This is a genomic window from Legionella impletisoli, assembly GCF_900639875.1.
Lineage (GTDB): Bacteria > Pseudomonadota > Gammaproteobacteria > Legionellales > Legionellaceae > Legionella_A > Legionella_A impletisoli.
The window spans coordinates 113,163-169,967 of sequence record NZ_CAAAIA010000003.1; the positions used below are offsets into that span (position 1 = coordinate 113,163).

The window sequence follows — 56,805 nt, forward strand, 5'->3', positions numbered from 1 at the left end:
CTTTATTCGTTTATTGCCATCATTATGATGGAGTTAGCCTCTATTCCACTAAAAAACATTTTACAAGTCGCAGCAATTAGCTTTTCGATAAAAGCGATTTATAGTATTGTTTTTGCCGGGCCAGCAAATGTTTTGGTCAATTATCTTAAAAATCTGACGGGTATAGACGTTTATGATTTTCCTGAAAAATTTACTCCTTTTAAATATTTGAATGAAACCTCGGAGCCACTTGCATGATTGAAAAAATTGTTTCTGGCGGTCAGACAGGCGTTGATCAAGCTGCACTTTTAATAGCATCGGAATTAGGTCTTGAAGTAGGCGGTTGGTGTCCAAAAGGAGGATTAGATGAAAATGGCGATTCCATTTTGGAAAAATATGAAAGCATGGAAGAGGCATCTACTTCTGTCCCAGATGAAAGAACAAAACTCAATATCCGAGACTCAGATGGTACTCTAATTATCGTTCCTAAATGGCCTTTGCCTGAACGTATAAAGGATGGAACAATCCTCACTATTGAAGATGCGAAACGACAAGAGAAACCTTATTTTATAGTCGATTTATCATCAAATCCTGACATACATGCAGTACTTGAATGGGCAACTAGCCATGATATTAAAGTATTGAATATAGGCGGTCCAAGAGAATCTAATAGCCCAGGGATTTATGAGGATTCATGTGCCTTATGCAGAGAGCTTTTCGCTGCATTTAAGCCGAGAATTGGGGTTTCTCTTTAATGCTGAATAGTAAAAAACTTATAAAATGATATTGGTATAATTAATTGCCTATAATTTGTTAAGAACTTGTGCCCTCATAGATTACAGTAAACCTTGGATGGAAACATTTGTGTCAAGGAGTTTCATGCTTATAAGTTGAATATTATAAATTTAGTTTAATTGGAGAAGCTCTTTGTATATTGAAGCCGATCAAATCATCTATTCTCCCTCGGATTTAACTTTATACCTGGAAAGCCCATTTGCTTCATGGATGGAGCATGCTGCTTTGCATCGGCCTAAAATGCTCGAACTTGCTAATGAGGCAGATGAATTGCTGTCTGTCCTACAACATAAAGGTATGGAGCTTGAGCATAAGATTTTAAATGATTTTATTGTATACATCCGAAATGCACGGTATTTATTTTGGCTATACTAAAGCAATAAGGCTAAGGAGAGCCACATGTTCAGGTCTACATTGAGAATTATATTTTTTATTTTAATATCACCAACATTAGCTGTAGCTGAGGTGCCTGAACATCAGGAACGGCTCTCAGAATACAAAATTGCCTTCAAAAAACTCATATCTGCAAAAAGTATAGAGTGCTATTTTCCTCAAGGCGTGCTTGCAAATTGGAAAGGAAAAACAATGGTACTAGAAGAAGATCGTTTCTCTAACGCGGTTCATTTTGACAATATTGACATTTCAGGTAAAGGACGGGCTAGACTAATAGGAAATCTGGGGGCTACGGATGTTCTAGCTTTTGCAACACCAACTGGAATTACTTTTATCGAAAAAACAGATATAGGAAATTTTATATATACAACTATTTTCCCATCATATTTAGGAGATAAAAAAATTAATTCTGAACCCCAAAAAAATACATTTCTTTTCCAAGAAGCTTATATTGCTGTTACTTCGCGTCATGGTTATCATCCAATTACTGGAGCAACGCCATCCCAATTCCATGGATATTGTAGGATTTTGGAATAAATTAGCTGAGAGAGAGAAAATACCAGAATTTAAAACTTATTCGAAAGTAAGCGATTAGATGTTTGATGAACTGGTGATACATATGAACCAAGAACAATTTGAAATAGCCAGGATAAATACGCTCCTCCATTCAAGAGCTGTCGAGACAGATTCTTTATTTGCCGAATCGGCGTTTATTGAGATTTTGATTAGATTGAATGACCTTTTAAATTTTCTGAATTCTAATGGGAAAAGAATCAAATTCACTGAAGACGTTGATATTCAAAATGGCGTAAATGATATAACTGCTCTTGTTCGTGAACTACGAAATGCAGCATGCCATGTAAGAAGCGGCAATAGGCGCATAGATACAAATAACTTTGTTTTCAATAGATTCATAGGAGATGTCCCAAACGGCATCAATATGGGAGAAATCGTTATGGGATGTAATTACAAAGACGACATAGCTTTATATTACGGACCATACCGTATTTACTTGAATCGGCATATCCGGAGATTGGTTAATGAGGTGTCTAATTTATTAAAATAGCATGAGGTCAACTCAATGTATAATGTTTATTTCTCTTTGAGTCTAAAAATTTAACTGGAGTATATTCGTTTCCCTGTTTGCGAAAAATAACCCAATAACCAAGGGTTGAAGCTTGATTTATTTTATGCTCTACTGCCTCGATAGTGTCACCTTCGTTTTTCTGACTATACACTTTCAGTCCCACGTCATCTACACTAAGTAAGTGTCCCACAAAATTAGCCATGTTATGCCTCCTGCATTAATGTAGCTGTTCAATTCCAAAATTTTAATACTCCCAGCATATACATCACTATCTTTCCAAAACCATCTATCACGATAATCCCCATTTTAAAGCACTCTTATGATAATCAAAGCAACCCCAATAAGCCTATGCATAAACGATTGGGATATTCTAATATTAGCCCAGTTTTCATTTGTTGAGAGTAATTCATACTCTAGTGTTGGTTTGGCTACCGATAATTGTTTATATCGGCGTACAGTGACCTCGTTACTATCCTGGAGGTGTACAACGATTAACCCGCCTGGCCGAACAGAGTGATCCGGATCAACAATCAAAATATCCCCTACATTAAGCTCTGGCGCCATGCTGTCATCCTGCACGCGCAATGCAAAAGCATTTTCGCCTAATTGCTTTGATAACTCAGGACTAAGTGGAATAAAAGAAACAGAGTCATTCTCAAGGTCATCCTTTATCGCTTGAATATATGTTTTAGGATCACAAGCTTGTTGTGCATTGAGCAAAGGTACTAATGCACCCAACCACGGAAATTCCTTCTTGATTTGTTTATCATCAGTCAAACACATCAAATATCCAGGGGCTATATTTAACGCCTCTGCCAATTGCTTAATTTCGCCAGGCCCAGGTGTTCTTATTCCTCTTTCCCAGTTATTAATACGGGAGGGTTTTAAATCATCAGTAAGCTCAGCAAGTGCTTTTCGTGTCAATCCCTTAGCTTTACGCTCTTCAAAAATACGCTGACCAATCTTTTCTTTGATGTTTATCACTGAAAATACCTTTTCTCAAAATAAAAAATATAAATATTGACATTAAACCCTATGTGCAATATTGTCATATTTAATTGCACGTTAAGTGCAATATTATTGTGATTGTCTACGAATAAAGATAACACACAACAAAAATAATAACGAGATGTATAACCAGGAATTTTATCAATCATGGATTTTATGGTTAACGGTGAGGAGCTTGAGGCACTTTATGGGTTGCCTCACGCACAACAACTTGCCTATTTAAGAGGGATAAGACCGTATATGGATGTTAAAACAGGAATTGTTGGCCTTAAGCGAAGAATAAGCCTGCAATCAATCGCAGAAGAACTGTTCATCCAGCCTCATCAGGGCGTGAAAGGTGAAAAATATTCTCGTGCACAAGCTCGACGAGCTTTGGCTGCTTTGGAACGTGTCGGATTAATTAGCTTGCAATCTGAAGAACTGCAACTGATTTTAAAATGCAATTTAGCAACCTTGGGTTATTTTACCCAAAATAAAGTAGTCACAAACCCGTCACAGAAAGCCGTCACATTTTGTTCGGCGCAATCCATTGAAAATAAAGGGTTTTATAACGATTCATCACAAAATCCCGTCACAACAGATACCCCAAAAGCCGTCACACCTCTTATAAAAGATAATTATTTATATATTTTTTTGCAGCAAAAGTTCGAGCAGTTTTGGGCGCTTTATCCCGAGAAAAAATCCAGGTCACATGCTTGGGACGTATTTCAGCAATTAAATCCCAATGATGCCTTGTTCAGCAAAATCATGAATGCATTGCATAAACAAATTCAACATTACCAACAAAAACAACTTCAAGGAGCCTGGATGCCACCATGGAAATACCCAGCCAATTGGCTTTCCAAGAGGGCTTGGGAGGATGAAGTAACTATGGAGCAGAAACAGGAGATACAACATGCAACAGGTCGCCAAAATACTCGAAATGACTCAGGGCGAGATCCATTCTGGAATCCAGACATCGAGCGTGAAACGCCAAGAACAAACGTCATCGAATTCAAAACAAGGTGAGCAAATTGCACCGCGAATCAACCTTTTGTTTTCCAAGTTCGCGGCATTTTATGGGCATGTCTGGCGAAGTCAATTTAAAAGTGAGGGGTTTATGGAATTTGCAAAAAGGGAATGGCAAGAAGCGTTAAGCCGATTTAGCGATGAGATTTTCAATCAAGCGGTGTTCACCTGCCGCGATTTTTGTGAGATGCCGCCCACACTGCCGCAATTGATGCAGATTTGTCGAGATATTAAAAAGCGAACGTCATTTTGGACGACACAGTCTGATTATACACGGCCTGATTCAGCAATTGTGCAAGCTCAGTTGCAACGATGCAAGGCCATATTAGCCGGTCAACAAAGGGAGAAAAACTGATGCTAATTCTGTATAGAAAAAAAGGCGAGCAAATCATGATTGATAAGGGTTCGATACAACTCAAAGTCATGGATGTGAATGCAGATAACGGGGTGATTGCAATCGGTTTTAAAGCACCAGCTCACGTGGATATCGACAGGGAAGAGATTTTTTGGAAAAAGCTTTTAACGAGTCCAGCAGTAGAGGGAGCAAATCTATGAGTATTCAACCAATCAAGTATCGCGTGATCAAACGCATGAAAAACTTTAAAGCGCGATTACTACTGCTGTTGCTGCTGTCGCCTTCAATTACGCATGCACAAAGCATTGAAAGCATCATCAACCGTACCATCAATTACCTTCAGGGCGGTTTGGCAAGAACCGTGGGGATTTTCTGTATCATCATTTCAGGTTACCTGTGTTTGGTTAGGCAAAAATTTCCAAAAGAATATTTCGTCATGATTCTGGTGGGGTTGGGGATTATTTATGGCGGAGCTTCTCTCTATTCCACGTTAATTGGGTAATTGTGATGAATGATTCAATGCTGGAAGCGCATTTGATATACGGCGCATTAACGAGGCCTGCTACTGTTGGCGGAGTTACGTTTGAATACCACATGTTAAACATGATGGTCTCTATGTGCGCTTTCATTGGATTATCGCCGTTATATGGGCTGATTTTTATCCCGCTACATATCTTTGGCTGGGTTGTTTGTCGTTACGATCAGCACTTTTTTTCGATTTGTGCAAAAAAGGTGATGCATTTGCCACAGATGCCAAACGCACAAGTCTGGGGAGCACGCGCTTATGAGCCTTTCTAAATTGACAAAAATTGCTCGAAGCGAAACAAAAATATCAGCGCTTTTTCCAATAACGCATTTAAATTCGCCGTCTATTTTTGAGTCGCAATCCGGTTTTATGGGATCAGTGATTAAGATTGCTGGCATTGCTTTTGAACTGGAAGACACAGCGAAATTGAATTATCAGCAGTTTTTATTGCATCAAGCATTATTAGGACTAGGTGAGCAATTTATTATTTACGTGACAACTCATCGGAAAAAAAGCCCATGCGTATTAAATGGGAAGTTCAATAGTTTGTTTGCTATGGCCCTCAATGAACATTACCACCAACGTTTTCAAAACCACGATTTATATACAAACGATTTATATATCACAGTTGTACTCAAAGGCGACACTTCAAGCAAAGCTGCGTCCATCCTGACAAAAGTTAAATCGTATTTGAGTCATCAGGTAATGGATATGAGAGAGCAATATCGAGAAAGGGAAATAGCAGCGTTAACCAAAGCAGTTGATCAGTTGTGTTCTAATTTATCTTCATTTGGTGCTCATCTCTTAGGAATAAAAGATGAAGAACTCGGATACAGTGAATTAACGCATTTTTTAAGCTTATGGGTAAATGCTGGCAAGTCATTGCCGTATCAAAAACCGATCTACGGTACACCAATTGCAAACCATTTACCCCAAACATTTAAATCAGAAGCCATCTACCCCAATGGGCATTTAGGACAATATCTTTCTCGATATCAAATTCTTTTTGGGGAGGCGATACAGTTTCAAGGAAATACGGTTGACGATGTGTGCTTTGGTGCCATGCTATCGTTAAAGAAATATCCCACAGCGACTGCATATAGCTTACTCGATCCCTTGTTGTCGTTGGATTGCGAATATATTGCCACGCATACCTTTGCGCCAAGTCCCAAAGATGCTGGGCTCAAAACCATCATGCAAAAACGGTCTAAATTAATTAGTGCTGGGGATAAAGCTTTAAGTCAAATTGAAACGCTCGAAGTATTGGAGGATGAGGTCGCCAGCGAGGACGTATATCTTGGCTTACATCATCATACATTAATGTTGCTCAGTGATTCCCGAGAAAAGCTCAATCACGCCATCTTAGAGATAAGCAAGCAATACGCCACTGTCGGCATTGCGGTAATCAAAGAAGCGCTGGGAATGGAGCCAGCATTTTGGAGTCAAATACCATGCAACCATCATTTAATTACAAGAGCATCTCTCATCACATCATTAAATTTTGTTGATTTTTGTCCACTGCATAATCTGCAAAGTGGCGTTAAAAATGAAAATTTCTTAGGTGAGGCGGTTACATTGTGTGAGACGCCAGCACGTACGCCTGTGTTTTTTAATTATCACAGTAAAGGTTCCAAAACCAATCCATCAAAAGGGCATACGGCCGTTTTTGGTGGCAACAATGCCGGCAAAACAACTCTAGTCAATTTTCTTGATGCCCAGATGGGGCGTTATAACAACCGCAGTTTTTATATTGATCGGGATGAGTCTTCTAAAATCTACATTCTAGCTAGCGGCAACAGTTGCTACATTAAAATTGCACCAGGTGCGAAGATTGCAATGAATCCTTTGATGTTGCAGGACACGCCAGAAAATCGCTCTTTTTTAAAAAGCTGGTTTGGTGCGCTGATTATTGAGCCTTCAGAAATTAGCCTTCCAAGTCAAATTACTGAAATCGTCAATGATTGCATTGATTATGCATTCGACGCTCTTGCCCCCGAGTTTCGTACGCTTAGCAATGTCAGCAAGTTTTTACCGATGAATTTTCCAAGGTGGCCGCATCTTCGCCAATGGTTAAAAAATGACGGCAACAACACCGACGGGGAGTTTCATTGGCTTTTTGATAATGAGGCTGACAGCCTTGATTTTAATTTCGACAAGGTAGGATTTGATGTTACCTATTTAATGGATTGTATTGCTCCGACTATTGCAAGCCCTGTTTATCTTTATTTAGTTCACCGCATGCGCCAATGTCTGGATGGCCGCTTAACCTCTTTTGTTATTGATGAAGCCTGGCAACTTTTTGCATCCCCTTTTTGGGAAAAATGTCTCAAAGAATGGCTGCCGACCATTCGCAAGAAAAATGGTCATTTTATTTTCATGACGCAATCAGCCAAAACGGTGACAAGTTCTGCCATAAATCATGTCGTCTTGGATAACCTTGCCACCATGATTGTTTTTCCAAATCCAATGGCAGAAAGAGAAACATACATTGAACACTTAAAACTTCGTGAGGCGGAATATCAAGCCATTAAAGACAATACACCAGAGTCGCGCATATTTCTTTATAAGCAAGAGCAGAAATCAATGCTTTGTAAGCTTGATTTAAACGGCTTACAAGAGTTTATTCGTGTGCTTTCCGGCAATACTCAATCGGTGAAATTACTAAATGAAATTATGGCGAAAGCGGGCAATGCTCCCGATGTCTGGCTACCTGAGTTTTTTGAAAGGAGTTCCGGATGATTCGACGCACGTGTCTTTTATTGATATTAGGACTCCTGGCATCACCTTCCTATGCTGATCTTCTTGGCGTGGAAGATGCGGCTTTACTTGCAAAAACTATAGAACAATTACAAGTACTAAAAAACCAGTACAACACATTAAAAAGAACCTATGAAAATTCAAGCGCTCAGCTCAATGCCATAAAGGAAATGAAAAAACAAAATAAAGGACATTATGGTTTTGGAGACTTGAACAACGGTTTAGATACCCTACAAAGCTGGCAATCTCCTGCAAGCACCTGGTCTGATGCATTGCGTAATTTATCAGGCGGTAATCCGAGCCGCTATCAAGCTTTGGTTGAAGCTTACGAAAAAAATCATCCAGCATTAGATGAAAATCAGTATGCACAGAACACAACCCCTGCCCAGACTGCCCGTTTCAAGGAAGATAAGGCGGTGAATCGTGCAGTACTGGTACAAACCACAGATAGTTATAACGAAATAAACCGCCGAATGAAGGTTTTACATGATCTATCCAAACAAATTGAAAAAACTGACAACACCAAAGGCGCCATCGATTTGAATTCAAGGCTTATAACGGAACTTGCCTTTATCCAATTAATGAGTCTTCGCTTGCAAACACTGATGAATCAGCAAGTCGCACAAGAGAGTTTAGCCGAACTACAAGACCGAGCTGAAATGGCTAAATTTAACTGTTTAACGTCTAAATGAGGTGCTTGATGAAGTATAAATTAATACTGATTCTCTTATCTTTGCCTGGTCTTATCACAGGATGTAAGCCAGTACCTGAATTATCTTCCCCGTGCAGTGATTTTGGCAGATTTTGTCCGCAGCAACCTATTAATGAACTACCTACAGGAGTAAAACCATGCGTAACAAAATAATAATCGGATTTAGCATCTTATTTTTAACGGCGTGCCACCATGAAAATCCGCTAAAAACTCATTCTAAATCTGAAAGTGCCACCTTTTTAATGAACGCCTCCGCAAATGCAGAAAAGCGGTTGCAGTTTTCAATGAAAACCGATGAACGTGGTTATGGGTACTTGGAGTGCATGGAAGGTAAAAACAATTCTGAAATTGATTGCGCCAAGCTTTTTACCAGCATCGTGCAGTTTGCAAAGGAGGGGCATTATGCGGGTTTTAATTCACTCACACTGGCTGATTTAATCGATAAAAACGTTTTTGACAGATTAGGGGATACTTATGCAGAAGTACTGGTATCCACATGGCCGACTTATTATCCAGAGAGAACATGATGGCATTAGATACCTTTCTCGTGAATCTGGCGAGTGAAATCGATAGGTTGACTAGTCATTTTGTGTTTGATGGATACACAGCCCTAGCTGAGCTATTAAAAGCCCCCCTTGGCGCGATGATTGTTCTTTATATTGTGCTGATGGGCTATGCCACGGCACGTGGTCTCATTAAAACCCCGCAGCAAGAATTGCTTAAATTTGTCTTTAGAGTCGGCTTTATTTACATGGCTGCTATGAACTGGGGTTTTTTTGCGTCCTACATTAAGGATTTATTTGTGGTGAGCAGTGAAGCGATCTCCACCACGTTAATGCAAGCAGTACATTCTGAATTTCGCGTAGGAACGATTAATCAGGGGTTACAAAACGTTTTAAATGACGTGCTTACCTTGGGCGGTTCCCTGTTTGAGGTCGGTTCTTTTAGAAAGTTAACGCCTTATTTTGCTGGGATTATGGTCTTTTTATCAGGCTGTATCACCGTGGGATTAGCCTTTATTGAAATCGTCATTGCAAAACTCATGCTTGCAGTCACCTTATGTACGGCCCCTCTTTTCATTTGTTTCACTGTATTTGATCAAACCAAAAGCTTTTTTGAGCGCTGGCTGGGTGTGTTGGTTGGCTTTTCTTTGGTGTTGGTTTTCGTCTCAAGTGTGATAGGGCTTAGCACCCACCTCTTGCATTGGGTCACCAATAGCATGCTAAACAATCCAGAGCAAATGAAATCAGCAATCTGGGTGCCCATTTTTATTGTCGCAGCACTTTGTGTGATGGGTATTACCCAAGCAGCCAGCATTGGAAAAAGCATAGGTGGCGCATTATGTACTTCGGGCGGTGCGGCCATGATGGGCGGGTTCGTTGGTGCAAGTTTAGGTGCTGTAGCGTTTCCCGCGGGCGCGGTACAAAAATCGCTTCAGGCTGTGCGAAGAGGCACGCAAACCTCGTCTGGCGCGTTGCAAACTGGCAAAGCAGCCTTGGCTGCAAGTCAAACACACGTACGAAATATGCAACAATATTTTAGGAGAAGCAAATCGTGAGTGTAGAAAATTCGCTTAATGCTTATTTCAAGCAAGCAAGGACGTGGGCAGATGATCAGTTTGGGCGTGTGTCGCTTTCACGTAAACGGTATCAGGTAGCTTTTCTTACCGCTATGGGATTGAATATTGCCTCAATGTTTGTGATTGGCGCATTGGCTCATTATCAAACTTTAGTGCCTTTATTGGTTCATCATTATGATAATGGTGTTATCACAATAGAACCTGTATCTCAGAAAAATGCGCCTATTAATCGCGCGCAAATCGAAAGCGACATCGTACGCTATATTCAGCATCGAGAATCTTATGAGGCGTCGAGTTATCGGGCACAATTCAATCTCGTGCATTTGCTTTCTTCTGCTAACGTTGCAAAAGAATATACTGAAGAACAAAGCACATCGAATAAGCTATCGCCGATTAAGCTTTTAGGCAGTATTGGAAAGCGTGAAGTACATATTTACAGCATCAATTTTTTAGATACGGTGCTTGAAAATGAGAGTGATCTTCATCGGGATCATCACAATCTAGCCGAAGTCGTTTTCAGCCTAACCGATACGGATAAAGTAACAGGCAAAACCTCCCAATCTCATTACAGCGCATTAGTTTCCTGGCGTCATAAAAATCCACCTGAATCACCCGAAGATCGCTGGCAAAATTGGGATGGCTTTGAGGTGATCCGTTATTCCAAATCGCCTCGCTCAATGGAGAAAATTCTATGAAAAAGATCGCCACAATACTTGTTTTAAGCTGTATTACAGCAGCATTGCAAGCACAAAATAATCCTTCTAATTTTCCTACAGACAAGCGCATCAAACAGGTTAAATTTGAAGAAAACAATGTGGTGCCAATTCATGGCAAAACGTTTACTACCACTCAAATTGAGTTTGCAAAGAACGAACGCATTTTAGATGTAGAAGGCGGGGACACAACAGCCTGGATGGTCACGGTTCACCCTGAGCTGCCCAATATGCTGTTTGTGAAACCGACCGCACTAAATTCCAATACTAATATGACGGTAATCACCAATCAGCATACGTATTATTTTCAGATGAGCAGCAATAAAAGCTTGGAATTCAATCCCTTACAGCAGACTTATGCACTTAAATTTACTTATCCTGCCCCAAAGGTTAATCAATCAACCGCATCATCACAGAAAAATCGCGTGCCTAAAGAACCAAAAGCAATCAATATTTCTTATCGATTCAGCGGCAGTAGCCAGCTTGTGCCGCTGCATGTATTCGACGATGGGCAATTTACCTATTTTGAATTAAGTCCGAATAGTCCTGTGCCTGCCATTTTCGCAGTCGATGATAAAAGTGGACGTGAGGCAACTGTTAATACTAGAAGGCAAGGCAAATACCTGATAGTCCAACGCATCGCACCGCAATTTACTTTAAGACAAGGTGGTCTTGTGACCTCTGTTTTTAATGGTCGAGAAATCAGCCGCATTCAAGCCAACAGGAGGCCGCAATGAGCGATAAAAATAAATCAAATGCCTTTGATGCAATCAGTAAACTGAATCAAGTGGCAAAGAACCCTAAGCTTGCCCAATTTAAAGATAAATTGATTTGGGTTGGCATGATTGCCGTTTGCCTGTTAGTTGCACTGACTTCTTTTATGCCTAAGCATGCGGCCAAAGCCGAAAATGATATGCAAGAGAAGCAGGATGTCAGCACGCAACTAAAACAGAACATGGCCTATATTGATTCCTTGAAAGAAAATAAAAAGCCAGTGTTGACTCAAGGCTATCGAGGCGGCGACCCGTATCACCCGCCAAAATTGCGAACATCGACACCAAAAGAAGTATTGAGCCAAGAAACGCTAGCCCGTATGAATGCGCCATCTACTTTTTTTAGTACGGCACTCAGCGAGAATCAAACGACTATCGGAAAAGAAAAGAATCCTTCGCATACTCTGACTGGTGATAATCCAAATGCGATATTTTTAAATCAGCAAAGCGATATTACAGCAGTAAATGCCAAACAAATCCCGCACCCAGACTTGACCGTACCCGCAGGTGAGATGATTCCGGCCACGATGGAAACAGCCATCAACTCTGAGTTAGCCGGTATGACCCGCGCCATTACCACACGAGATATTTATGCGCTTGTTGGCAACAAGGTGTTGATTCCGAAAGGCTCTACACTCATTGGTCAGTTTAATTCGGCCGTGACTCAAGGACAAAGCCGGATTTTTGTTGTCTGGAATCGTGTGCAAATGGCAAATGGGGTTATTGTCACCCTACAGAGTCCAAGCACAGATTCGATTGGACGCGCGGGAAGTGGCGCTGATTACATTGATAGGCACTTCTTCGAGCGATTCGGTACAGGCGCTTTACTGTCCGTTTTGGGAGCCTATAGCGCTATTGGTGGGGTGAAATCTCAGGATGAGTACAATTCTGTTGCCCAATATCGCATGAATATTGCTAATAGTTTCCAGCAAGCAGCTAACCAGACGTTCACACAAGATTTGGTGACAAAACCTACGTTGCAAATCAACCAAGGTGCGATGATCAATGTTTTTGTCGCGCATGATCTGGACTTTTACACGGTCGCAAAAAGGATATGATGCTATGACAGCAATGCAAGCTAATGCGGCACCAGGGGCTAATGGGCTGCTCGAGCCGCTTGCCCCTTTTCTCCAGAATGATAATGTTTCTGAAATTCTCATCAACCGTGCCTCCGAAGTATTTGTTGAAGAATGCACAAGCATGAAACGTTATAATTTGCCATTGTTGCGTACTGCGTATTTAAGACAATTATTCACTTTACTCGCCAATGAAAATAAACAAGTGTTAACTGAAGCATCACCCTTGTTATCGGGTAATCTCTCGGATGGTTGTCGAGTGCAATTAGTGATTCCACCAGTAGCCTCTCAATATACTTTGTCCATTCGCAAGTTTACTTTGAAGTCAATGACTATGGATGATTTTGCTGTCACTGGTTTTTTTAATGGTGCGGTAGGTCTAAGTCTTAAAGTTGATGAGCAAATCAAAGATGAACATGAGGTGTTATTGCGCGAGCTTTATCAAACTAAAAATTGGCAGGCTTTTTTGACGGTCGCCATTCATGCAAAGAAAACTATTGTCATTTCTGGGGCTACTTCTTCAGGTAAAACAACGTTTTTAAATGCTTGTCTTCATCAAATTCCATTGGATGAGCGTTTGATAACCCTCGAATATACCTATGAAATAAAAGCTCCGCATCAAAACATCGTACGTCTCAAAGCAGTAAAACAAGTAGGCACGCAGGAAGCAAAACTTACCATGCAGGATTTAGTGCAAGCATCATTACGCTTAAGACCCGATCGCATCATCATGGGGGAAATACGCGGTAAGGAAATATTTGATTTTGTATCTGCATGTTCTACAGGCCATAACGGCTCATTGGCCACGATTCACGCTGATAATCCAAGAATGGCGTTTATGCGCATGGCACAGCTTTATAAATTGAATAACGTGCCTGGCATGAAAGATGAAGACATCCATCAACTTTTGCATGAAGTCATTGATGTTGTCGTGCAATTGAAAAAAACAGCTCATGGCCGTCAAATGACTTCGGTGTATTACAAAGGTATGAATCATGAATAAAGTTAATTTATCCATGCGCATAGCGCATGGTGAAAAGGGAACCTTCTTTAAGGGCTTCGGCGAATATTTTGAGTTAAAGAAAGTTAACAAAAAGTCCTTTGCACTCCTTAAATTTCGCCATACACAATACGCACCGTTTGGTTCAAGCAATTGATTGAATAATAAGGTTTTTTATTAAAGTGGCGAAATTTGGTTGTAGTGCTCAACCACTACAACAGAAACAAGCGGAACTGATAAACACAGGGATTTTAACCCTACAAACGACACTACGGAGGAAATGATGTCATTAGGCAATCCAATCCAATTACGATTAACGCTTGATAAACAGTTTTTGTATCAGGAAGAAGCAGCCAAATTGGGAAAATCGCTTGCCGCTTATTTACGCGATCGATTAGATAAAAGCGATGAAACGATGGAAGCCATTACCAGCCTGCGGCGCGAAATAACCAGTTTGCGTTTAATGGTTGAAGAAACCACCGAAGCAAAATCGAATTTCTCCACCACCCAAGGGAACGTTAACCCAGCTTTATTTGAAATTCTGCTTTTGTTGAGGCAGTTGTGCAGACCTGAGCAGCTCAAAATTGCACAAGGAGAATTAAATCGGTTGGGCTATGAAGTCAAGCGGTGGTAAGTAGATATGCGGACAAAACATCAAATTTATGCGGTTATATTGATTGTATTTCCATTGTGTTCTTGGCTATTTGCAGTGCAGGAAACGGAGCCATTGTACTCGCCACGCTATTTGGCATTTCTTGAGATTATCCAGCAAACACCGTCAAAATCTTTATTAATGGGTGCCTTGCTGGGAGGGCTAGGAATTGCTGTATTGAGCATCATGATGATTGCTCGGGTTTTACATTCTGAATTTCGCGGCGCTCCGTTTCGTACTTTTATTCGCGGCACCAAAATGGTGAGCAGCAGCAAATTGTATCGATTGACCAATACGGGTGACAAACAAATTTCTCTGGCAGGCATTCCTATGCCGAAAAAGATCGAACCATTGCATGTGTTGGTGAATGGTGCAACGGGTACCGGTAAATCCGTATTATTGCGTGAATTGGTTGCAAGCGCTCTTTCGCGCGGCGATCGACTGGTGATTGTTGATCCCAACGGAGATATGTTTTCACGGTTTGGCACGGACAAGGACTTTATCCTAAATCCCTATGATCAACGCACAGAAGGCTGGTCATTTTTTAACGAAATTCAAAATGAATACGATTTTCACCGTTACGCTCTGTCTATTGTTCCCCGTGGACGTACAGAAGAAGCCGAAGAATGGGCAAGTTACGGGCGGCTTCTTTTACGTGAAACAGCAAGGAAATTGGCACTTACCGGTAATCCGTCCGTACATGCCTTATTTCACTGGACAACCATAGAAGAGCCAGAAAGTCTAAGACAGTTTTTACAAGGAACTTTGGCAGAATCATTGTTTACTGGTTCCTCTGAGGCAACGCGCGCTTTATCTTCTGCGCGGTTTGTTCTTTCCGACAAACTCGCTGAGCACTTAAGTATGCCGGCAGGAAGTTTTAGCATCCGCCAATGGTTAGCGCAGGAAGATGCAGGGAATCTCTACATCACATGGCGCGAAGACATGAGTGTTGCATTGAAGCCTTTAATTTCTGCCTGGGTTGATGTGCTATGTACTTCAGTTTTATCTCTGCCAGAAGATGAAAACCGGCGCATCTGGCTTGTTATTGATGAGTTGGCGTCATTAGAAAAATTAGCAAGCCTGGAATCCGCCCTGACCAAAGGACGCAAACATGGATTGCGTGTGGTGGCCGGCCTGCAATCCACCTCGCAGGCCGATGATATTTACGGCCTGAAAGCTGCTCAAACCTTGCGGTCTTGTTTTAGAACATTAGTGGTTTTAGGTGGTTCCAGAACCGATCCCAAAACCAATGAGGACATGAGCCTTTGTTTGGGTGAACATGAAGTGGAGCGGGTACTTTACAGCCAAAATCATGGCGAAAGGATGAGTACTACTCGCGCCATACAAACGATTCGTGAGCGTGTTGTTACCCCTACAGAATTGGCACATCTGCCAGAACTGACAGCTTATGTTGCTCTGGCTGGAAACCTTCCCATTACCCGTGTAGCACTTACAATTCAACAATATCCGCGCATTTTGGCAGCTTTTGAAGGAAAGAATCCATGCTGAGCCATCAATTGTTAACCCGAAAGGATATTGGCAAAACGGCGCGATATTATCAGGATGCAGTTGATGATTATTATGCGGAAAAGATGGATGCAACGGCCTGGCAAGGCCAAGGTGCTGAAGAGTTGGGATTAACCGGTGCGGTGGAGCCCGAACGATTCCGCGAATTATTGGCGGGTAAAATTGATGAGCAAACAGAAATCGGCAGAAATTCTGTTAGATCAGATAACAAAATACGCTTAGGCATTGATTTAACCTTTTCAGCGCCCAAAAGCGTTTCTTTACAAGCTTTGGTTCATGGGGATATTAAAATCATCAAGGCACATGAGCAGGCTGTCGCGCGGGCAATTGAAATGGCTGAAACGCGGGCATGCGCGCGCAAAAAAGTCATGGGCAAATCCATGCTGGAAACCACGGGTAATTTGGTGGTGGCCAAATTTCGCCACGAAACAAGCCGCGCTCAAGACCCACAGTTGCATACGCATGCGATTGTTTTAAATATGACTAAACGCCAGGATGGGGCATGGCGTGCCTTAAAAAACGATGAAATCATCCAATCCACCCGATTTTTAGGGGCAATCTACAACTCAGAATTGGCTGAAGGGCTGCAAAAATCAGGCTACAGCCTCAAATTTGGTCGAGACGGTAATTTTGAACTGGCGCATATCACGCGCGAGCAAATCGAAGCGTTTAGTCAACGCTCACAGGAAGTAGAAGCGCATTTAAAAGCGAAAGGGCTGGATCGTGAAACAGCCACCAGTTTACAAAAGCAGCGGGCAACGTTATTAAGCCGACAGAAAAAAATATCTCTTGATCGAGAAACATTGCACAGCACATGGCAGCAACAAGCAAAAGCGCTGGGTATTTCATTTAAGAAGATACCGTATCAATTTCAACCGACTCAATCGAATGCCCATATTCCAGCAGAGGAGGCAGCAAAACGATCGTTACAATATGCCATTCAGTATTTAACCGAACGTCAATCCATTATTTTTGAACGGGATTTGATTGACTTGTCCTTGCAGCATGCCGTAGGCGGCGCAAAGCTTTCTCATCTTGAAAAAGAAATTGTAATAAAAATTAAAAAAGGTGAATTAATTCAGGAAGCACCTTTATTTTATCCTTCCGAAGAAATGGATGCTCAATCAACCCAGCCGTTGACCCGTGCTCAGTGGATTGAGCATTTAACAAAAACAGGATTATCTCTGCATAAGGCAAAAACGGAAATCCATGATGCCATTTTGCAAAGGAAGCTGGTTCAAAGTGAGATGCGTTATACCACCCCTGACGCTCTGCTGCGCGAAAAAAATATCCTGCAATTGGAACATGAAGGACGTAATCGCCTGCAACCTATTCTAACAAAAGAGCGGGCACACAATTTATTACAAGATTCTGATTTAAATAAAGGCCAACAGGCAGCGGCTAGCCTTATTCTCTCAACAAGCAATCGTATTGTCGGCGTCCAAGGCTATGCGGGTACGGGGAAATCCCACATGCTGGATAAAACCAAACAATTGATTGAAGCGGCAGGGTTTAACGTTCGCGCACTGGCGCCCTATGGCAACCAAGTCAAAGCATTACAAGAACTCAATGTAAAAGCCAATACGCTGGCGTCTTTTATAAGAGGCAAAGAGAAGGATATTAATGAAAAAACTGTCCTCGTCATTGATGAGGCAGGCGTTGTGCCTACCCGATTAATGGAAAAAGTGCTGAGCTTAGCGGAAAAATCAGGAAGCCGCGTTGTATTATTGGGGGATACCGAACAAACCAAAGCAATCGAAGCTGGCAGACCATTCGATCAATTGCAAGCTGCCGGAATGCAAACGGCACTTATGGACACCATTCAACGCCAGAAAAATACAGAGCTAAAAAAGGCGGTTGAACTAGCGGCTATGGGTAAATCCACACACGCCCTAAAACACGTGCACAATGTTGTTGAAATCAAAGATCATCAAACGCGCCAGCATACGATTGCCAAGGAATACGTGCAACTACCTGAAGATAAGCGCACTCGAACGATTATTGTCACCGGAACTAATGAAGCACGGCGAGAAATAAATAAGCAGGTTCGGGTTGGATTAAATCTGCAAGGCACAGGCATTACTTGTGACACGCTAATTCGCAGAGACACAACAAAAGCCGAGCGGATGTATGCCAAACATTACCGTATAGGCGATTTTGTTCAGCCAGAAAAAAATTATCCGCGTTGTGAGCTGAAACGAGGAGAACTTTACCGCGTGGAAGATACAGCAATAGGCAATCGCCTGATTGTCCGCTCAATGGAAAACCAGCAAACCCTTGAATTTAACCCGATGACTTATCGAAAATTATCTGTTTACGAACTTGATCGTAAAGAGTTGTCAGCAGGGGATTTTGTAAGGATTACCCGCAATGATAAAGACTTGGATATTGCTAATGGAGATCGTTTTAAAATCACTTCCGTGTCACCCGATCAGATCACCATTGCGAATGAACACCGTACGGTTTCCATAGATCCACACAAACCTTTGCATCTCGATTATGCATATGCCACAACGGTGCATAGCAGCCAAGGCTTAACCGCCGATCGGGTTTTGATTGATGTACATGCGCAGAGCCGGACAACGGCAAAGGATGTTTTTTATGTCGCCCTTTCTCGTGCCTGCTTCGAGGCTAAAATTTATACGAATGATAGTTATAGTTTACCGACTGCAATTTCAAAAAATAACGGGAAGTTAGCTGCATTAGATATACTAAACCAACAGCACAGGATCAAGATTGAAGGGTTAATAGAAAAAAATGGCATCAGAGCTATAATGTACGGTAGACATTAATTACACAATAAGGACGCTGGTAAAAAATGGACACCCAGGAACAAGAAGAAAGTCTATTGAATAAGATAGCGAAATCAGAAATATTTCAAGATGATTTTTCAAAGGAATTTCTAAGCAAATATTTAGAGTCAGGTTTTGGTAGTTTATCGAAGCATGATATTGATTTGCTCGTATACCATATACTTTCCAAAAAAACCCAACTTCTTAAAAATAAAACAATTTATGAACAATCAAATCTTTTAAAAATTACTGAACGTAAAGTTAAAAATATCCAGCTCGAAGCTTATTTGAAATTTGAACAAAAAAAATCCAAAGAAAATTTAAATACTGTATTAGAAGAAATAAACTCTGGAGGAATTAAGCCAGAAATTGAAAATGGAAGAATTCGATTTTTGCTCGATTCGCCAATTTTAAAAAGAGAAATAGAAAATTCTATTAAATTGCTAGGTCACGTTGTTGATTATTCTTTTAACAAGGACGTTGTAAGTATTAAAATTGTACCATTTATATCAGCTATAAAAAGTATCCAGAAAGAGAAAGGAGACGAGTTAGAGGACGAGATAACAAAAATATTACGTTCACAATTTAAGGATGAAAATAAAAAAGCAAAAGAAATAAAGGCAATGACTATTTCTGAATCGCTTAAAAAAATTGGTAGTAATCTTTCATCCGATGCATTAAAAGCTGTTACTATTTCTATTTTAACTCATCTCTCCCAGGCAGTTTACCAGGTCGCAACCTAAACAAGTTCAATTATTACAAATATTCCCAAATTGGATCTTCCGGCCAATTAGAATTAAACCCCATTTGCCAACTGGGAAATTCCTCATATTTTTCAAACAAACCAAATAGCTGTTTTTTCCAATTATCTTGAATAGATAATTTTTCTAAGAGCCGAATTATAATAAAAGCGATCAGTTGGAAACGAAAATTCCCATCAGGATCTGGTTTTATGTGGTTTTTTAAAGGGTCAAATTTGGGTATTACTGGTGGAATGACAAACCATCTGTTCCATAATCTTGAATGATGGGCACACAGATTTCTGGTATAAGTTAAGGTTCTCATCCACGACTCAATAACTGTTGTATGCTGTCCAAATACAGATGCAATTTCATTGCGTATTTCGATTGATTGAATGTTATCAAACATTTTCGAGACCGCTCCAAAGGATAATGCTTCAATCATCATCCAAATTGGGGGAAATTCTGGTTCGCTATAGTTTTGATAATAGTGCTGAAGGAATACCTCTTGTTTACTTTGACAAATATTTTGCACGGTTTTAAAAAAATCATCAAAAAAGTCTTTTTTTCTGGTCAGACCATGGTGAGTTGTTCGCACTTTATGTTTTTTAAAATGCTCACGCTCGGTATACCAGAATGGATGAAGTCGCACACTGGTAGTATTAGTTATGGCTGCTCGAAAGGCAATCTCAATTCGCTCGATGGCATCTGAGACGAGAAGACGCAACTCTCGGTCAAACTGATATAATTTCCATGCCTGATCAAGTGAAATATTATCTTTGAAGCGACGTGAGTTATTTTCCTGGTGGCGCTGCTTAAAGGGTAGAAGGTAGGATGAAAAACGATAATAGCTAACCGTGCTTAAAATGTTATGGGCAAGTTGCTCATCTAATATTTCTAAACCTTGAGAAGATAAAAATTCAATTTGCTCGGAAATAGTTAAGGCAGGTTTAGCGTATTTTTTAGTAGCCATAAAAAAATAACCCGTCGTGGTGCGCATCGTTGAGAGGCGTGACGGGCTTGGTTAACCATATTATAGATCAACTTCTCTCAAACTAAAATACGCGATTAAAATTATTTTGAATATAGTCGACTATTATAATGATTTAGAAGTAATTTTTCACCGGAAAATAAAGAAAAGTCATGATCAAAACAGATAAATGGGAGAAACTGGCTGAAAAGATGAAAAAATTTCATATCAATGAAGCTGATCTTATCGAAAAATTTATCTTAGGTAGTGGTAAAGGTGGGCAGAAGTTGCATAAGACAGCATCAACTGTCTATTTGAAACATGTGCCCTCTGGTCTAGAGATAAAATGCCAGGAATCAAGAAGCCGTGAAGATAACAGATATTTTGCAAGAGAACGACTTTGTGAAAAAATACAGGCTATATTCAGCGATGAAAAAACAAAAGAACAGCAAAGAATTGAAAAAATAAAACGTCAAAAGAAGCGGCGTTCAAGGCGATCTGCGCAAAAAATGTTGGATGAAAAATCTAGGCAGGGTCAGATTAAGGTATTGAGAAAAAAGCTTTCATCTAGTGATAATTTGTAATCAAGAGTTTGATTGGTGTTGAAATAAGTCAAATTAAATAAAATTTTACTGTGACCAAAACGTGTCTCAACTGTGGCAGTACGCCGCTGTTCTAGGCAGTTTTAGGCAGTTCCTAGTGAATGTGACGCTTCACAAGGCATTGATTTATAACGAATTTAAAACTAGAGCATAAGGCTTCGAACCAAGGTGTCGGGGGTTCGAGTCCCTCCGAGCGCGCCATTTAATTTTTAAAATTCTTTCGGCAGCAAGTTTCAAATGGTCACTTGAAAGGTGCGCATAACGTAACACCATTTCATATTCCGACCATCCCCTCAATTGATCCCATGCAATACTTTCGGACACTCGGTTAAGTTAGTACAATCACTAACCGAGGTAACGTATGACAGCAAAAAGAACACGTAAGATCCACACAGAAGAGTTCAAGCAAGAAGCCGTAAGTTTAGCCGCAAAGGTTGGCGTTGCTACAGCGGCAAAAGAGCTTGGCATTTATGAAACACAAATCTACGATTGGCGTACCAAACTTGCCAAGAAAGCTAGCACCAGCCAGCGTGAAGCAGAGCTTTCAGCAGAAGTGGCAAAGTTTAAACGACAATTGGCCGAACAAGCTGAGGACCTAGCCATTCTAAAAAAGGCGGCTACCAACTTCGCGAAGAACCAAAAATAAAGCGGTTTGAATTTATGCTTGAGCATCAGCACTGCTTCTCTGTGACGCGTATGGCTGCGGTGCTTCGAATATCGCGAAGTGGGTATTATCATTGGCGTAAAAATGGCTCTAAGCTAAGCAATCGCGCCTTGAAGCAGCAGTCAAGAGATATGCTAATCAAAGAATTCTTTGATGACAGCAAAGGGCGTTATGGTGCTATTCGAATTCAACAAGACTTGATTGAAGATGGATCACCTGCGGCGATAAAAATAAGCTCGCATGCTTATCGAGATTTAGCCAAAGACCATGAGTTTAAAGTAAGCATGAGCCGAAAAGGTGACTGCTGGGACAACGCCGTTGCTGAGAGCTTCTTCCATTCTCTAAAGGTTGAAGCAATCCAATATGAGCCAATTATGACGCGAGCCGAGATGCGCCAAGCCGTTTTTGAGTACATTGATATTGATTACAACCGTAAAAGAAGACATAGTGCAATTGGCTATACAAGCCCTTTTAATTTTGAGTTGAAGAAAATAGCTTAACTAAGTGTCCAGAATTACTGTCTAGGATCAATGTTCAACATGTTGATTAGAATTCTCTTGCGGTAAAACAGCAAGCTGAAATCCCAAGGCATGTAAAATATCATTAGTATTCCGTAGATAAGGATTGCCACTTTTAGAAACTGTTTTATATAAACTGTTCCGACCCTTAGCTGTTTTTTTCGCAAGATTACTCATCCCGCCTTGTGCTTCAACAACATTGCGCAATGCTTCAAGAAAGCCGTCAATGTCATCATCTTCAAGTGCTGCATTTAAGTAGCCTGCCGCTTCTTTTGGATCTTTTAATGATTCAATTAAATAATCATGATAATCAATGCTTTTACCCATGATCGATACTCCCCAAATAATTATTTAAATATTCACGAGCGAGTTTGATGTCTTTTTTCTGCGAACTTTTATCTCCGCCACACAGTAAAAGGATAATTTCTCCATCAATTTCGCTAAAATACAATCTATAACCTGAACCAAATTTAAATTTTAACTCACCAAGACTATCACCCAGCATTTTGTATTCACCCAAATTGCCAAGGCTTACGCGGGCAAGTCTTGATTTTACCCGATACCTTACCGAGTCATTCAAAGACTCGAGCCATGAGATAACAGGACAGTCACCGTTATCTTTCTGGTACAGTTTTATTGTTCTTTTTCTTAATTCTTTCATAATTAATTGTATCCTATAAGATACTTTTTGCAAGTTTAATACTCGTTACTTACAAAAATGAGGTGTAGCAAATTTGTAACAGAACCCCAGTTCGGGGTTATTGAGAAGTTACAAAAATTTTTAATAAGCTTATGTTTAAGCAGGAAAATTTTAATTTAAATCTTTATCAGTAATGGAATCCACATCTAACAAGTATTTGAAGAAGATAATAATAATTGGATTACATATGGACCGATATAATAGCTTCCAGAAAATTTCGATGGATCCATTACGAAAACTAACTGGTCGGTTGTTTAAATAGGGACAAATCCACTAGCTTTGGTTTCACAGCTTAATTATTGGGCTATTACTGTGTTAAAATTTAAATTTGCATTTTCTCTATCAAAAATGTTTAAATTCTTTTATATTCTCATTGCACTCCTTTTAGGTGGCCTATTGTTTTTTCATAAAACAATAATTAGAGAAATCAAAGATTATCAATCAATACAACTATCAAAAAAAAGAGCAGCTTTGTATGCTCTAGATAATTCCAAAGCATTTAAAGATATAACCCCAGAATTAATAACTGATCCAAATACTCCGTCAGAATTAAAGGCTCCCCTAATTGACGGCACGCGACGAATTATTGTCTTTAAATATTTAAGCGACGGTAAATATGTTGCTGGTTATTATAGTTTTCTTACTAATGGCGAACATCCCACGCTAATTTTCCTTCGCGGTGGCAATAAATTTTTTGGTATTATGAGACCCAACAATAGGTTTTCTTTTTTAAACGGGTACAACGTAATAGGAACTCTTTACAGAGGGAATATTTATGAGGGAGAGGATGAATTTGGAGGAGAAGATATAAATGATGTGGAAAATTTGGTTAAATTTTTACCTCAAGTAGAAGACTTCATTAAAGCACCTATCAAAACTCCTAAAATTATAATGGGAGTAAGCCGCGGTGCTTTAGAAATGTTCAATTCATTAGCCAAAAGTGATGTTTTGAAAAAGACCATAACCTATGCCATATCGGTATCTGGAAACGTTGATCTGCGCGTTACAATGAAAAACAGGCCAGAAATGAAATATCTCTTCAAAGACTTTTACAAACAGAGCAATGGAAAAGATTTTGATGAGTGGATAAAGCTTAGAAATCCCGTTGATATTTCTAGCAGTTTGCCACAATCAATTAAAGTATTATTAGTATACGGATTAGCAGATGATAGGGTATTGATAGAAGAGCAGCAGAATTTACAAGATTCCTTGAAAAAAGAGAATATCCCAGTCAAGCTGGTTACTATCCAGGGGGCTGATCACGGATTTGAAGAACATTTCAGTGACCTTGAAAAAACTATTTATGAATTTCTTGCTTGAGCCTACATGAGGTTTTATGTCCAGCACTATAATAATATATCAAGATGTTGAAAATAATATTCGAACTGAAGTTGAGTTGGAAAATGAAACCGTCTGGTTAAGTCAAGCACAGCTGGTTGATTTATTTAAAAAATCAAAACAAAACATTAGCCTTCATATACGCAATATTTTTAATGAAGGTGAGTTAGATGAGAATTCAGTTGTCAAGGAATCCTTGACAACTGCCGCAGACGGCAAAGAATATAAAACGAAATATTATAATCTTGATGTAATAATATCTGTAGGATATCGAATTAAGTCCAAGCAGGGTACCCGATTTAGAATATGGGCCAATAAAGTATTAAAAGAATATTTAGTCAAAGGCTATGCCTTAGACAATAGCCGTCTTCAGAAACAAAATTATCAACTTCAGGAACTAAAAAAGACCATAGCTTTATTTCAACAGACTCAGTCCAGGATCTTAAGTCAATCAGAGGCGACCGGATTGTTAAATGTCTTAACGGATTATGCGCATAGTTTTATTCTATTAAATCAATATGACACAGGTAATTTTCCAGAAGGGGGTTTAAACCAAAATATTACGGTTGAAATCAGCTTGCCAGAAGCAATGAAAGCAATTACCGAGCTAAGACAGAAGTTAATGGAGAAGAATGAAGCAACGTTTTGATGGTCAGAGCTACCCATTCATTCTTGTTGACGCATTATTTTTTAAAAGCCGCGATGAGGACCGTGTTGTTTCTCGAGCCGCCTTAACTATCTCTGGTGTACGCAGTGATGGCGTGCGAGAGATTCTGGGTGTTCAAATTGGTGATACAGAAAGCTTTGCTACCTGGGACGAGACTTTTCGTTGGCTTAAGGGCCGAGGGTTACGAGGCGTGATGTTTGTTATTTCCGACCAACACTCAGGACTTAAAGAAGCGATTCAAAAACATTTTCAGGGCGCATCCTGGCAACGATGTCAGGTCCATTTGATGCGCAATATATTGGGCTCTTGCTCTTTGAGACACCGCGCAGAAATAGCAGCTTCCGCCAAGCTCATTTTACAAGCACCTGACATGAAGGAAGCTCGAAGAAGACTAGACGAGTTCGTTGAACGCTTTCAAAAATCAGCACCTAAAGCTGTCGCGTGTTTAGAGGAGGCCTTTGAAGATGCAATGGCAGTGATGGTCTTGCCAGAAAAGTATCGTAAGCGTTTAAGGACCACCAATATGCAAGAGCGACTTAATGAGGAAATCAGGCGACGAGAGCGGGTTATTCGCATCTTTCCAAATGATGACGCAGCACTGCGAATGTTTGGGGCGCTCCTTGCTGAGCAAAATGAAGCCTGGCAAAGCCGGCGCTACTTGGATATGGATGACTTTAACGAGTGGCTTATGGGGCGCGGTGAGATGGACGAGCCAAGCATAGTGGCCATGAAATTGGCTTAGATAATTACTAACTCGCTAAAACAAAGGGACGAATCAATGTGGGGAATTTACAGCAAAAATCGGACTTGACCGTTTCAGGCAGTTGTAGGCAGTAATTTGCAGAATCGTTACATCGCAAGTTTCTGATTTTATTGTTAATTTATCTTGATCAAATTGGCTTCGAACCAAGGTGTCGGGGGTTCGAGTCCCTCCGAGCGCGCCATTTAAGGACACCATTAAAATCAACAACTTAGATAGGAATTGGTTCGAAACGTGCCGTAAAAACCAAGTTACAGTGACGAAAACGTGCCAGAATTTTTTTTGTAATTCTTTCGGCGGCAAGCTTCAAATAGTCACTAGAAAGGTGTGCATAACGTAACACCATTTCTCAACACATATATGCTACCACCTTTCTCAATTGAAAACTTTATTACTTTTAGAAGTTACAAAAGATTATATCCAGTTAGATCAGCAAGCAAACCAGCGTGCGTGCTCATTGATCTACTTTATTGATCAATTTGATTATGCGATGAATGCAATTGATATGGATCACGAGTACGATAAGTGGTTAAGAAATATTATTTATGATTTTGTTTTGGGGATAGATTACAGGGAAAAATCCGTAGATGATTTTTCAGACATTTTTAATAAAGCATATTGTAACTCACTATTAAAATATAAGATCAAAAATAGTTTTAAAAATATGAAATGATGTATTTAAGTACCCAATGAACCTATAAAGCAAGCGATAATGAAATAACGAGTATTGTACACTTGAGCTAAGAGATAATTTATTCTGACCACGCCGACGACTTCGCAGGATGGACTACACTTATTGTGTTTCGCCTATAAAGGAACGATAGCACTGTCAGTGGAGAGGTTCATGATGACTAAGAAACTATTAGCAACATTCCTAGGACTCGCTTTTGCTAGTTCTATCGCATTTGCCCTCGATAAAACGAAGGATGATAAGCATTTGATGGCTACATTTAAGACTGATGACGGAAAGGCTATTCGTTGTTTGGTAAATAAGGGCGATCAGCATAAGATGAGGGATGCAAAAGCTGGGTCGATTTTAATGCTAGAACAGGTGGAAAGTTTTGGTGGGAATGTATACGTTATTCAGTCATTAGAACGATAACGTGAACTTCCTCGGCAGGGTATCACTCATGATTCTGGAAGGCACAGGATAGATGGATATGTTAAGGCATATGTTTAATAATCCTGTCTAATAATACGATGGTGATTATGCATTATAAACCATCTAAATCTAAGAGGCATACCAGCTTCATATGCTGCATAAGCCTATTGTGTAAACTGTTGCCGATACATAAAGAGGCGGGAAATCCCTCCTCTTGCTCAAAAATATGCCATAATAGCTCCGTTAAAAAAATATGCATCAACTGTTGTATCTTTGTATCTCGCCTGTAATTTCATTCAATTGGTCAGGATGGTTTTTTAAAATCGTCAATAAAAGACTTAAGGGCTTAGGGATTGAGTTTACGCCTTTTTCATACCGGTTAAATGCATTGACTCCACCACCAAATAAATTGCTGGCTTCTTTTTGGGTAAGGTTTAGTGTTTTTCGTATCTTTTGAATTTCAGAAGGTGCGAGAATGCCATCAATTTTTGCTTTATGGGTTTGGATTTCAGCCTGAATCGCTTTATTATCTTCTGGCGTAAGAATCCCTTCACCACAGGCCTCACACCATATTGCGGGTTGTTCAATAGTGAAATCATGTCCCTTATAAGTGTAATTGACAGGTTTTATTTTATGATGGGCCTTATCTTCCCCACAAATATCACAGGTTGCGTAGTTCATATCATTTCTCCTTAAAAGAGAGAATCAGCTCGCCACTTTGCCCCACTTGAAACTTAATGTATAAATCCACTCCTTTAAAGTGCGACTTATATACATCTTGCCATGCTGTAAACCCCGGCTTTCTGGGCGCCATAGATTTATAAAAATCAAGCCAATCTAAGTTTTGAATAGCATTGACAACGTCTTCATCAGAAAACCCCAGCAAAATTTGTCCTTGTTTCGCGGATACGGTCATCCTTAGCTTGTTTGCGCTATTGAAAGCCTTTTTTATATCATTTAAATGATAGGTCGGTGCTTTTGATTCATTCATGGTTATCTCTACAAGATAACCTTTAAGGTTATTATAGCAGAATAAAAACAACCTTAAAGGTTTTTTAATTTATATGTGCTCCTTCAACTAAACTTAAGGAACAACAAATAGTCAAAAATACTGCCTAGTACTGTCTGACGCAACAGTGACAAAAACGTGCCGTAATTGTGTCCGATTGTAGTGTATTTGTGGCCGTTTTAGGCTGTTATTTTGTAATTCGATGCATCGTAAGGTGTTGATTTATAATGTTTTCTGTTATTGAGTATCAGGCTTGGAACCAAGGTGTCGGGGGTTCGAGTCCCTCCGAGCGCGCCATTTTATAAAAATTAGTTGGTTACAGTTACAAATAATTTAAAGAAGAACTAAATTATTGAGGTTTGACTCGCTATTGGTTAAAAAGTTGTTTTATTATAATCTTTAATACCTTACAACATTCTTAATTATGCAACTTACAATACAAGCACTTTCATTAGAAATGGCTGAAATAATGGTTAACCGTGCCTTGGAATTTGCTACGGAGAAACAGGCAACCATCGCGGTTGCAATTCTGGATTGTCATGGGAATTTAAAGGTTTTTAAGCGCATGGATGGCAATAATTTTGTCAGCATACGAATGGCGCAACTTAAAGCAATGACCTCAGCAAGTATTTCTGTTTCTACCAAGACGTTAGCTGAGCGTAATCAGGCTTATAAAAATAGCCCTTACTCTTCTGTTCCGGATATTGTTCTATTGGAAGGGGGATTGCCGATAATCAATAAGCAAGGTCAGCATTTGGGAGCAATTGGTATCAGTGGTGCGAATCCTGAGCTTGATGGTCAATGCGCTCAAGCGGCTTTAGATGCAATCGAAGCGTATCTCTAATCAAAATAACAACCTTATGGTCGCATAATTAATAACTACCGTTATAACACAAGTCAGGGGCTGTAAAGATTAATTATTGATCATTTTTGTAAGAATGGCTAAAGTCCAGTATAAAGCGGTTGTTATTGTGCTTTCGTCTGGTCAACTGATTAAGGCAGATGGGCGTTGACATGGTTTGGTTTTAGATCAATAAGTGTTCATTCAAAGCAAACCGAACGTTGTTACTTTTTTACCAATTAAGGTGTTTTTATGGTTGATGGTCAAGAATTATTGGATTCAAAAATTACAGCAGCCTCCTTTGAAGTCGTTAAGTGTTCCAATCGTCAAAATCGTGTTGAAAAAGAATATGCCTACAAGGTCAAAATTTCATTTTTAAATCATACAGGGGCTGTTGTTTCCACCAGTAAAATGCTGATCAAACCAGAAATAGGACTGACTTTATCGGATAAACCGGTGATTGATGTGTATTCTTATAATGGCATCACTGGTAAGACATTATTCCATAGCCAAAATTTTTCCAACGGTGTTTCCAAGGAATGTCAAAAAACGACTGAAGCAGCTAAGCAGTATTCCAATAAAGATGGGCAAGTGCTCTTTGTATTAGATATTAAAGATGAGCCTCAGGAGACAAATGCCCGATCTTATAAAGATAAAGGTGGCATTATTGCAACTGAGCAAGCTTTTGTGACCTATTTACAAGAAGAAAAAGTACCAGATGGCTCAGAGTTCAAGCACGCCAGAACGTTTAAAAAACACTTGATGAAAGCCTCACCTGACTATCTTATGCTCGAAGGACGTCTAAAAGCTGAAATCATTCAACATTTTACCTCTGAGCAACAAACATTTATGCAAACTAAAGGTGAAGGGGTATCTGTTTTTTGTCAATTAACTGAGTTTTTATTAAATGCCTTTAAACGAGGAGAAACAGCAAACTTCAAATCAAGGCATCAAACCTCTTTAAACATAACCAGAACAAGCTATTCTCGACACGATTTCTTTATAAAGTTGAACCCTGAAGCACCTGATTATCAACCCACCAATGATAGCACAACCATTTATCCGCCATTTTACACAAAGATTGCAACACAAGGGATGTATACTCAGGCGATGCAACAAAGCGGTTTCTTTAAGCTTAGTTTGCGAAGCGAGAGCAATGGAGTAGTCCATATGAATACTTCCCGTGTTGACTTAACTTCTTAAGAATAAGACCTATGAAAGAATATCCGAACATTCAATTGGCAGAAGGCTGTCAAAATACGTTTATATTGGTTGATTGCCTCAAAGAAAAAACGTTAGATGATGCAAGCCTCGAAACCATCCATCAAATCTTGGTAAGAGAGGAACGTGATGATGCCATGATCCTACTTGATGGCGTTGCCAAAGATGATACCTATTTTTTTATTATGTGGGTGTTGGGTCGTGATAAAGCGATGGGTGATTTTTGTGGCAATGGTTCCAGAGCATGTGCGGCTTATATGTATTCGCATTATCCTATGTTTGAGCAATTCGTAATTAGGACGCCAAAAGCTGATAGACCGTTGCATCGGTATGATGACCAAACCTATTCGATTCAGTTGCCTAAGGTCAATTTTAAACCTGATAACAAATTTTTTTCCCATAAAACGCAATTTCATCGGAACAAGGGTTTTTATTGTTATGACTTTGCTGGGTTTAGATTTTATTATACCGATGCCATTGAACCGCATTTTATTTTGCCTCAAGAATTAAGCTCTGAGGCATTGCTGGCGCTTGGACAACAATTAAATCATCTAACTGATGAATTTCCATTAGGAATGAACATTACAAGCTATCGAGAAATTGAAAAAAATTACCTGAAAGCGCAAACTTATGAGCGCGGGGTGCAACGACCTACACAATCTTGTGGTACCGGGGCAACCTGTGCGGCGGCCTTTTATCTTGAAGATAAAGTGGGTGAAGTTAAGATTAAAAACCCTGGCGGGATTCTCACATTAGTAAACCATCCCGATAGCATTGAATTAATTGGCCCAGCACTCCTCACTGGCGTGATAAGTTGGCCCAATGAATAAAACGGCATCCTCTGCAAAAATATCTATCTTAGCACTGGTATTATTAATTACTGGCGCGATTGACAGCATCCGAAACTTGCCAGGCACGGCTTTATTTGGTTCAAGTCTGATTTTCTTTTTTATTCTCTCCGCGCTGTTTTTTTTAATTCCTGTGGCGCTGGTTTCTGCTGAGCTTGCCTCTAAATTTCCTGAGGAAGAGGGCGGGGTATACAGCTGGGTTAAATCTGGATTGGGTGAGAATATAGCTTTTTTTGCCATTTGGTTACAGTGGATAAATACCATGATTTGGTATCCTGCCATTTTATCGTTTATTGCAGGAACTTTGGCTCATTTGATTAACCCGGCTCTGGCTCTGAATAAAATTTATATTATTTCAGTGATTTTGATCGCATTTTGGACGTTGACTTATTTGGGCTTAAATGGCTTAAAAGCATCGGCGCGTTTTGCCAGTTTTTGTGCCATCTTTGGCTTGATTTTACCGATGGTGGGAATCGTTGTTTTTTCATTGATATGGCTATTGCAGGGCAAACCTATTGTCATTGATCTGAGTTGGCAAAGTATCATGCCTGATTGGTCAAATACCCAGTCTTGGGTATCACTTACCGCCATCATGACGTCTTTTTTGGGCATGGAACTTGCCGCAGTTCATGTACGTAATATAGAGAATCCAAGACAAAATTATCCTAAAGCCATGCTTTATTCGTCACTGCTTATCTTATCGACCATGATTTTGGGCGCCTTGGCCATTGCCTGTGTGGTGCCTAAAAAGGATATCAGCTTAGTGGATGGTGTCATGCAAGCGTTTGATCATTTTTTGTTTGCGTATCATTTAAACTGGCTTTCACCGGTGATGGCTTCATTGCTCTTATTGGGTTGTGTGGGCAGCATGATTAACTGGATTATCTCGCCAGCGAAAGGATTATTAATTGCTGCTAATCATGGTTATTTACCACAGGGTTTTTATAAACTCAATGAGCATGGTATTGCGTCACGCATTTTATTGATGCAGGCAGGGATTGTTACTTTACTGTGTTTTTGTTTTTTATTGTTGCCCTCGGTCAATGCAATCTATTGGCTTTTTGCTGATCTCAGTACTGAGCTTTATATCATGATGTATGTTTTGTTATTCATTGCCGCTATTTTTTTGAAAAAGCAAAAATTAGCCCCCACCGATGCATTCGTTATTCCCGGCGGCCATATCGCTTACTATGTCACTTGTGTAATTGGTCTCATTGGCTGTTTAATAACTCTGGCGGTTGGGTTTATCCCCCCCGAGCAAACCATTGGCGCCTCGGCCATTAAATTTCAAACTATTTTTAGCTTGGGAATACTTTGTATGTTTTTACCAGCGTTTGGGTTATTATTGCGCAAAATAAGAAATGAAACAAAAATTGAACCCAGCACATATATTGATGCTGAGCGTAATCCCATGATATGAACCCTCGCGCTCTCCGCTGATTAAGAATGACTTGTATCTCGGGTAGCGCGTGGAGGGTGAAATCGTAACAAAGCTGGCAATATTAAGAATTATTGATGTGGCGCTCGGATTTATGTTCTGCATTAGAGTCCAATAGAACAAAGAAAGCAAGGTTTTGCAAAATATATGCTATAACTAAAACTAGACTGAGAGTAGAAGAGCAACGACTCAAAAAATAATAGGGAGCCAAGTATCCTGTTATGCAACGAGATTTTTGTCAACATGTCAAAGATTAGAAACGGATTTATAAAATGGATTTAAATAGCGCATGAAGGCATTTCGAACATACTTTTATGTGATAGCCAGTTTGTTTTTATCTGGGTATTTTATTTATATCACGCAAGCTTTTTTTAAGCCCTTACTTGCCGGCCTTATTTTGGCGTTTGCGCTTAAACCATTAGTAAGTGGACTTGAATACCTTAAAATTCCTCGATTGCTAAGCACCCTAATGGTCATTTCTTTCTTTATCTTACTAGTTTTAAGCCTTATTTTTATTTTTTTAATTCAGGTTTCCAACCTTCAATTCGAAATGGACTCAGTTCAGCAAAAATCAAATCAATTGTTCAATCAGATCAAACATTCTTTATGGGAAATTTTTGGTTTAAGCTCAAGTGAACAGAATACAATTTGGACAAAGTCCTACTCAAACGTATTGGAAAACAGTACTTCAATATTTACTAATACCCTTTCGTTCACTACAGGCTTTGTTATCTCTGTTCTTCTTTTTATTATTTCTCTTTTCTTTTTTTTGTACTATCGGGCTTATTTTGTTTCTTTTTTAAATAAAATTTTAAGGCAGAAGTATCATCATCGTTTAGAATCAATTTTGAAAAATGTCCAATCGGTGATTTACCACTACATTATTGGTTTGTCTTTAGTTATTTTAACGGTCGCTATTTTGAATTCTATAGGATTACTTCTTTTAGGGATAAAAAACGCGATTTTTTTTGGTATGTCAGCAGCATTTTTAACATTGATCCCTTATATTGGCATTACAATAGCGGCGTTAATTACGGTGTTTTTTGTTTTTTTATCACATCAGTCGTTGTGGTATTGTGTGGGGGTGCTAGCTGTTTTTTTGATCGTTCAAGCCATTGAAGGAAATTTTTTAACACCGAAAATTGTAGGAAGACAGGTGAGGATTAATCCCTTTGCTGCAATTTTAACCCTCGTGTTAGGAGGGATGTTTATGGGCATTGTCGGTGTTATATTAGCACTCCCACTATTAGCGATATTAAAAGTGATTTTCGATGAAATTCCTGGTATGCAACCGGTTGCCTATTTGTTAGAGATTCCCAATCAAAATAACATAAAAAAATCAGAGGGAACGTAAATATGCATTTCATGGATGACTTTTTGGGTAAGTAATATTCACTCAGTTCCTCATCGCTTGACATTGTTCGTATACTACTAGAATCTCTATACCGATAATCATATATCATTCTAAAAGGAGTTTTTTAAGATGTTAATTAGTGCTGTAATTTTTTTCGCTCTGGCTGCTTTATTGGGTTTATATTTACTGTCCTTTATTCTTCGGGATAAAAATACCCCTAAAATGATAGCTTTTTTACATGGTCCGCTTGCTGGCATTGGAATTGTTCTATTAATCCTTTATGCGTATTATAATACTCAATATCCACTCATTAGCATCATTCTATTCATTCTAGCTGCTCTTGGTGGGATCATGATGCTTTATAAAGATTTATCTGGACATTCTATACCCAAAGCAATGGCTATTGGGCATGGGATAACGGCGATTATAGCTTTTTGTTTATTGCTAATCTTTGTTTTCTTGTGATCAGCGTTAAATATTTGATCTGATTTTTAAATTTTAAACACTGCCAAATGATAGTATTGTCTTTCGAAACGGCCTTCGTTAGAATGCACGGGAATTAATCAGTACCGATGGAACCAATCTGATTAATTCTTTTATCTTTATGGAAAAAAAGGAATTAGACATGGCAAGTAAATCTAAGCTTAATCTCCCTATGCAAGAAATAAGTAAATTAGCAAAGCAAATAGGGATGCCCTCCGATCCAAACGAAATTCGTAAAATAGGTTCTGAGCTAAATACCCAAGGTATTCATCGCATCCGCTCTGCCATTCAAGATGTCTTTCAATCCGTAAATCAGTATGACTCACCTCTTGACTGGCTAGCCAAAACGTTCGCTTTATTGCCTCCTTATTTAAAAATTCCTTTAGGTTTCGCAATAACAGGTAGCGCGTTTCTTATCACCAACCCTTTTTTTGCCGGCATTGCGGCTCTAGGAGGGCTAATTTTTGTTTTGATCACGGTTTTGCTTGATATGCATGCTTCCCGTTATGGTGATAAGTCCAAGTTAATGGACTTCTTGTCTTCCAGTGTTGGGGAAATGGTCGAAAGCATTTTTGTGCATCTCGCATATCAGGCTTTTAAACTCGAACAAGAAGTACAGAAATTTACAGAGCAAAATAGTAAATTAGCAGCGGAAATTGACAAGCTTCAGGTTAATATTACCTCACTCGATAAAGAACTTAGTGAATTAAAAAAAATTAATACAACGCTTCAAGAAACCTGTATGAGCCAAAAGCAAGCATTAAATGATGTACGGGTACAAGAACAAAATCTAAAGGTAAGAATTGGGGAGTTAAAGCTCTTGGTCGGCCAGCTAACTACTAATAAAGAGCTACAGGAAAAAGCAATTGCTGAGTTAAGACAAAATGAAAGAGCACTTCGAGAGATAGTGGAGCAGCAAAAAGTACTTGTTGTGGATTTTGAAGCGACGAAATTAGCATTAATAAAATCAAGTGAACAATTAAAAGCGACCGAAACCCAGTTAGACAATGTTCGGGTAGAACTCAAAAGCACTGCAAAAGCATTGGATCTTTCAGCAAAAGAGTTACTTGTGTTAAAAGAAAAATCCGCACTCGAAATTAGAAACTTAAAGCTTGTGAATCAAGCGCTTCGAAGCAATATTGAAACACTATCTAATGCCTTAGTTGAAGATGAAACAAAACGAAACCAGTTTCTTCAGCGATTGGATGGTTTTCTTTCTGATAGTAATAAAGAACTCCATTCAATTTCAGAAAGAATATGTCAAGCAGAAAGAGAGCTTTCAGAGACAAAAGCACAATTGCAACAAGAAACCGTAAAATATAGCGACCTATTAAAAATTCATGAGCATTTGGTTAAAAAACAAGATGAACAAGTCAGAAGACTAGAGACTATTAGACCTCCAACAAAGAGACAGTCTAAAATGGTTGCATCCATAGCTGATGTTAGTTTATTTTTATCCGCAAAACCTCTTAAGAAAGATATATCAACCCAAACACCGGGTTTAAGGGAGACCTTTGTGTAGCCAACAAGCGCAGGTGCGAAATGTCGACTTAAATAATGGGGCCTTGTGAAACAGACCAATAGGAATCAATACATTTAAAAATATCCAAAAATTTTTTATAGTCGGCAGGCTTGATTATATAACCTACAATGCACTTATCAAATGCTTTTAATTTTTCACCTTCTTGAGAGGAGCTTGTAAACACAATAACTGGTATTTTTCTATAAAGTCTATCTTTCTTGATAACATCTAAAAACTCCATCCCATTCATTCGAGGCATGTTTAAGTCCAAAATAATTAGAGAAGGCTTGCCGAATTCTTTAAGATATTCCAATGCTTCTTCCCCATTACCCTGAATAACTAATTCATTTTTAACGTTGAGTTCCTTCAGGGCTCTTTGAACAGCCATTTGATCAATAATATCATCTTCCACTAGAAGGATTGGATTAGTTGAGTACATAATTATCTCTCTCTTGTGTTTTCTTTGCTTAAAGTAAAGTAAAAGGTTGTACCTTTACCTACGTTTGATCTAAACCAAATTTTTCCATTGTAAAGTTCCACTATCTTTTTAGCCAACGTAAGACCAACACCTGTAGATCCATGCTCTTCTTTACTCCCCAGAGATTGAAAGAGCTCGAAAATTTTATCTTTATATCGCTCATCAATACCAATGCCATTATCTTTTACAAAAAACTCCCATTCCCTGCTAAGTTCGGTAACACCAATTAAAATTTTTCCTTGTTCTTTATCATTAAACTTAATGGCGTTGCTAACTAGATTTTGAAAAACCTGGTGTATATGAAATTTTTCTGCAAAAATTATGGGCAATTTTTTTTGGATTTTAATTTCTATATGGTCAGGTGGCATTAGAATGGTTTTAATCTCATCGATTAGCTTATTTAAATCGATTTTTTCTGACTTTTCTTTTATACGGCCAATTCTTGAATATTGTAATATCCCATCAATCAATCCCTGCAACTGGTTGACTCGGCTGCCTAGTAACTCTAAATATTCTTTGCCTTTATGATTTAATTTGTCATGATATTCTTCATTAATCCATTCAGAGATAGTTGCAATTCCCCTTAGGGGTGCTTTCAGATCATGCGATACTACATAGGCGAATCGTTCTAATTCCTCGTTGCTCGCTTTAATGGTATTTTCAGCTAGTTTTCTTTCAGTAATGTCAATAACAGAGGCTAAAACAAAAATTCCAGATTCTGTTTTTAAAGGGTTTAGCCCAATTTCTACAGGAAACTCAGAGCCATCACTTCGTAAGCCATATAGATCACGTGCTATACCCATTGCGCGTGTTTGCGGTTTCATAAAGTAAGCATTACGATATCTGGGATGATTATGCCGAAAGCGCTCGGGTACTAAAAACTCAACCTTTTGTCCTATCAATTCTTCTTTTTTATATTTGAACATTTTAATTATTTGCTCATTCGCAAGCTCAATCTCACCCATTTTATTGACCATTAAAATACCAGAAGGGGTCGCTTCAATGGCTAAACGAAATTTCTCCTGCTCTTTTTTTCTTTCCGTTATATCAACAACGGAGGCTAAAACAAAGCTCCCCTCTTCTGTAATCAAAGGGTTTAAGCCGATTTCAACGGGAAATTCCGTACCATCTTTCCGTTGACCAAACAAATCTCTGCCTGCCCCCATCAATCTGGCTTTAGGTTTTTCAAAAAAAACCAGGCGGTGCTCAGGGTGCTTTGCACGAAAACGCTCGGGAACCAGAATTTCAATTTTCTGTCCCATGAGTTCCTGGCGCTTGTAACCAAACATTTTAATAATTTGAGAATTTAAAAGCTCAATTTCTCCAGCGCGATTGATCATTATCATGCCTGTAGGAGCCGATTCAACAGCTAATTCAAAGCGTTGGGCCAGTCGTTTTCTTTCTGTGATATCGACAATCGAAGCAAATACAGTGTGGACCCCTTCTATGGTTAAGGGATTTAAACCGATTTCAACAGGAAATTCCGTACCATCTCTTCTTAAACCATACAAGTCCCGTCCGGCCCCCATTAGGCGGGCTTTGGGATCCTTAAAAAAAGCTTTTCTATAGAGTGGGTGTTTGGCCCGAAATCGTTTGGGTACGAGCATTTCAATTGGCTTTCCAATGAGCTCATCTCTGGAATATCCAAACATGTGCTCAAGTTGCTCATTCACTAGTTTCATAGTGCCCGAGGCATCAATCATGAGTATTCCGTTTGGTGCTGCCTCCACAGCCATTTCAAATTGTTTTTGCTCTTGTATGACAAAAGGTATTTCTCTTATAATGGAAGCGACACCAAGAATTTCTCCAGAATGATCAATTATGGGCGAGAGGGAAAGGGAAACCTTCATTTCCACTCCATCCCTTTTGAGATGGACGCTTTCAAAATGCTCGATTTTTTTACCTTTTTTTACGTTTTTTAATTTTTTTATGTGTTCTGTTTTTCTATCAGCCGCGAGGAAATAATCGATTGATAATCCAATAATTTCTGAAGCTTTAAACCCATATAAATTTTCAGCTGCTTTATTCCAACTTAGAATGGTTCCTGCAAAGTCATGCCCAATAATTGCATCATTACTTGATCTAATTATAGCTGCATAGAAAGCGTCGCTATCAAAAGGATTTTTTTTCTTTTTTGGCGGGTTTTTCGCGCTCATTTTTTTGCTTCATTCCTTTGTTTTGAAATGTTTACCAATGCTATTATTTTAGTTTATGTCAATACGCTGATAATTGCTTAAAAATAATTTTACTTGGCTTTTCTATATTCGTCGTTAGCAAAAATTAGTGGCGTGGCATATACCCGTAATCGTTCAAAATGCGTCTAAAATCTCGCATTTTGAACGATTACGGGTATATAATCTATTTGAGTTTCGAAATGTTATAGAATTATGGATAAAAAAAATCAGTTTATTTGGTTTCAAGAAATCACTATTAATGATTTAAATCGTCGTGGTGAAAATACAATGGCCGCTTATCTTGGGATAAAGTTTACCGAGATAGGTGAGAACTTTTTAACTGCAACCATGCCAGTGAATGAGCGCACTAAACAGCCAATCGGAATTTTACATGGCGGTGCTAACGTTGTTCTAGCGGAGACGGTTGCCAGTACAGCCGCTAATGCAGTTGTTGATTTAGAGAAATTCTATTGCGTCGGTTTAGAAATTAATGCTAATCATATCCGCTCTACACGAGAAGGGGTAGTTAGAGCCGTTACTTATCCCATCCATATTGGCCGCACCACTCATGTTTGGCAAGTGGATATATATAATGAAGAAGGAAAGCAAACGTGTATTTCTAGAATGACTGCTTCGGTTATTTCTCGCGAACAAAAACCGTAGAATTTCTAGAACAACGCTATCGGCTTTTTCGTTTCGTATCAATCATCCCAATTAGGATTCATCTTTTCAATCAAATCGAATTTGCTCAAATGATTAGTTCCAAGATTAAAGCTTATTCATCCGTATTTTTTACGGATAGGATTTAACACTGTGATTTTTTAAATTAATCAAAATTTTTTCATAAGGGATAATGGTGACTTCTATATGTGTTTATTTGGGTGCTTATCACGGGAATGATGAATTATTCCAGACATCGGTGCAATTGACTGCGTTAGAAATTGCAAAAAAAGGATTCACACTCGTCTACGGCGGGTCAAGTTTAGGGCTTATGGGATTGTTGGCAAATACCGTCAAAGCCTGTGGAGGACGGACCGTTGGTGTGATTACAAATCAACTAATTCAAAAAGAAAAGCCGCTTTCTACATTAGATGAGTTGCATATAGTGAATACTATGCAGGAACGAAAACAATTCATGCAACAAAAAGCCGATATGTTTTTGGTCATGCCAGGTGGGTTAGGGACTTTGGAAGAAGCATTTGATACATGGAATGCTATTAAAATAGGACTCTTCGATAAGCCCATAGGCTTCTTAAATGTTGCTGGATATTTTGATGACTTGTTTAAATTTATTCTCTCTTGTAAAAATTATGGATTTGTATCGGATAATCATTGTACAATTCCCAAAATGAGTTCAAACATTACTGAATTGTTAACAGAAATGATAAGCACCTCCTTGGTTTCGACTTAAACTTACAAAAGCCTTCATGACAGGAATAGATTTAGATAAATCACAGGTTTTAGATAGTAGTCAATGGGTAAAAGAACTGTGCGATCCCATTTTGTCTCAGGTTGGGATTAGCTACTTTAATTACATAAAAATTTATCATCAAGATTGCTCAAGAGAGTTGCTAACCAATAATCCAGAGTGGATTAGTCATTTTTACAAAAATGCACTTTATAATTCGATCGGTGCCATTGATGTCGAGCATTTACTACCCAAGGGTTATTTTTTGTGGTCAGAAATGGATATTAAAGATCCGATTTATCTTCAGGGCCGAGATTTTTTTGATATCGATCATGGGATTAGTTTTGTAGTAAAACGAGACGATGTCACCTATTTGTATATTTTTGCTGCAAATCGATCACAACATGAGATTAATAATTTTTACGTTAGAAATATCGATTTACTTCAGCACTTTATTCACTATTTTAATGATTCTGGGCAACATTTAATTCAATTGGCTGGGAAAAATAGAATTTACTTGCCTGAACCACAAATTATCTATCCACGAGCGGTTAGCCCTTATTCTCTTTCTCATGATGCAAAAAAACAATTTTTTGAGGCTACCAAAATTAGTCGATATTTTTTATTGAATGAATCCGATGATCTTTATCTTACCCCCAAGCAAGCGGATTGTGCTGCGTTATTAATTAAAGGATTTACCTCAAAAGAAATCGCCAAAAAAATGAACCTGTCTTATCGAACGGTTGAAGGCTATGTGCTTGAAATTAAGAAAAAAATACAGGAGAAAATTGGTGCAATATCAAGGGATAGACTAATAGAAATTTTAAGTGAATCGAATCTTTCTTTACAGGATAAGTAGTTTATACGGTAATGATTGTGCTCGAAAATGTATAAAATTCACACTCTGATTAAAAAGAGATAAATAACTTGGAGTATCTTGTGAATAGGACAAAAGAGGGATCGGATACGGAGATTTGTGTCAAGCTAGGATACAAAAAACATAAACAAAAATTACTAATCCAAGCCTTGCTCACCCATTGTGAAATAAATTTTGAAATCATGGCGCAACTTGTAGGCGTTTCTCTCCAAAAATTACTCGATGTCTATCGAGGTAAAGATTATTTTAAAGCGGACAAAGCCACGAGATTAGTTCAATTATTTTTAATTCGATTTGCAGATGACATCAGTTTTTTGTAATGTACTACAATAGAACAGCACTGGGATTTCTTATCGCTTGCGATGGAGCATATTCACGTTAACATGGCCGAACTCGATTTTTAATATGACTTTTAAAGTAGATGAACGAATCCAATCGACAAGCATTGAATTGATAGATTGGCCGCTATCCAGACTTTTTTTGAAAGATGAATCACGATTTCCTTGGTTTATTTTGGTTCCGAGGATAGATGGAATCGAAGAAATAAATCAGCTTGATAAGACTGATCATAATCAGCTCATGCAAGAAGTTTCTCAATTATCATGTCAGATTCAAGAAATGTTTAACCCCTTTAAAATTAACGTGGCAACCTTAGGTAATATAGTTCGACAGTTGCATGTTCATGTGGTTGGGCGGTATGAAGATGATCCGTTCTGGCCATATAGTATTTGGCAACCATCATACTCGCCCACACCATATGCACCCCAAAAGCTGATACAGGTAGCAGATCAAATAAGAGAATGTTTAAAAAATACCTCAGTTTAGATGCACACTATTATTAAATATAGAAAGGAATCTCAAGTAGCTGGCAGTAAATTATTTCATTCCCAAAGTACGATTGGCTTGTTCTACAGGGGGTGATGTTGTTGGGGTTTCCGCTTTTGTAGTTTGTGTGTTTGAAGCTAAAGGTTTTGCTAATAGATGTTTTTGGAATTCATCTTCGTTTTTGAAGCTGTGCAGTGTTTTTCCATCGCTATAATAAACGGCAGAACTTTTCAAATCCTTGGCGATAAATTTTTTACCCTCACTAGCAAGTGCATGTAAAAAGACTTTCTTCGAATCTTTAGTCGGGAAACTTAATTGAATAGACGTGTTATTATTTATTATTGGTGGCGCGTTATAACTTGGACTACCTTTGCCTACTGTACTTCTCATAAAAGTGTGGTAATGGTCCGAAATAGTTTTCAATTCATTTTGGGAGCCGGCCTTAGAAACCTCCACAATGTCAGTGTTTGATGCTCCTTTTGGTTTAGTCATGGCGGTCGTTGCACCTACAACGGCGGCCGTCTCACCTACGGCTAAGGGGGCCGAAGGTTTGGTTACTTCTTCTGATTGGGGCTTTGTCTTTTTGGAGGTGGCTGCCGCGGCCGCTGTTACCCCTGTGACTAAGGATACTGAATCCTCAGTTGTTTTAGAGGGAGGCGTTGCGGATGCAGCGGTCAAATTTGGTTTATCGATAGGATTTTCTTCAGGGACGTTTTTGTAACCAGTTTTCATTTCATTCCACCACTGCTTTGTTTGATCCCGTGCGGCTTTTGTTAATTCATAGCTCACTCCTTCGGGATTAAACATTTCTATGTTGACTGCTGCCATTGCTGTTTCGAATGTAAATGCTAAAGCAGTTAGTATACCGGTTCCAATAGCTCCAAAGAATCTCCCGATTCGGCCTGGCCAACCAATTTTTTTCTTCATACTTTCTCCAGGGAAGATGTGTGCCATTAAATAAGTAAATTATTTTCAATGACGATGATAATTTAAACGCTTGCCTATTCCCTCTCTTTACTAAGTATAGCTAAAAATTTTGCTATCATGATTTAGGAAAGTATTTTAAGAGCATCAAAGGTCATGATTAGTAAAGAGAAATGGGAAAAGTTAGCGGAATGGATGGATAATCTTCATTTAAATGAAGCGGATCTCATCGAGAAATTTATTTTAGGAAGCGGAAAGGGCGGCCAGAAGCTACACAAAACCGCCTCTACAGTTTACTTAAAACATATTCCATCCAGCATGGAAGTTAAATGCCAAGAATCTAGAAGCCGTGAAGAGAATCGTTATTTTGCAAGGCTTCGTCTTTGTGAAAAATTGCATTCAATTCTCAAAGAGGAAAAAACCAAAGCACAGCAAAGAATTGAGAAGTTAAAACGCCAAAAGAAAAGACGCTCACGACGCACTAAGCAAAAAATGCTGGATGAAAAATCTAGGCAAAGCCAAATAAAAGAATTAAGAAAAAAACTCCAGCCTGATGAATAAAGCGTCCAACGTCGAAGCTTTTTATCAAAAGCATGTTGTTCCTCGCTTTAGTTTAATGACGGTATTGATTTATAAGGGATGAAATGTTTGCACAACTAAAATCTCGCATGTTCATTGGTCATGGGTATAGGTAATCCCGGACTTGTCGGATTGTTAATGCCTTTAGGTTTATTTTTAGATGACTTCCCAAAAAAAGTGATTTGGGAAGCATCGCTGTAACTAAAGAGTTTTGATGTATTACTTAAATCGTGCTCCGAAATCACACTAATAAAACGGAATATAGGGGCTAAAATATGGGTGCCAAACCAAGTATCGAGTTTAGGGTGAAAACGCTTAATATTTGTTGGAGCTTGTTTAGTGCCAATCGTAATTTTATCGGTATAAGTAAGGCAATCATTGGAGCCTGCTTTGTACTTATTCCATACAAATCTTAAATTTTTGGGATGGGTTGTTGCAAGCTTTCTATCCAAAGTCAGCATATCGAACAGTAGTTGTCCTTTGACTGTTCTCGTTTCAGCTTGCTCGATCCAATTTGGTGAGCTCAGTCTGTCGCCAAACTCCATCGGGATCCCCCATTGACCATTGATTTGATAACGAATCAAGGTATGGTGGCCGAGAGAGCCATCAAATTCGCGATCAATTAGCCCTGAAGGGGTGGTGCAAATTTCATAGGTTTGATTTTCATGAAGAAATGTTTCAAAGGCTAATTCAGGATTCTCGAAATCAGCAAAAAATTTAGAAATTAGCGCTTGTTTGGTTTCCCGTTGATAATCCTCGTGAGTTTTACGATCTACATTTAATTCAGCGTTTAACTGTTTTAGACTATTAAGGCAAAACTCAAGTTTTAAGGTAAGTTTGGAGGTTAATAATTTTTTTGGCAGCATATAACCAAGGATAATGCCAAGTCCTAAGCCAACTTGTAAGCCTGAAAAGCACCCTTTGAAAGGATTCGAATGGAAGAATAACCCTAGACCAAATCCCACTACCATACAACTTAAACCGACTACGACGGCTGCGATTAAGCCAATTGTCATTTGCAATACAGAGCGAAGTTTAGATCCTATCGAATTTAAATGGGCAAGGCGTACTAAATCAGAAATTTCCTGGGTAATCTGTTGGATGCAATGCTCGGTATTTTCGTGATTATCCAACAATTGGAAGAAAGCTTGCAGAGCTATTGTTAGGTTACGAATTTTTTTCAAGAAGATAAAACGTTGCTCAACATCAGGATTTTGCTCCAAAATACTAACCATGAGCGTTAAATAATAATTGAATTCATTTGACGGCAACGCTCGAATCGACTGAATTGTTTCTCTTAAAAGCGTTGAATCATTGTGTGAATTAAAACTCATCGCGTTAACTCATGAATTAAAAGTCGATAATCTTCTGGAAAAAGCCATTGGCTGAATTTAAAAACACCATAAGTAATAAAAGGCGCTGCAAATACATCAATACTGTAATGAATGTGACCAAGAAGTACGATGATTGCAAAAAATGAAGCGGCTATTAAGCCTAAGTGCCGGAGCGTTACATTTTGCCAAAACGTTAGTGCTATTAAAAAAGGACCACCCACATGACCTGAGAAAAATAAATCACAATCGTAAATTACAAATCGAGCTATATCTTTTGGGATGGTGAGGTGATTAGTCGGTACCCCTAAGTGAGTGAGACAAATAAACCCACTTCGTACAAGAATAAAAATAGCAGCTGCTTTCGTGAAAAAAGATAAATAATATGGATGAATGATTAAATAGATAGCGAACAAAACCCAAAATAAAATTGCTATATAGATATGAATGGTCGTGACATTAAATAAAGGCAAATAATCAAGCAACAAGTCAGGGACGGAGTTGCCCGCCACCGTTGCTGTATAAGCTCCAGCCTTATTCATGATGATAAAACTCATGACCAAGAGCACCATGCCCTCTAGATTACGTCTTGTTAAAGAACGATTAATATTCTTTTTTACAGCGATGAATCGAGTCATTTTATTGCGATGTCCTTATAGAGTGTTTCATATTGTTCGATCGTTTTATTAAGATCATGTTGCCTAGCAATCTCATAGCTATGAGAGCCCATTTTCTTGGCTCGGTCTTTATCCCTTAATAACGCCACAATATATTGAGCAAGTGTTTTAACATCCCCTGGTTCAAAGAGATAACCATTTACCCCATGTTCGATTAATTCCGGTAAAGCGACGGCGTTGGCACCAATGAGTGGTAAGCCAGAAGCAAGAGCCTCTAAAGAAACGATGCTTTGGAGTTCAGCTGTACTCGCATTTATAAAACAATTCGCCAATCCATAAATATGAGGATAATCTTCATCACTTAAATATCCTGTAAACGTCACATCATTTTCTAAGCGTAAGGCTTTAACAAGCGATCGCAATGCCGTAAATTCAGCTCCTCGCCCAGTTAAAACCAAATGTGCATCCACTGTTGCTTTGGCTAATTGGAATGCTTTTAAAACTTCGGGTAAATTTTTTTCTTTATCTAACCGCCCGGTATATAAAAGAATAGGCTTATGTGGAATATTAAATTGCTCGCGCAGCGTTGATGCATTCTGATTGGGTTTGAATTGTTTTAAATCAACGCCGCAAGAAACAGGAATGACTTTTTTTTGCAAACCGACGCAGGCTAACAGCTCAGCGGCTGTTTTTGTAGGCGTGGTTACGACATCAACCTTAGAAAGCATGTCGATTACATTCTTCCAAGTTACCCGGTTAAACCAATATTCAAGTGACTTTGGCAGCTTTGTATAATGGAAAAAATTCTCTGGCATAAAGTGGTTTGTTGCAATCTGAGGAAGACCCTTTTGTTGACTCACACGATGGGTCATTCCCCCCAAAATAAACTTTCCTTGGAGATGCACCACATCTGGCTTAAAGTCATCAATCGCTTTTACCAAACCTTTTTTTATGAATAAAGGCCAACAAATTCGAAAGTTTTTATAGAGCATTACAGGCCAGGATCGTACGGTGTATAAAGGAATCCCTTCGTATTGGCGATATCCTTGGCTTAGGTTACGAGAAGGGCAAATGACCAAAACATCATGTCCTCTAGACTGCAAGCCTTTGGCTAAACGATGAGTGAAGTACGCCCCGCCATTTAAATCGGGGGGATAGCTATCTAATACAGTCAAAATGCGCATTTTATTTGGTAAGATTTGATCTTGTTGTTATTATATTGATTTTTGTGTGCAAAAATCAATGATGGCGGCTAGCTATAGAACCATGCACTGGGAGTAACATGTTAAACGTGAAAATCATTGGAACAGGTCATTATCTGCCTAAGAAAAAAATTGACTCAAACGCGTTAGACCAACAATTAAATTTGCCTAATGGAACAGTCGAAAAAAAATCAGGGCTTAAGTCAAGGTATTTTGCATCGGATGAGGAGACGACATCGTACATGGCTGCTGAAGCAGCAAAAGAAGCTTTATTCAATGCAGGGATAAAGCCAGAAGATCTCGATGTCATTATCAGTGCTAACGGTGCTCCAGAGCAATTGTTGCCATGTAGTGCGGCACTTATCCAGCAAAAACTCGGATTAAGCGAGTCGAATGTGGCTTGTTTTGATCTGAATAGCACATGCCTTAGCTTTTTAACGGCTCTAGATGTGGGCTCGTATTTAATCGCAGGAAAACGCTATAACTGCGCTTTAATTGTTTCAAGTGATATGCCTTCCGTCGGATTGAATTGGAGCGATATGGAAACGTGCACCATTTTTGGTGATGGTGCGGGGGCATGTGTTATTGAACAAAGCCATGAGGGAAGCCGCGTTATCGCTTCACATATGATAACAAATAGTACAGGAGTGGATTATTGCCATTTAAAAGCAGGAGGGACGCGATATCCGCCTGCAAGCGATTACGATAAAACACTAGGGCTTTTTAACATGGATGGTAAAAACGTGTTTAAATTAGCAAGCCAAATGGTCTCGCTCATGCAAGAAGCGTTATTTGCCAAAGCAGGATGTAAACTCACGGATATTCATTGGGTCGTACCCCATCAAGCCAGTCAATTAGCCATGAATCATGTTCGAAAGCGCCTTGGCATTCCATCTGAAAAATTTGTTGATATTTTCGCAACGCATGGCAATCAAATGGCGGCTTCCATGCCAACTGCACTTCATTATCTTGTTAAAAATAAGCTTATAGAGCGAGGGCAAATCGTGTATTTTCTCGGCACGGGCGCTGGCTTGTCCGCAGCTGGTCTACTTCTGGAGTATTAAATATGAAAGCGGTCGTTACCGGAGCTACAGGCTGCTTAGGGATGAATTTATGTAAACGGCTAATATCAGAAGGATATCAAGTGACCGCAATCGGTCGCAATGAAGTATTAGGTGCGATTTTAAGCCAGAGTGGGGTTCATTTTAAAAAGATGGATTTATCCAATCAAATGGGCTTGAAAACTATTTGTGAAACTAAGGATGTGGTTTTTCACTGCGCTGCTTTATCGAGTCCATGGGGTAAATTTGACGCCTTTTACCAATCTAATGTTCTCGTTACTAAGCATGTCATTGCTGCTACCCCAATTCATGCTCGATTGGTGTATGTATCAACACCTAGTCTTTATTTTGATTTTACTGAAAAACATCATATTTCAGAAAAGAGTCCTCTGCCACTTAAGGCGGCCAATCATTACGTTGCAACCAAACGAATGGCTGAAGAGTTAATCGATAACGCTCATCATCGTGAGGGATTAAAAGTCATCACGCTTCGACCGCGGGCAATTTTGGGCTCCTATGACAGAGCTATCATGCCAAGATTATTAAAAACAGAAAAAAATGGCGTTTTGCCAATAATTGGCTCGGGCCAAAATCGAATGGATATGACCTGCGTTGACAATGTGGTTGAAAGTTTACTGTTAGCTGCAAATGCCAACGAGAATGTTCTAGGAAATAAATACAACATCACCAATGATGATCCAAGACCTCTAATTGAAATCTTGACCTTACTATATGCTGCTTTAAATCGACCATTAAAAACCCGGAACATTCCTTATTCTTTGGCACGAATGCTCGCCAAGGTGTTGGAGCTTAGCTATCATGGTTTAAATTTATCAGGTGAACCTCGGTTAACGAGTTATACGGCCAGTGTTCTAGCGCTTGGCCAAACCTTAAATATAGAAGCGGCCAAAAAAGATTTGGGATATAAACCTATTGTTAGTCTTGAGGAAGGAATTAAACGATTTGTGAATTGGTATTCTTATGAACCTAACTTACACGCTTTATGAGGCAGGCTTTTGTACCCACTGTCAACGCATGACGTTGTTGTCTGGTCAATTTAAATCTGTCGAATACCCAGCACTATGCGCATTAATCTATCACCCAAGCTATGGATATATTTTATTTGATACGGGGTATACGGAGCGATTTAATGCATTGACGCAAACGTTCCCTAAATCACTCTATCGAAAATTAACGCCAGCTTTTTTATCAAAGCCTCTTAGCTTACAACTGGTGGAGGATGGCATTCATCCTGACTCAATAAATTACATTGTATTATCGCATTTTCATGCTGATCATATTGGAGGTCTGCGAGATTTTCCCAATGCACAATTTATTTGTCATCCGGAAGCAATCGAGCATATTAAAAATAAAAAAGGCTTTAAAGCCTTACTGTCTGGGTTTTTACCTGAATTATTGCCTGTTGATTTTTATGATCGACTCATTTTATTACAAGATGAAGTCTTACTGGATAACTCCATGAGGCCTTTTATAAAGGGTTTTTCCGTATTGGGCGATGAACATCTTTTAGCAATCTCCCTTCCGGGCCATGCTAAAGGACAAGTCGGGTTGTATTTTAAAGCTCAAAGAGAAGTGTTTTTGATTGCAGATAGTTGCTGGCATCAAGAAACGTTTCAAAGTCTTATATTTCCAAGTGCGCTTACTTATCTACTGCATGATAATAGGAGCGCTTATATCAAAACCATTCATCAATTGCATGAGCTGTATAAAAAAAATCCGACCATTGATCTGATCCCATCGCATTGCCAACATATCCGAGGAAGGCTTCATCAAGGTCGCCCATGCTAGCACGTATTTTATATTATTATGCTTATCATCGTTATTTAGGGCGTTACTTAATTAGCTCCAGTCGTTTGAAGCATCATCAAGCAACACAGTTTAACCGACTAAAAAAACAGGCATTAATCCGTTCTCCTTTTTATAAGCCATTCTTAAATAAGCCATTTACAGAATGGCCAATGATGGATAAACAAACGTTAATGGCTCATTTTGATGAAATAAATACCTTAGGAATTAAAAAGGAGCACGCTTTAGAGATTGCCTTAAAAGCAGAGGCATCAAGAGATTTTTCTCCGCTCATTCAGGATACGGCTGTGGGTTTATCTTCAGGCACTTCCGGCAATCGTGGGCTTTTTCTTGCAAGCTCTAGGGAGCGAGATATTTGGGCTTCTCTCATTTTGGCAAAGGCAATGCCGAATGGAATTTGGGGCAAGGAGCGAATAGCCTTTTTTTTGAGAGCGAATAACCAACTCTATACTACGTTAAATAAAAATAAAAAAATTGAGTTTCATTTTTTTGATTTACTTCAAGAGCTTGAGTCTCATTTTGATCGGTTGAATCGACTTCAACCTACGATCTTATCTGCTCCGGCCAGCGTACTTAGACTTCTAGCCCATTACAAACGTCGTTTAAATATTGCTCCAAAAAAAATAATTTCTGTTGCTGAAGTACTCGAGGCTGATGACGAGACGTTAATTAAAGAAGCGTTTAAACAACCCGTATCTCAAATTTATCAATGCACAGAAGGGTTGTTAGCCTTAAGCGATCGATTCAGTAATCGCTTATTGATGAATGATGAGTTTCTTATTATTGAAAAAGAATGGCTGGATGAGAAGCGTTTTATCCCAATCATAACGGATTTATATCGCAGCACCCAACCTATTATCCGTTACAGGCTGGATGATGTATTAATCCATAAACCGTCTGAGAATGTTTTTACTGAGCTTCAAGGGATTGAGGGTCGTCAAGGAGATGTTTGCTATGGGGTGCAAAACAATCATAAGAAAATTCCTTTATTTGCAGATGTCATACGACAACATATGGCTCAATGTCTCGTTGAATTTGAGGACTATGGTATTATTCAAACAACAAAAGATGAGTTTATACTTCAAATCGCCCCTGAATCTTTGGATAAGCAGAAGCTAATCCATCATTTAAATGAATTGTTTGAGCGTTATCATTGCTCCAAGCCAAATTGGGTTTTTCAGCCTTTGCCAAGTAGAGCGTTAACGGCTAAGCGCCGAAGAATTATATCCAGTTGGAACCATGAGTAATGACTAAGAGGTCGCAAAAAATGACCTCTTAGACTATTACCGCTTATTTTGCACTCAAAGCGCTAACGGTTGTTCCTGAACGCAGTGTTGGGATGGTTTGTGCAACCGGGTTAACATCCTCAGGTAGTTGAGCCTCTTTGATGGCATCCATGAGGTCTTTGACTCCCTGACACATCTTCGTGATTTCTTCTTTAAACTCAGCGGTCAATAAATTAGGATTGAACGTTGGATTTTCTCCTTTAAAAATGAAATCGCGAAAGGCGCTTACGATTTCATCTAGAAAAGCCTTACAACCAGGAGATTGTGTATTTTTTGCAAACCGAAGCATTTTTGTAAACTTTCGCTCATCATTCTCATCAAATGATAAACTCTGCTCATGGGACACATGCCTCATGAGTTCAATGAATCTTCTAGCCATGTGATCTTTTGTTATCGTAGGGTCGGAAATCATCTCTACAAAACCAAACGATTCGGCGAGCGATTTGAGTGTGGTGTTTTTTATTCCTATATTTAATGTCCACATGTCGGCGAAGGCTACTGTTTGCTGCACAAGCGCTAACCCTGACAAAAGGAACGCCATTTTATGGAGTTTATGGTGTGCTTCTTCAATTGGCTCTTGCTGCAAGGAAAGCAACTCTGGAAGTTCTGTGGGCGAGGTCGGCTCTCGCAGCGTAGCAAATAAAGGCTTCCATAATCGAGTATGAATACTTCGTTGGTAAAATGGTTCATACACCTTTATGTGATGACGAAGTAATGGGACGATTTCTTTGCCAAGCTCAGCCAGTTCTTCTCTTAAACCATATAGTTTGCCTTGAGTCTCTGAAATTTCTGGTAGGCGGCCTTTAAAGAAGTAGGAAGAAAGCTGGTGGCCAAGACGTTTATGGACCATTTCTGCAACTCGATGATTTCCTATGCAAATATCTTCCATGATCTTACTTAAGGATTTTTCATCCTGAGGGCTTAATTGCTTTCCATGTTTTATCAGTAATGCACTCAAGGTATCCAAAACATGGGCGGCTATTGCTTTAGGATCTGTGAGTTGCTCCTCTTTAAGCGTCATTATCAACGCGTTTTTCTGTGCCACTAATGTTTCAGGAGAGAGTCTTACACCATATTTCTGGCAAAAAACATCTAAGTATCCCATGGCGGCGGCTGTGTAAAAAATTTGCTGATATTGTTCATGCCAATTAATAAAGCGGTGACGATCCAAATAAAACGTTTCAGGAAGAGTAGCTAGCTCAATATTTCCTGGCTTTTGGATAAGGCCGAGACAAATAGTATGGACTACATGACTAGCAATGTATTGTGAACAGAGCGCAGAAGCATTCAGCCCAAAATTAGCAGGAGAGCTAACTATCTCATCAATCCAGGCTAAAACATTCGCTAGGTTAAATTGACCACCTTGCAAGCGTTCATAAAATTTTTGCTGCTCATATTCAACGGGATTACTCGCAATCAAAGTTTGTGCAAAATGAACAAGCTCTCGGTTAATTTCTGAAAACTTTTCATAGATGAAATCGATAGACTCTTTTAGTAGATGGATTGCAGGTTCGCCTGAGTCAAGTTTTGCCTCGAGTTCATTTTGAAATGCGGTCGTATCAACAGCATGAGCTATAGAACCTGCGTCTTTCAGCTTATCAATCATTAAATTAATAACGCGGTACAACCCAACTTCCAATCCCAAAGAGTCAATCTGGCCAGCAATGGTTTCTTTACTAAATGCTTCTTGTAAAGTTCTAATTCGCCGCTCATTGTTTGGGGTTAAAAAAGCAAGCCTATCACGAATTTCTTCAAGTGCTGCAAGTATCGGTTCTAGATCGCCACTCCCTAAAGCTAAAATGGCAGCGTCGATGTCTTTTTGCGGACGAACATTAAAGAATTCAGAAGGAAAAGCAAAATCTGGATTTAAAGCCATTTCATGGACTAACATCTCATTCGGTGCACTGTTCCATTTATTCGCCTCCAAAACTTCTCGCAGGGTTTGTAGCTCTCGCTCAAGAAGCTCTATCCCTTCAACGCCTAGTAGATCGTTTATTTTTTTATGCAATGTTTCTAATTGCCTGCCATAACCTTCATAAAGTTCCAGTTGACGCGGATCAGGATTATTGAACGTTGCGAATCGTTTAATTTCGATACGTAAGCATTGATCGATGCAGACCCTAGCTAATCGCATGCGATTAGTGGATTCCCATTCGACAAACGTTTCATAATAGGCCATTTGCATCTCGTGGAACGCTTCAAGATAAGATTTTCCTTCTCTCATGAAGCGATCATCTTTTCGCATTCTTTCTTGAGATTGGCTAAGCGGATAATGTTCAATGCCCGCAAACACTTGATCCGATGATGGGGTTTCACGTGCGAGAGGTGAGTCGATAGATGCTGGCACATCACCCATATACGTATCAGCCATGAAACGACACAGACTTTCAAATGATTGAAGCATCTCTTTTGCCTGAGTTAATAACCGCTCATCAATGTCTGTTGGTGATTCAAAGATATGATCGGACTTAGTTGCGATGAGATAAGCCGATAGGAAAATGCGTTCAGGACGAGACACATCAAACAAGTGAGATCTTGAAGGAATCATTACGTCTTTAACTTGTTCTAAATGCATCAAAAGTTTACGGGTTGTCTCTTGTGTTGTGGTATCAAGAATGCATTCTTCTAGCTTGGAAAATGATTTATCTTGGGCTTGTTGGAGAGAAACTACGTGGTTGATGTAGCGAGAGGATTCTTGAGCAGTTTGTTTTAAGTGAACTTGCTTCCACCATTGTTGAATCACTCTTGCGGCTTGAATTTTTCCATCATTTCTCGCGCGCTGGGAGGTTTCCCGGCTCATTTCTGGACACGACAAAGACCTCCTGAAAAACGATGTACCCACAGCATGTAAGTCCATTGCACACCTCGCGTATTTTTTTCCATGTCTTCCTATATAAAACAAAAATTATTCTGTACGTCAATAAAAATTTTTGAATTAGATGGAATCGGAAAAGATAAATGCAATGTGGGAGTTACTAAAAAATAAACGGCATAATAATGCTCGCTTTAATTAAAAATCATGAGAAATGTTGTTTAAATCACGTATGTTCAATGTTTTTTTTTGCTTTATTTTGATAAAATATGTCCATATTTTTTTGCTATTGATTATTATGATAAGAAATTGTTCTTTTTGGTGTCGAGCGGGAAAATCTACGGACATAGCCTCCGCGTCAAAACAACTGCTTGAACTAGTAAGTCCAGAAGTTGATCAGCTAAATCTCGAATTGGCTAGAGATTTTCTTGATGATCACCAAACTGTAGATTTAAATTTTTACTTAACAAGAGACGATGAGCCGAGCAAAACTACATTGTGGCATTGCATTACGAGTAAAGATCTCGCTTTAATTGATAAAGTATTAAACCATCCTTCTTTGAAGGATAAACCCGTTAAACACTGGGTTTACATTTTTCATTGTTTTGTTGATGTTTTAACCCATCCTGAGATAATGGAACGCTTAGTAAAATTTTGTAAAACTAAGATACCTCCAGTGGAATCGGTGATGAATTTAATGGACACACTGGAAAGAATTTTTCCGAACAAAATGGCAGAAAGGCTTACTCCTAGGGAACTATTTTCTGAGCATTTTTGTGATTTCCCTCCTCAGGAACTTTGGCGTTTATTTGTCGATGCTGTCTTACAAAAAAAAGAAAATGGTTGGCTAAATTACGAGAGTAGGGAGCCTGGGAGTATTGAGGGCATGGTCAGAGCATTTTCATTTTTACGCGAAAGCATCTCACAGTCATTAAGCCCAGATTTAATTCGCCGTTTACATGCTCGCTGCAGTGCACATTTCATAGATAAAACACCAGGTCGGTTTAGAGATGGGGCAGGGGTTAATTTTGGTCTCGGTTATGGTCATAATACTTCTATGTCTGGATTAATTGAAGTGATAGAAGAGCATACACCAAATTCGACTTATAAAGTCCGTAAAGGACGTCTGGGCATGGTTATTACTGCTTCAGCGCAGTCTTCTCTGCAAATTAAACAACAGGTTGAAAAAATTATAAGGGACTATCACGAAGCATTAGCTGGATGCGCTAGTCCTACTGAAAAAATAAAAAATATAATTGATCTGGTCGTTAATTTAGAGCGAACTCACCCCTTTAGTGATTGTAACTGTAGGACAATTTGCATCATGATATTAAATCGGGAATTAATTAGAAATGGTTTATGTCCAGTGATTTTAGAAAATCCCAATTGTTTCGAGGGTTATTCCAGAAAAGAGTTAGTGGATGAAGTTATTAAGGGTATGATCACCTTTCACCAAGTTAAAGAGGGATATGGTTATCATTTAGGTGTAACCACGGATGGAATTAAACTATTGCTTCTTTCGCCATTTTACACGAAGTGTAAAGCTGCTTACGAATATCTCGATAAATATGCAGAGACCGCATTGGGTCAATCTCTGGAAGATGAAACATTGACATTCTATCTTTAATCCATTTTATATAAGATTATAAAGTTAAGTTTAAATGACATTTAAGAGGGATTCTATGAATGATGAGATTTATAATAAGCCTGGGAATAATCGGATAAAAAGTCCTAAATCGGCTGAATTAGTCTATTTATTATGTTTATTGCTAGGGGGTTTAGGTATTCATCGATTCTTTGTTGGAAAGTATGTAACCGGCTTTCTCATGCTCATTACCGCTGGTGGGCTTGGTCTTTGGGTTCTTGTTGATTTAATGTTTATTACAAATAATAAGTTCGAGGATAAGCAAAAGCGCGTTATCATTCTCACGAAACAGCCTTCTGTCCTAAAACGCTCGCTCATCGTAATCAGCACGATTATTGCTTGGCTTGTGATTTCAATAGCGACTTTTATCGGAATAGTTTTTTATTTAACAAGCGGCATGGTGGATGTGGCGCGGCTACAATTATCTGCGATAAAAGCAGGCGAAAATAAATTAGCGTACAGCTATACATCAAAAGAATTTCAAAAAGCTATTCCTTATAATCAATTTGAGCGATTCATCTCGCTCTATCCTGTCCTTAAAAATACTACTGAAACCAGCTTCACGCAAAGGCAAATCGAAAATAATGGGGGCCTGATTGCAGGTGTTTTGAAAACGAAAGAGGGTAAAGAAGTACCCGTTGAATATCGGTTTATCAAAGAAAATAGCGAATGGAAAATTATTTCAATAAACATAAAGACAGAAGGCAATACCGATTAAGTAACCCAAAAGATACTGGTTTTTCTTAAACAAGGAGGTTGATTCAGGGCAACGCATGAGTGATCAAAAAATAACAATTTCATAGTTGAAATATATTTGTTATATATTTCAACGTCCTGCGGCTTGACCGCAGGATCCATGCTAGGAGCCTCAAAACCAAAGGATACGGCACATGAAGTACCGTGCGATGGCATTAAGAGGAATCTGTACTCGCTCATGATCTTGCCCTGGAGGTTGATTGACAAGAAACATTGTCCCTTTATAATGGCTTCATAATGGATTGTAATTGCTGTAACGGATGATATACCTCGCTTTTTATAGAACAAATTTCCTGTCTTATTTCCTAGCCAGAAAATTCGCATCGAATTTATTTTGCAGCTTCATTTACTTCATTGTTTTTATCTCCTTGGCTTATGGCGAGACAGCGTTTGATCTTCAAAATTATTCTCTTGAGCAAGCGCTCATTATCAAAAGCAATTGCCCTATAGAAACCCCTCCTTGTGAGGTGGATTTAAATACCATTTCGGAAGAAAAGTTATTAGCAGGCATTGCCTATGGTGAGGCCTCAACCTTAAATAATTTTGCTGAAATGGCAGCGATAGCTTCAGCTACTGTACGAAGAAGAAATGCCGCACATCAGCTAACCGTAAATGCGCTGGTGCAAAAATATCGAAATTTTTCTTATGCAGTATATGATGGCAACGCAAGATACAATCGTTTAATGTGCTCAGCCTCACAAGTGCCATTTGCACAAGCTTATGAAGCCGCGCGTAATGCGCTATACAATGGAATGGATTATGCTTTCGGGGGGTGCTTTTGGGACGGATACGATTTAAAAACAAAAGGCGTAAACCACATCAAGTATAAACAGGGCTTTCGTTTTATTCATCCTATTCATAATTTATTTTGCATTCCCGAGTCACCTTTTATAGAACGAATCATAGGTGGGAAAATATATCACTATATGTTTGATTCAACCGCAGCCCATGGTGGAACCATCTTATGGAAGTTAAATAAAGAATATTTAAAAGCTGCAGGAGCAGGCCAATGTTTATAAAATCTTCGGTGTTCTTGCTGATGTTGATATTGGTCGCTCATCGAGCTTTAGCTGAGCCTCCTTTCGACGTGATTCAATCTTGTATGGGAGGAAAAAATGATGCTTTTACGCTCAAAATTGCTGACTTAGAGGATGATGGATTTATAAGCACTCCTGATGCGTTTTGCGAAGCACAATATAGCCGCCATTTTGGAACGCATTTTTTTGGGACCGTCGTTTGTGAAGATGAGTTTTTTCTCATTCTAAACCATAAAAAAGTTCGGTTAGATACCGCAATAAATCATTCATTAAATTCCAAAATTAAACCGGGTATTCCTTTTTCCGTGCGATCGTTTTGGAAGAAAATTGATTTTAAAGACCAAGCCTATTTATGTATCGAATCTCCTCTTTCAGAATCGGGAGCGGGTGCTTCGATTAATCAATACTATATTGTTGAGCATGGGTTTGAAGAAACAAAGATGCCAATCGTTTATTA

62 protein-coding genes and 2 pseudogenes (2 of these 64 running past the window's edge) are annotated in these 56,805 nt (G+C 39.0%); 50 read left to right on the plus strand and 14 right to left on the minus strand.

Features of this window, described 5'->3' with window-relative positions; all coding sequences use genetic code 11:
• The 5 genes from E1O41_RS04680 to E1O41_RS04700 form a co-directional block, all read left to right on the plus strand.
• Positions 1 to 237, plus strand: the 3' portion of a protein-coding gene (locus E1O41_RS04680; protein WP_131776157.1) for a queuosine precursor transporter. Its footprint begins 498 nt before the window's first position; only the last 237 of its 735 coding nucleotides appear in the window; its start codon lies beyond the left edge, outside the window; it ends in the stop codon at positions 235 to 237.
• A complete protein-coding gene (locus tag E1O41_RS04685) occupies positions 234 to 734 on the plus strand; it encodes a putative molybdenum carrier protein (RefSeq protein WP_131776158.1) in 501 nt (166 codons plus the stop codon). Before E1O41_RS04680 ends, E1O41_RS04685 begins: the two co-directional genes overlap by 4 nt.
• 172 nt (positions 735 to 906) lie before the next feature.
• A complete protein-coding gene (locus tag E1O41_RS04690) occupies positions 907 to 1,149 on the plus strand; it encodes a hypothetical protein (RefSeq protein ID WP_131776159.1) in 243 nt (80 codons plus the stop codon).
• A 24-nt stretch (positions 1,150 to 1,173) separates the two neighbouring features.
• Positions 1,174 to 1,704: a hypothetical protein gene (locus E1O41_RS04695; RefSeq protein WP_131776160.1), complete on the plus strand. Its 531-nt coding sequence runs from the start codon at positions 1,174 to 1,176 to the stop codon at positions 1,702 to 1,704.
• 82 nt (positions 1,705 to 1,786) lie between these two features.
• On the plus strand, positions 1,787 to 2,233 hold the full coding sequence (locus tag E1O41_RS04700) for a hypothetical protein (protein ID WP_165481104.1): 447 nt from the start codon (positions 1,787 to 1,789) through the stop codon (positions 2,231 to 2,233).
• A 7-nt stretch (positions 2,234 to 2,240) separates the two neighbouring features.
• Here E1O41_RS04700 and E1O41_RS04705 read toward each other — a convergent pair whose 3' ends face one another.
• A complete protein-coding gene (locus tag E1O41_RS04705) occupies positions 2,241 to 2,456 on the minus strand; it encodes a hypothetical protein (protein WP_131776162.1) in 216 nt (71 codons plus the stop codon).
• Between the two features lie 104 nt (positions 2,457 to 2,560).
• Positions 2,561 to 3,238, minus strand: a complete 678-nt coding sequence (locus E1O41_RS04710) for a helix-turn-helix domain-containing protein (RefSeq protein WP_131776163.1) — start codon at positions 3,236 to 3,238, stop codon at positions 2,561 to 2,563.
• Positions 3,239 to 3,409: 171 nt separating this feature from the next.
• Between E1O41_RS04710 and E1O41_RS04715 the strand changes: the two genes are divergently transcribed.
• From E1O41_RS04715 to E1O41_RS04795, 18 genes are all read left to right on the plus strand, one after another.
• On the plus strand, positions 3,410 to 4,270 hold the full coding sequence (locus E1O41_RS04715; protein WP_131776164.1) for a hypothetical protein: 861 nt from the start codon (positions 3,410 to 3,412) through the stop codon (positions 4,268 to 4,270).
• A complete protein-coding gene (locus E1O41_RS04720) occupies positions 4,227 to 4,625 on the plus strand; it encodes a Vir protein (protein WP_229669331.1) in 399 nt (132 codons plus the stop codon). Before E1O41_RS04715 ends, E1O41_RS04720 begins: the two co-directional genes overlap by 44 nt.
• On the plus strand, positions 4,625 to 4,825 hold the full coding sequence (locus tag E1O41_RS04725; RefSeq protein ID WP_131776165.1) for a carbon storage regulator: 201 nt from the start codon (positions 4,625 to 4,627) through the stop codon (positions 4,823 to 4,825). Before E1O41_RS04720 ends, E1O41_RS04725 begins: the two co-directional genes overlap by 1 nt.
• Positions 4,822 to 5,127: a TrbC/VirB2 family protein gene (locus E1O41_RS04730; RefSeq protein WP_229669330.1), complete on the plus strand. Its 306-nt coding sequence runs from the start codon at positions 4,822 to 4,824 to the stop codon at positions 5,125 to 5,127. Before E1O41_RS04725 ends, E1O41_RS04730 begins: the two co-directional genes overlap by 4 nt.
• A gap of 5 nt (positions 5,128 to 5,132) precedes the next feature.
• Positions 5,133 to 5,423, plus strand: a complete 291-nt coding sequence (locus E1O41_RS04735) for a VirB3 family type IV secretion system protein (protein ID WP_131776166.1) — start codon at positions 5,133 to 5,135, stop codon at positions 5,421 to 5,423.
• Complete coding sequence (locus tag E1O41_RS04740) at positions 5,410 to 7,890, plus strand: VirB4 family type IV secretion/conjugal transfer ATPase (RefSeq protein ID WP_131776167.1); 2,481 nt, start codon at positions 5,410 to 5,412, stop codon at positions 7,888 to 7,890. Before E1O41_RS04735 ends, E1O41_RS04740 begins: the two co-directional genes overlap by 14 nt.
• The gene (locus E1O41_RS04745) at positions 7,887 to 8,600 is read left to right on the plus strand and encodes a type IV secretion system protein (RefSeq protein ID WP_131776168.1); all 714 of its coding nucleotides are present in this window, start codon (positions 7,887 to 7,889) and stop codon (positions 8,598 to 8,600) included. The genes E1O41_RS04740 and E1O41_RS04745 overlap by 4 nt, the downstream gene beginning before the upstream one ends.
• A gap of 157 nt (positions 8,601 to 8,757) precedes the next feature.
• Complete coding sequence (gene lvrD, locus E1O41_RS04750) at positions 8,758 to 9,147, plus strand: T4SS-associated protein LvrD (protein ID WP_131776169.1); 390 nt, start codon at positions 8,758 to 8,760, stop codon at positions 9,145 to 9,147.
• Positions 9,117 to 10,178 carry a TrbL/VirB6 family protein gene (locus E1O41_RS04755; protein WP_229669329.1) on the plus strand — a complete coding sequence of 354 codons (1,062 nt, stop codon included), beginning with the start codon at positions 9,117 to 9,119 and terminating at the stop codon, positions 10,176 to 10,178. Before lvrD ends, E1O41_RS04755 begins: the two co-directional genes overlap by 31 nt.
• Entirely contained in the window at positions 10,175 to 10,894 is a 720-nt protein-coding gene (locus tag E1O41_RS04760; protein WP_131776170.1) for a VirB8 family type IV secretion system protein, read from the plus strand. Before E1O41_RS04755 ends, E1O41_RS04760 begins: the two co-directional genes overlap by 4 nt.
• A complete protein-coding gene (gene virB9, locus E1O41_RS04765) occupies positions 10,891 to 11,649 on the plus strand; it encodes a P-type conjugative transfer protein VirB9 (RefSeq protein ID WP_131776171.1) in 759 nt (252 codons plus the stop codon). The genes E1O41_RS04760 and virB9 overlap by 4 nt, the downstream gene beginning before the upstream one ends.
• On the plus strand, positions 11,646 to 12,743 hold the full coding sequence (locus tag E1O41_RS04770; protein WP_131776172.1) for a TraB/TrbI/VirB10 family type IV secretion system protein: 1,098 nt from the start codon (positions 11,646 to 11,648) through the stop codon (positions 12,741 to 12,743). Before virB9 ends, E1O41_RS04770 begins: the two co-directional genes overlap by 4 nt.
• Before the next feature lie 4 nt (positions 12,744 to 12,747).
• Positions 12,748 to 13,764 (plus strand): P-type DNA transfer ATPase VirB11, encoded by a 1,017-nt coding sequence (virB11, locus tag E1O41_RS04775; RefSeq protein ID WP_131776173.1) that lies wholly within the window; start codon positions 12,748 to 12,750, stop codon positions 13,762 to 13,764.
• Complete coding sequence (locus E1O41_RS11730; protein WP_165481105.1) at positions 13,757 to 13,918, plus strand: hypothetical protein; 162 nt, start codon at positions 13,757 to 13,759, stop codon at positions 13,916 to 13,918. Before virB11 ends, E1O41_RS11730 begins: the two co-directional genes overlap by 8 nt.
• A 123-nt stretch (positions 13,919 to 14,041) precedes the next feature.
• Positions 14,042 to 14,395: a mobilization protein gene (locus E1O41_RS04780; protein ID WP_131776174.1), complete on the plus strand. Its 354-nt coding sequence runs from the start codon at positions 14,042 to 14,044 to the stop codon at positions 14,393 to 14,395.
• A 6-nt stretch (positions 14,396 to 14,401) separates the two neighbouring features.
• A complete protein-coding gene (locus E1O41_RS04785) occupies positions 14,402 to 15,922 on the plus strand; it encodes a type IV secretion system DNA-binding domain-containing protein (RefSeq protein ID WP_131776175.1) in 1,521 nt (506 codons plus the stop codon).
• Complete coding sequence (mobF, locus tag E1O41_RS04790) at positions 15,916 to 18,732, plus strand: MobF family relaxase (protein WP_131776176.1); 2,817 nt, start codon at positions 15,916 to 15,918, stop codon at positions 18,730 to 18,732. Before E1O41_RS04785 ends, mobF begins: the two co-directional genes overlap by 7 nt.
• A 26-nt stretch (positions 18,733 to 18,758) precedes the next feature.
• Positions 18,759 to 19,475 (plus strand): hypothetical protein, encoded by a 717-nt coding sequence (locus E1O41_RS04795; RefSeq protein ID WP_131776177.1) that lies wholly within the window; start codon positions 18,759 to 18,761, stop codon positions 19,473 to 19,475.
• Between the two features lie 13 nt (positions 19,476 to 19,488).
• On the opposite strand, the gene E1O41_RS04800 is transcribed toward E1O41_RS04795, so the two are convergent.
• Complete coding sequence (locus E1O41_RS04800) at positions 19,489 to 20,445, minus strand: Abi family protein (protein WP_131776274.1); 957 nt, start codon at positions 20,443 to 20,445, stop codon at positions 19,489 to 19,491.
• A 170-nt stretch (positions 20,446 to 20,615) separates the two neighbouring features.
• Here E1O41_RS04800 and E1O41_RS04805 point away from each other — a divergent pair, with 170 nt between their 5' ends.
• Both E1O41_RS04805 and E1O41_RS04810 read left to right on the plus strand, forming a co-directional pair.
• Positions 20,616 to 21,026: a peptide chain release factor family protein gene (locus E1O41_RS04805; RefSeq protein WP_131776178.1), complete on the plus strand. Its 411-nt coding sequence runs from the start codon at positions 20,616 to 20,618 to the stop codon at positions 21,024 to 21,026.
• A 379-nt stretch (positions 21,027 to 21,405) separates the two neighbouring features.
• A pseudogene (locus E1O41_RS04810) lies at positions 21,406 to 22,208 on the plus strand (IS3 family transposase).
• A gap of 27 nt (positions 22,209 to 22,235) precedes the next feature.
• On the opposite strand, the gene E1O41_RS04815 reads toward E1O41_RS04810, so the two are convergent.
• The gene (locus tag E1O41_RS04815; protein WP_131776179.1) at positions 22,236 to 22,553 is read right to left on the minus strand and encodes an addiction module antidote protein; all 318 of its coding nucleotides are present in this window, start codon (positions 22,551 to 22,553) and stop codon (positions 22,236 to 22,238) included.
• Positions 22,546 to 22,887, minus strand: a complete 342-nt coding sequence (locus E1O41_RS04820; RefSeq protein WP_131776180.1) for a type II toxin-antitoxin system RelE/ParE family toxin — start codon at positions 22,885 to 22,887, stop codon at positions 22,546 to 22,548. The genes E1O41_RS04815 and E1O41_RS04820 overlap by 8 nt, the downstream gene beginning before the upstream one ends.
• A 351-nt stretch (positions 22,888 to 23,238) precedes the next feature.
• Here E1O41_RS04820 and E1O41_RS04825 point away from each other — a divergent pair, with 351 nt between their 5' ends.
• The 4 genes and pseudogenes from E1O41_RS04825 (at position 23,239) to E1O41_RS04845 (ending at position 26,793) form a co-directional block, all read left to right on the plus strand.
• Entirely contained in the window at positions 23,239 to 24,246 is a 1,008-nt protein-coding gene (locus E1O41_RS04825) for an alpha/beta hydrolase family protein (RefSeq protein ID WP_165481106.1), read from the plus strand.
• 16 nt (positions 24,247 to 24,262) lie between these two features.
• Positions 24,263 to 24,913: a virulence RhuM family protein gene (locus E1O41_RS04830; protein WP_131776182.1), complete on the plus strand. Its 651-nt coding sequence runs from the start codon at positions 24,263 to 24,265 to the stop codon at positions 24,911 to 24,913.
• Positions 24,900 to 25,673 (plus strand): annotated as a pseudogene (locus E1O41_RS04835) (IS256 family transposase); the annotation flags it as partial. The gene E1O41_RS04830 and the pseudogene E1O41_RS04835, both read left to right, overlap by 14 nt.
• An 862-nt stretch (positions 25,674 to 26,535) precedes the next feature.
• Complete coding sequence (locus tag E1O41_RS04845) at positions 26,536 to 26,793, plus strand: hypothetical protein (RefSeq protein ID WP_131776185.1); 258 nt, start codon at positions 26,536 to 26,538, stop codon at positions 26,791 to 26,793.
• Between the two features lie 258 nt (positions 26,794 to 27,051).
• On the opposite strand, the gene E1O41_RS04850 is transcribed toward E1O41_RS04845, so the two are convergent.
• Positions 27,052 to 27,474: a type II toxin-antitoxin system MqsA family antitoxin gene (locus E1O41_RS04850; RefSeq protein ID WP_131776186.1), complete on the minus strand. Its 423-nt coding sequence runs from the start codon at positions 27,472 to 27,474 to the stop codon at positions 27,052 to 27,054.
• Between the two features lies 1 nt (position 27,475).
• Entirely contained in the window at positions 27,476 to 27,784 is a 309-nt protein-coding gene (locus E1O41_RS04855) for a type II toxin-antitoxin system MqsR family toxin (RefSeq protein ID WP_131776187.1), read from the minus strand.
• 442 nt (positions 27,785 to 28,226) lie between these two features.
• Between E1O41_RS04855 and E1O41_RS04860 the strand changes: the two genes are divergently transcribed.
• The 7 genes from E1O41_RS04860 (at position 28,227) to E1O41_RS04890 (ending at position 35,509) form a co-directional block, all read left to right on the plus strand.
• Positions 28,227 to 28,646 carry a GlcG/HbpS family heme-binding protein gene (locus E1O41_RS04860; protein WP_207384504.1) on the plus strand — a complete coding sequence of 140 codons (420 nt, stop codon included), beginning with the start codon at positions 28,227 to 28,229 and terminating at the stop codon, positions 28,644 to 28,646.
• A 249-nt stretch (positions 28,647 to 28,895) separates the two neighbouring features.
• Positions 28,896 to 29,846 carry a hypothetical protein gene (locus E1O41_RS04865; protein WP_131776188.1) on the plus strand — a complete coding sequence of 317 codons (951 nt, stop codon included), beginning with the start codon at positions 28,896 to 28,898 and terminating at the stop codon, positions 29,844 to 29,846.
• A gap of 11 nt (positions 29,847 to 29,857) precedes the next feature.
• Positions 29,858 to 30,694 (plus strand): diaminopimelate epimerase, encoded by an 837-nt coding sequence (locus tag E1O41_RS04870; protein ID WP_131776189.1) that lies wholly within the window; start codon positions 29,858 to 29,860, stop codon positions 30,692 to 30,694.
• Positions 30,687 to 32,132, plus strand: coding sequence for an APC family permease (locus E1O41_RS04875; protein WP_131776190.1), 1,446 nt, complete (start codon positions 30,687 to 30,689; stop codon positions 32,130 to 32,132). Before E1O41_RS04870 ends, E1O41_RS04875 begins: the two co-directional genes overlap by 8 nt.
• 307 nt (positions 32,133 to 32,439) lie before the next feature.
• Entirely contained in the window at positions 32,440 to 33,504 is a 1,065-nt protein-coding gene (locus E1O41_RS04880) for an AI-2E family transporter (protein WP_131776191.1), read from the plus strand.
• A gap of 129 nt (positions 33,505 to 33,633) precedes the next feature.
• Entirely contained in the window at positions 33,634 to 33,969 is a 336-nt protein-coding gene (locus tag E1O41_RS04885; RefSeq protein WP_131776192.1) for a hypothetical protein, read from the plus strand.
• Between the two features lie 160 nt (positions 33,970 to 34,129).
• Entirely contained in the window at positions 34,130 to 35,509 is a 1,380-nt protein-coding gene (locus E1O41_RS04890; protein ID WP_131776193.1) for a coiled-coil domain-containing protein, read from the plus strand.
• Positions 35,510 to 35,537: 28 nt separating this feature from the next.
• Here E1O41_RS04890 and E1O41_RS04895 read toward each other — a convergent pair whose 3' ends face one another.
• Positions 35,538 to 35,948, minus strand: a complete 411-nt coding sequence (locus E1O41_RS04895) for a response regulator (RefSeq protein WP_131776194.1) — start codon at positions 35,946 to 35,948, stop codon at positions 35,538 to 35,540.
• A 2-nt stretch (positions 35,949 to 35,950) separates the two neighbouring features.
• On the minus strand, positions 35,951 to 38,143 hold the full coding sequence (locus tag E1O41_RS04900) for a PAS domain-containing sensor histidine kinase (protein ID WP_131776195.1): 2,193 nt from the start codon (positions 38,141 to 38,143) through the stop codon (positions 35,951 to 35,953).
• A 231-nt stretch (positions 38,144 to 38,374) separates the two neighbouring features.
• Here E1O41_RS04900 and E1O41_RS04905 point away from each other — a divergent pair, with 231 nt between their 5' ends.
• The 5 genes from E1O41_RS04905 (at position 38,375) to E1O41_RS04925 (ending at position 41,271) form a co-directional block, all read left to right on the plus strand.
• Complete coding sequence (locus E1O41_RS04905; protein ID WP_131776196.1) at positions 38,375 to 38,824, plus strand: hotdog fold thioesterase; 450 nt, start codon at positions 38,375 to 38,377, stop codon at positions 38,822 to 38,824.
• 190 nt (positions 38,825 to 39,014) lie between these two features.
• Positions 39,015 to 39,572 carry an LOG family protein gene (locus E1O41_RS04910; RefSeq protein WP_131776197.1) on the plus strand — a complete coding sequence of 186 codons (558 nt, stop codon included), beginning with the start codon at positions 39,015 to 39,017 and terminating at the stop codon, positions 39,570 to 39,572.
• Between the two features lie 16 nt (positions 39,573 to 39,588).
• Complete coding sequence (locus E1O41_RS04915; RefSeq protein WP_131776198.1) at positions 39,589 to 40,428, plus strand: helix-turn-helix transcriptional regulator; 840 nt, start codon at positions 39,589 to 39,591, stop codon at positions 40,426 to 40,428.
• Positions 40,429 to 40,508: 80 nt separating this feature from the next.
• Entirely contained in the window at positions 40,509 to 40,766 is a 258-nt protein-coding gene (locus E1O41_RS04920) for a hypothetical protein (RefSeq protein ID WP_131776199.1), read from the plus strand.
• Positions 40,767 to 40,851: 85 nt separating this feature from the next.
• Positions 40,852 to 41,271, plus strand: coding sequence for an HIT domain-containing protein (locus E1O41_RS04925; protein WP_131776200.1), 420 nt, complete (start codon positions 40,852 to 40,854; stop codon positions 41,269 to 41,271).
• Between the two features lie 51 nt (positions 41,272 to 41,322).
• Here the strand turns inward: E1O41_RS04925 and E1O41_RS04930 are convergent, their stop codons facing one another.
• Positions 41,323 to 42,198, minus strand: a complete 876-nt coding sequence (locus tag E1O41_RS04930; RefSeq protein WP_131776201.1) for a hypothetical protein — start codon at positions 42,196 to 42,198, stop codon at positions 41,323 to 41,325.
• A 153-nt stretch (positions 42,199 to 42,351) separates the two neighbouring features.
• Between E1O41_RS04930 and E1O41_RS04935 the strand changes: the two genes are divergently transcribed.
• On the plus strand, positions 42,352 to 42,756 hold the full coding sequence (locus tag E1O41_RS04935; RefSeq protein ID WP_131776202.1) for a peptide chain release factor family protein: 405 nt from the start codon (positions 42,352 to 42,354) through the stop codon (positions 42,754 to 42,756).
• A gap of 95 nt (positions 42,757 to 42,851) precedes the next feature.
• Here the strand turns inward: E1O41_RS04935 and E1O41_RS04940 are convergent, their stop codons facing one another.
• Genes E1O41_RS04940 through E1O41_RS04950 form a run of 3 tightly spaced genes read right to left on the minus strand, consistent with a single transcriptional unit; the run spans position 42,852 to position 45,906 of the window.
• Entirely contained in the window at positions 42,852 to 44,108 is a 1,257-nt protein-coding gene (locus E1O41_RS04940; RefSeq protein WP_131776203.1) for a hypothetical protein, read from the minus strand.
• Positions 44,105 to 44,743 (minus strand): phosphatase PAP2-related protein, encoded by a 639-nt coding sequence (locus E1O41_RS04945; RefSeq protein WP_131776204.1) that lies wholly within the window; start codon positions 44,741 to 44,743, stop codon positions 44,105 to 44,107. Before E1O41_RS04945 ends, E1O41_RS04940 begins: the two co-directional genes overlap by 4 nt.
• On the minus strand, positions 44,740 to 45,906 hold the full coding sequence (locus E1O41_RS04950) for a glycosyltransferase (RefSeq protein WP_131776205.1): 1,167 nt from the start codon (positions 45,904 to 45,906) through the stop codon (positions 44,740 to 44,742). The genes E1O41_RS04945 and E1O41_RS04950 overlap by 4 nt, the downstream gene beginning before the upstream one ends.
• Positions 45,907 to 46,004: 98 nt before the next feature.
• Here E1O41_RS04950 and E1O41_RS04955 point away from each other — a divergent pair, with 98 nt between their 5' ends.
• From E1O41_RS04955 to E1O41_RS04970, 4 genes are read left to right on the plus strand one after another with little or no spacing between them, the layout of a single operon-like run.
• Positions 46,005 to 46,988: a beta-ketoacyl-ACP synthase III gene (locus E1O41_RS04955; protein ID WP_131776206.1), complete on the plus strand. Its 984-nt coding sequence runs from the start codon at positions 46,005 to 46,007 to the stop codon at positions 46,986 to 46,988.
• A gap of 2 nt (positions 46,989 to 46,990) precedes the next feature.
• Entirely contained in the window at positions 46,991 to 47,992 is a 1,002-nt protein-coding gene (locus tag E1O41_RS04960) for an NAD-dependent epimerase/dehydratase family protein (RefSeq protein WP_131776207.1), read from the plus strand.
• Positions 47,967 to 48,794: an MBL fold metallo-hydrolase gene (locus E1O41_RS04965; protein ID WP_131776208.1), complete on the plus strand. Its 828-nt coding sequence runs from the start codon at positions 47,967 to 47,969 to the stop codon at positions 48,792 to 48,794. Before E1O41_RS04960 ends, E1O41_RS04965 begins: the two co-directional genes overlap by 26 nt.
• Positions 48,788 to 50,059: a F390 synthetase-related protein gene (locus tag E1O41_RS04970; protein ID WP_131776209.1), complete on the plus strand. Its 1,272-nt coding sequence runs from the start codon at positions 48,788 to 48,790 to the stop codon at positions 50,057 to 50,059. Before E1O41_RS04965 ends, E1O41_RS04970 begins: the two co-directional genes overlap by 7 nt.
• A gap of 43 nt (positions 50,060 to 50,102) precedes the next feature.
• On the opposite strand, the gene E1O41_RS04975 is transcribed toward E1O41_RS04970, so the two are convergent.
• Positions 50,103 to 52,955, minus strand: a complete 2,853-nt coding sequence (locus E1O41_RS04975) for a TCP11-related protein (protein WP_131776210.1) — start codon at positions 52,953 to 52,955, stop codon at positions 50,103 to 50,105.
• Between the two features lie 253 nt (positions 52,956 to 53,208).
• On the opposite strand from E1O41_RS04975, the gene E1O41_RS04980 reads away from it, so the two are divergent.
• The 4 genes from E1O41_RS04980 to E1O41_RS04995 form a co-directional block, all read left to right on the plus strand.
• The gene (locus tag E1O41_RS04980; protein WP_165481107.1) at positions 53,209 to 54,537 is read left to right on the plus strand and encodes a Fic family protein; all 1,329 of its coding nucleotides are present in this window, start codon (positions 53,209 to 53,211) and stop codon (positions 54,535 to 54,537) included.
• Between the two features lie 55 nt (positions 54,538 to 54,592).
• The gene (locus tag E1O41_RS11735; RefSeq protein ID WP_207384505.1) at positions 54,593 to 55,273 is read left to right on the plus strand and encodes a DUF4864 domain-containing protein; all 681 of its coding nucleotides are present in this window, start codon (positions 54,593 to 54,595) and stop codon (positions 55,271 to 55,273) included.
• Between the two features lie 406 nt (positions 55,274 to 55,679).
• A complete protein-coding gene (locus tag E1O41_RS04990) occupies positions 55,680 to 56,330 on the plus strand; it encodes a hypothetical protein (protein WP_131776212.1) in 651 nt (216 codons plus the stop codon).
• On the plus strand, positions 56,321 to 56,805 hold the 5' portion of the coding sequence (locus tag E1O41_RS04995) for a hypothetical protein (RefSeq protein WP_131776213.1). Its footprint extends 43 nt past the window's final position; 485 of the gene's 528 nt are visible here — the first part of the coding sequence; its start codon is at positions 56,321 to 56,323; its stop codon lies off the right edge, out of view. The genes E1O41_RS04990 and E1O41_RS04995 overlap by 10 nt, the downstream gene beginning before the upstream one ends.

Bases quoted from the DNA above. Each gene is read 5' to 3' on its own strand.
- E1O41_RS04685 (WP_131776158.1), top strand. From the start codon at position 234: ATGATTGAAAAAATTGTTTCTGGCGGTCAGACAGGCGTTGATCAAGCT.
- E1O41_RS04695 (WP_131776160.1), top strand. From the start codon at position 1,174: ATGTTCAGGTCTACATTGAGAATTATATTTTTTATTTTAATATCACCA.
- E1O41_RS04700 (WP_165481104.1), top strand. From the start codon at position 1,787: ATGAACCAAGAACAATTTGAAATAGCCAGGATAAATACGCTCCTCCAT.
- E1O41_RS04705 (WP_131776162.1), bottom strand. From the start codon at position 2,456: ATGGCTAATTTTGTGGGACACTTACTTAGTGTAGATGACGTGGGACTG.
- E1O41_RS04715 (WP_131776164.1), top strand. From the start codon at position 3,410: ATGGATTTTATGGTTAACGGTGAGGAGCTTGAGGCACTTTATGGGTTG.
- E1O41_RS04725 (WP_131776165.1), top strand. From the start codon at position 4,625: ATGCTAATTCTGTATAGAAAAAAAGGCGAGCAAATCATGATTGATAAG.
- E1O41_RS04730 (WP_229669330.1), top strand. From the start codon at position 4,822: ATGAGTATTCAACCAATCAAGTATCGCGTGATCAAACGCATGAAAAAC.
- E1O41_RS04735 (WP_131776166.1), top strand. From the start codon at position 5,133: ATGAATGATTCAATGCTGGAAGCGCATTTGATATACGGCGCATTAACG.
- E1O41_RS04740 (WP_131776167.1), top strand. From the start codon at position 5,410: ATGAGCCTTTCTAAATTGACAAAAATTGCTCGAAGCGAAACAAAAATA.
- E1O41_RS04745 (WP_131776168.1), top strand. From the start codon at position 7,887: ATGATTCGACGCACGTGTCTTTTATTGATATTAGGACTCCTGGCATCA.
- lvrD (WP_131776169.1), top strand. From the start codon at position 8,758: ATGCGTAACAAAATAATAATCGGATTTAGCATCTTATTTTTAACGGCG.
- E1O41_RS04755 (WP_229669329.1), top strand. From the start codon at position 9,117: ATGGCCGACTTATTATCCAGAGAGAACATGATGGCATTAGATACCTTT.
- virB9 (WP_131776171.1), top strand. From the start codon at position 10,891: ATGAAAAAGATCGCCACAATACTTGTTTTAAGCTGTATTACAGCAGCA.
- E1O41_RS04770 (WP_131776172.1), top strand. From the start codon at position 11,646: ATGAGCGATAAAAATAAATCAAATGCCTTTGATGCAATCAGTAAACTG.
- virB11 (WP_131776173.1), top strand. From the start codon at position 12,748: ATGACAGCAATGCAAGCTAATGCGGCACCAGGGGCTAATGGGCTGCTC.
- E1O41_RS11730 (WP_165481105.1), top strand. From the start codon at position 13,757: ATGAATAAAGTTAATTTATCCATGCGCATAGCGCATGGTGAAAAGGGA.
- E1O41_RS04780 (WP_131776174.1), top strand. From the start codon at position 14,042: ATGATGTCATTAGGCAATCCAATCCAATTACGATTAACGCTTGATAAA.
- E1O41_RS04785 (WP_131776175.1), top strand. From the start codon at position 14,402: ATGCGGACAAAACATCAAATTTATGCGGTTATATTGATTGTATTTCCA.
- mobF (WP_131776176.1), top strand. From the start codon at position 15,916: ATGCTGAGCCATCAATTGTTAACCCGAAAGGATATTGGCAAAACGGCG.
- E1O41_RS04795 (WP_131776177.1), top strand. From the start codon at position 18,759: ATGGACACCCAGGAACAAGAAGAAAGTCTATTGAATAAGATAGCGAAA.
- E1O41_RS04800 (WP_131776274.1), bottom strand. From the start codon at position 20,445: ATGGCTACTAAAAAATACGCTAAACCTGCCTTAACTATTTCCGAGCAA.
- E1O41_RS04805 (WP_131776178.1), top strand. From the start codon at position 20,616: ATGATCAAAACAGATAAATGGGAGAAACTGGCTGAAAAGATGAAAAAA.
- E1O41_RS04815 (WP_131776179.1), bottom strand. From the start codon at position 22,553: ATGGGTAAAAGCATTGATTATCATGATTATTTAATTGAATCATTAAAA.
- E1O41_RS04820 (WP_131776180.1), bottom strand. From the start codon at position 22,887: ATGAAAGAATTAAGAAAAAGAACAATAAAACTGTACCAGAAAGATAAC.
- E1O41_RS04830 (WP_131776182.1), top strand. From the start codon at position 24,263: ATGTCCAGCACTATAATAATATATCAAGATGTTGAAAATAATATTCGA.
- E1O41_RS04845 (WP_131776185.1), top strand. From the start codon at position 26,536: ATGATGACTAAGAAACTATTAGCAACATTCCTAGGACTCGCTTTTGCT.
- E1O41_RS04850 (WP_131776186.1), bottom strand. From the start codon at position 27,474: ATGAACTACGCAACCTGTGATATTTGTGGGGAAGATAAGGCCCATCAT.
- E1O41_RS04855 (WP_131776187.1), bottom strand. From the start codon at position 27,784: ATGAATGAATCAAAAGCACCGACCTATCATTTAAATGATATAAAAAAG.
- E1O41_RS04860 (WP_207384504.1), top strand. From the start codon at position 28,227: ATGCAACTTACAATACAAGCACTTTCATTAGAAATGGCTGAAATAATG.
- E1O41_RS04865 (WP_131776188.1), top strand. From the start codon at position 28,896: ATGGTTGATGGTCAAGAATTATTGGATTCAAAAATTACAGCAGCCTCC.
- E1O41_RS04870 (WP_131776189.1), top strand. From the start codon at position 29,858: ATGAAAGAATATCCGAACATTCAATTGGCAGAAGGCTGTCAAAATACG.
- E1O41_RS04875 (WP_131776190.1), top strand. From the start codon at position 30,687: ATGAATAAAACGGCATCCTCTGCAAAAATATCTATCTTAGCACTGGTA.
- E1O41_RS04880 (WP_131776191.1), top strand. From the start codon at position 32,440: ATGAAGGCATTTCGAACATACTTTTATGTGATAGCCAGTTTGTTTTTA.
- E1O41_RS04885 (WP_131776192.1), top strand. From the start codon at position 33,634: ATGTTAATTAGTGCTGTAATTTTTTTCGCTCTGGCTGCTTTATTGGGT.
- E1O41_RS04890 (WP_131776193.1), top strand. From the start codon at position 34,130: ATGGCAAGTAAATCTAAGCTTAATCTCCCTATGCAAGAAATAAGTAAA.
- E1O41_RS04895 (WP_131776194.1), bottom strand. From the start codon at position 35,948: ATGTACTCAACTAATCCAATCCTTCTAGTGGAAGATGATATTATTGAT.
- E1O41_RS04900 (WP_131776195.1), bottom strand. From the start codon at position 38,143: ATGAGCGCGAAAAACCCGCCAAAAAAGAAAAAAAATCCTTTTGATAGC.
- E1O41_RS04905 (WP_131776196.1), top strand. From the start codon at position 38,375: ATGGATAAAAAAAATCAGTTTATTTGGTTTCAAGAAATCACTATTAAT.
- E1O41_RS04910 (WP_131776197.1), top strand. From the start codon at position 39,015: ATGGTGACTTCTATATGTGTTTATTTGGGTGCTTATCACGGGAATGAT.
- E1O41_RS04915 (WP_131776198.1), top strand. From the start codon at position 39,589: ATGACAGGAATAGATTTAGATAAATCACAGGTTTTAGATAGTAGTCAA.
- E1O41_RS04925 (WP_131776200.1), top strand. From the start codon at position 40,852: ATGACTTTTAAAGTAGATGAACGAATCCAATCGACAAGCATTGAATTG.
- E1O41_RS04930 (WP_131776201.1), bottom strand. From the start codon at position 42,198: ATGAAGAAAAAAATTGGTTGGCCAGGCCGAATCGGGAGATTCTTTGGA.
- E1O41_RS04935 (WP_131776202.1), top strand. From the start codon at position 42,352: ATGATTAGTAAAGAGAAATGGGAAAAGTTAGCGGAATGGATGGATAAT.
- E1O41_RS04940 (WP_131776203.1), bottom strand. From the start codon at position 44,108: ATGAGTTTTAATTCACACAATGATTCAACGCTTTTAAGAGAAACAATT.
- E1O41_RS04945 (WP_131776204.1), bottom strand. From the start codon at position 44,743: ATGACTCGATTCATCGCTGTAAAAAAGAATATTAATCGTTCTTTAACA.
- E1O41_RS04950 (WP_131776205.1), bottom strand. From the start codon at position 45,906: ATGCGCATTTTGACTGTATTAGATAGCTATCCCCCCGATTTAAATGGC.
- E1O41_RS04955 (WP_131776206.1), top strand. From the start codon at position 46,005: ATGTTAAACGTGAAAATCATTGGAACAGGTCATTATCTGCCTAAGAAA.
- E1O41_RS04960 (WP_131776207.1), top strand. From the start codon at position 46,991: ATGAAAGCGGTCGTTACCGGAGCTACAGGCTGCTTAGGGATGAATTTA.
- E1O41_RS04965 (WP_131776208.1), top strand. From the start codon at position 47,967: ATGAACCTAACTTACACGCTTTATGAGGCAGGCTTTTGTACCCACTGT.
- E1O41_RS04970 (WP_131776209.1), top strand. From the start codon at position 48,788: ATGCTAGCACGTATTTTATATTATTATGCTTATCATCGTTATTTAGGG.
- E1O41_RS04975 (WP_131776210.1), bottom strand. From the start codon at position 52,955: ATGGACTTACATGCTGTGGGTACATCGTTTTTCAGGAGGTCTTTGTCG.
- E1O41_RS04980 (WP_165481107.1), top strand. From the start codon at position 53,209: ATGATAAGAAATTGTTCTTTTTGGTGTCGAGCGGGAAAATCTACGGAC.
- E1O41_RS11735 (WP_207384505.1), top strand. From the start codon at position 54,593: ATGAATGATGAGATTTATAATAAGCCTGGGAATAATCGGATAAAAAGT.